Source organism: Planctomycetia bacterium (assembly GCA_021413845.1).
Classification (GTDB): Bacteria; Planctomycetota; Planctomycetia; order Pirellulales; family PNKZ01; genus PNKZ01.
Genome location: JAIOPP010000124.1, coordinates 1 through 57,671 on the forward strand (window position 1 = coordinate 1; position 57,671 = coordinate 57,671).

General features: G+C 61.7%; 52 protein-coding genes (1 of these 52 running past the window's edge). 38 read left to right on the forward strand and 14 right to left on the reverse strand.

Translation table 11 applies throughout. The features are described from left to right. Positions 1-336 precede the first annotated feature (336 nt). Both K8U03_21790 and pssA read left to right on the forward strand, forming a co-directional pair. The gene (locus tag K8U03_21790; protein ID MCE9607528.1) at positions 337-1,302 is read left to right on the forward strand and encodes a phosphatidylserine decarboxylase family protein; all 966 of its coding nucleotides are present in this window, start codon (positions 337-339) and stop codon (positions 1,300-1,302) included. 99 nt (positions 1,303-1,401) lie between these two features. After that, positions 1,402-2,274, forward strand: coding sequence for a CDP-diacylglycerol--serine O-phosphatidyltransferase (gene pssA, locus K8U03_21795; GenBank protein ID MCE9607529.1), 873 nt, complete (start codon positions 1,402-1,404; stop codon positions 2,272-2,274). A gap of 114 nt (positions 2,275-2,388) precedes the next feature. Here pssA and K8U03_21800 read toward each other — a convergent pair whose 3' ends face one another. Then, positions 2,389-2,928, reverse strand: coding sequence for a hypothetical protein (locus K8U03_21800; protein ID MCE9607530.1), 540 nt, complete (start codon positions 2,926-2,928; stop codon positions 2,389-2,391). Positions 2,929-3,333: 405 nt separating this feature from the next. Between K8U03_21800 and mdh the strand changes: the two genes are divergently transcribed. The 29 genes from mdh (at position 3,334) to K8U03_21945 (ending at position 32,010) form a co-directional block, all read left to right on the forward strand. After that, entirely contained in the window at positions 3,334-4,278 is a 945-nt protein-coding gene (gene mdh, locus K8U03_21805) for a malate dehydrogenase (GenBank protein ID MCE9607531.1), read from the forward strand. Positions 4,279-4,611: 333 nt separating this feature from the next. Continuing rightward, positions 4,612-5,412, forward strand: a complete 801-nt coding sequence (locus K8U03_21810) for a dienelactone hydrolase family protein (GenBank protein MCE9607532.1) — start codon at positions 4,612-4,614, stop codon at positions 5,410-5,412. 295 nt (positions 5,413-5,707) lie between these two features. Next, the gene (locus K8U03_21815; protein ID MCE9607533.1) at positions 5,708-8,194 is read left to right on the forward strand and encodes a tetratricopeptide repeat protein; all 2,487 of its coding nucleotides are present in this window, start codon (positions 5,708-5,710) and stop codon (positions 8,192-8,194) included. Positions 8,195-8,236: 42 nt separating this feature from the next. Next, positions 8,237-8,692, forward strand: coding sequence for a flagellar protein FlgN (locus tag K8U03_21820; GenBank protein MCE9607534.1), 456 nt, complete (start codon positions 8,237-8,239; stop codon positions 8,690-8,692). 10 nt (positions 8,693-8,702) lie between these two features. Then, positions 8,703-9,638, forward strand: coding sequence for a HAMP domain-containing histidine kinase (locus K8U03_21825; protein ID MCE9607535.1), 936 nt, complete (start codon positions 8,703-8,705; stop codon positions 9,636-9,638). Further along, positions 9,635-11,065, forward strand: a complete 1,431-nt coding sequence (locus K8U03_21830) for a sigma-54 dependent transcriptional regulator (protein MCE9607536.1) — start codon at positions 9,635-9,637, stop codon at positions 11,063-11,065. The genes K8U03_21825 and K8U03_21830 overlap by 4 nt, the downstream gene beginning before the upstream one ends. 321 nt (positions 11,066-11,386) lie before the next feature. After that, positions 11,387-11,794 carry a flagellar basal body rod protein FlgB gene (gene flgB, locus K8U03_21835; GenBank protein ID MCE9607537.1) on the forward strand — a complete coding sequence of 136 codons (408 nt, stop codon included), beginning with the start codon at positions 11,387-11,389 and terminating at the stop codon, positions 11,792-11,794. A gap of 46 nt (positions 11,795-11,840) precedes the next feature. Beyond that, a complete protein-coding gene (flgC, locus tag K8U03_21840; protein MCE9607538.1) occupies positions 11,841-12,263 on the forward strand; it encodes a flagellar basal body rod protein FlgC in 423 nt (140 codons plus the stop codon). Positions 12,264-12,317: 54 nt separating this feature from the next. Continuing rightward, positions 12,318-12,623, forward strand: coding sequence for a flagellar hook-basal body complex protein FliE (gene fliE, locus K8U03_21845; protein MCE9607539.1), 306 nt, complete (start codon positions 12,318-12,320; stop codon positions 12,621-12,623). An 81-nt stretch (positions 12,624-12,704) separates the two neighbouring features. Continuing rightward, positions 12,705-14,414, forward strand: coding sequence for a hypothetical protein (locus tag K8U03_21850; protein ID MCE9607540.1), 1,710 nt, complete (start codon positions 12,705-12,707; stop codon positions 14,412-14,414). Positions 14,415-14,470: 56 nt separating this feature from the next. Further along, complete coding sequence (locus K8U03_21855; GenBank protein MCE9607541.1) at positions 14,471-15,463, forward strand: hypothetical protein; 993 nt, start codon at positions 14,471-14,473, stop codon at positions 15,461-15,463. A 36-nt stretch (positions 15,464-15,499) separates the two neighbouring features. Beyond that, complete coding sequence (locus tag K8U03_21860) at positions 15,500-16,156, forward strand: hypothetical protein (GenBank protein MCE9607542.1); 657 nt, start codon at positions 15,500-15,502, stop codon at positions 16,154-16,156. Positions 16,157-16,286: 130 nt separating this feature from the next. Further along, on the forward strand, positions 16,287-17,642 hold the full coding sequence (locus K8U03_21865; protein ID MCE9607543.1) for a FliI/YscN family ATPase: 1,356 nt from the start codon (positions 16,287-16,289) through the stop codon (positions 17,640-17,642). A gap of 48 nt (positions 17,643-17,690) precedes the next feature. Further along, a complete protein-coding gene (gene fliJ, locus K8U03_21870) occupies positions 17,691-18,137 on the forward strand; it encodes a flagellar export protein FliJ (protein ID MCE9607544.1) in 447 nt (148 codons plus the stop codon). Beyond that, entirely contained in the window at positions 18,134-18,817 is a 684-nt protein-coding gene (locus tag K8U03_21875) for a hypothetical protein (GenBank protein MCE9607545.1), read from the forward strand. The genes fliJ and K8U03_21875 overlap by 4 nt, the downstream gene beginning before the upstream one ends. Before the next feature lie 92 nt (positions 18,818-18,909). Beyond that, positions 18,910-20,652, forward strand: coding sequence for a flagellar hook-length control protein FliK (locus K8U03_21880; protein MCE9607546.1), 1,743 nt, complete (start codon positions 18,910-18,912; stop codon positions 20,650-20,652). A gap of 68 nt (positions 20,653-20,720) precedes the next feature. Beyond that, a complete protein-coding gene (locus tag K8U03_21885; GenBank protein MCE9607547.1) occupies positions 20,721-21,158 on the forward strand; it encodes a hypothetical protein in 438 nt (145 codons plus the stop codon). Positions 21,159-21,257: 99 nt separating this feature from the next. Continuing rightward, positions 21,258-23,684: a flagellar hook-basal body complex protein gene (locus tag K8U03_21890; protein MCE9607548.1), complete on the forward strand. Its 2,427-nt coding sequence runs from the start codon at positions 21,258-21,260 to the stop codon at positions 23,682-23,684. Between the two features lie 46 nt (positions 23,685-23,730). Then, entirely contained in the window at positions 23,731-23,991 is a 261-nt protein-coding gene (locus K8U03_21895) for a flagellar FlbD family protein (GenBank protein ID MCE9607549.1), read from the forward strand. A 42-nt stretch (positions 23,992-24,033) separates the two neighbouring features. After that, positions 24,034-24,807 carry a motility protein A gene (locus tag K8U03_21900; protein MCE9607550.1) on the forward strand — a complete coding sequence of 258 codons (774 nt, stop codon included), beginning with the start codon at positions 24,034-24,036 and terminating at the stop codon, positions 24,805-24,807. 26 nt (positions 24,808-24,833) lie between these two features. Continuing rightward, a complete protein-coding gene (locus K8U03_21905) occupies positions 24,834-25,511 on the forward strand; it encodes an OmpA family protein (GenBank protein MCE9607551.1) in 678 nt (225 codons plus the stop codon). A gap of 93 nt (positions 25,512-25,604) precedes the next feature. Next, complete coding sequence (locus K8U03_21910) at positions 25,605-26,141, forward strand: flagellar basal body-associated FliL family protein (protein MCE9607552.1); 537 nt, start codon at positions 25,605-25,607, stop codon at positions 26,139-26,141. A 207-nt stretch (positions 26,142-26,348) separates the two neighbouring features. Next, complete coding sequence (gene fliN, locus K8U03_21915; GenBank protein MCE9607553.1) at positions 26,349-26,987, forward strand: flagellar motor switch protein FliN; 639 nt, start codon at positions 26,349-26,351, stop codon at positions 26,985-26,987. A 49-nt stretch (positions 26,988-27,036) separates the two neighbouring features. Beyond that, on the forward strand, positions 27,037-27,897 hold the full coding sequence (locus K8U03_21920; GenBank protein ID MCE9607554.1) for a hypothetical protein: 861 nt from the start codon (positions 27,037-27,039) through the stop codon (positions 27,895-27,897). A 37-nt stretch (positions 27,898-27,934) separates the two neighbouring features. Beyond that, positions 27,935-28,735 (forward strand): flagellar type III secretion system pore protein FliP, encoded by an 801-nt coding sequence (gene fliP, locus K8U03_21925; protein ID MCE9607555.1) that lies wholly within the window; start codon positions 27,935-27,937, stop codon positions 28,733-28,735. Positions 28,736-28,806: 71 nt separating this feature from the next. Continuing rightward, positions 28,807-29,073, forward strand: a complete 267-nt coding sequence (gene fliQ, locus K8U03_21930; protein ID MCE9607556.1) for a flagellar biosynthesis protein FliQ — start codon at positions 28,807-28,809, stop codon at positions 29,071-29,073. Between the two features lie 103 nt (positions 29,074-29,176). Further along, the gene (locus K8U03_21935; GenBank protein MCE9607557.1) at positions 29,177-29,983 is read left to right on the forward strand and encodes a flagellar biosynthetic protein FliR; all 807 of its coding nucleotides are present in this window, start codon (positions 29,177-29,179) and stop codon (positions 29,981-29,983) included. Positions 29,984-30,009: 26 nt separating this feature from the next. Further along, positions 30,010-31,092 carry an EscU/YscU/HrcU family type III secretion system export apparatus switch protein gene (locus tag K8U03_21940; GenBank protein MCE9607558.1) on the forward strand — a complete coding sequence of 361 codons (1,083 nt, stop codon included), beginning with the start codon at positions 30,010-30,012 and terminating at the stop codon, positions 31,090-31,092. Between the two features lie 108 nt (positions 31,093-31,200). Further along, complete coding sequence (locus K8U03_21945; protein ID MCE9607559.1) at positions 31,201-32,010, forward strand: glucose 1-dehydrogenase; 810 nt, start codon at positions 31,201-31,203, stop codon at positions 32,008-32,010. 96 nt (positions 32,011-32,106) lie between these two features. Here the strand turns inward: K8U03_21945 and K8U03_21950 are convergent, their stop codons facing one another. From K8U03_21950 to sthA, 5 genes are all read right to left on the reverse strand, one after another. After that, on the reverse strand, positions 32,107-33,558 hold the full coding sequence (locus K8U03_21950; GenBank protein ID MCE9607560.1) for a GNAT family N-acetyltransferase: 1,452 nt from the start codon (positions 33,556-33,558) through the stop codon (positions 32,107-32,109). A gap of 144 nt (positions 33,559-33,702) precedes the next feature. Then, positions 33,703-35,328, reverse strand: coding sequence for a hypothetical protein (locus K8U03_21955; GenBank protein ID MCE9607561.1), 1,626 nt, complete (start codon positions 35,326-35,328; stop codon positions 33,703-33,705). Further along, on the reverse strand, positions 35,325-36,098 hold the full coding sequence (locus tag K8U03_21960) for a glycosyltransferase family 2 protein (protein MCE9607562.1): 774 nt from the start codon (positions 36,096-36,098) through the stop codon (positions 35,325-35,327). The genes K8U03_21955 and K8U03_21960 overlap by 4 nt, the downstream gene beginning before the upstream one ends. A 153-nt stretch (positions 36,099-36,251) precedes the next feature. Continuing rightward, a complete protein-coding gene (locus tag K8U03_21965; protein ID MCE9607563.1) occupies positions 36,252-37,685 on the reverse strand; it encodes a Na+ dependent nucleoside transporter domain protein in 1,434 nt (477 codons plus the stop codon). Positions 37,686-37,729: 44 nt separating this feature from the next. Next, entirely contained in the window at positions 37,730-39,127 is a 1,398-nt protein-coding gene (gene sthA, locus K8U03_21970; GenBank protein ID MCE9607564.1) for a Si-specific NAD(P)(+) transhydrogenase, read from the reverse strand. A 577-nt stretch (positions 39,128-39,704) separates the two neighbouring features. On the opposite strand from sthA, the gene K8U03_21975 reads away from it, so the two are divergent. Further along, positions 39,705-40,265 (forward strand): hypothetical protein, encoded by a 561-nt coding sequence (locus tag K8U03_21975; protein ID MCE9607565.1) that lies wholly within the window; start codon positions 39,705-39,707, stop codon positions 40,263-40,265. A 149-nt stretch (positions 40,266-40,414) separates the two neighbouring features. Then, the gene (locus K8U03_21980) at positions 40,415-40,696 is read left to right on the forward strand and encodes an antibiotic biosynthesis monooxygenase (protein MCE9607566.1); all 282 of its coding nucleotides are present in this window, start codon (positions 40,415-40,417) and stop codon (positions 40,694-40,696) included. Positions 40,697-40,735: 39 nt separating this feature from the next. Here K8U03_21980 and K8U03_21985 read toward each other — a convergent pair whose 3' ends face one another. Genes K8U03_21985 through K8U03_21995 form a run of 3 tightly spaced genes read right to left on the reverse strand, consistent with a single transcriptional unit; the run spans position 40,736 to position 43,776 of the window. Beyond that, positions 40,736-41,161 carry an SMI1/KNR4 family protein gene (locus tag K8U03_21985; GenBank protein MCE9607567.1) on the reverse strand — a complete coding sequence of 142 codons (426 nt, stop codon included), beginning with the start codon at positions 41,159-41,161 and terminating at the stop codon, positions 40,736-40,738. A 43-nt stretch (positions 41,162-41,204) separates the two neighbouring features. Next, positions 41,205-41,813, reverse strand: a complete 609-nt coding sequence (locus K8U03_21990) for a TlpA family protein disulfide reductase (GenBank protein MCE9607568.1) — start codon at positions 41,811-41,813, stop codon at positions 41,205-41,207. 46 nt (positions 41,814-41,859) lie between these two features. Next, positions 41,860-43,776 (reverse strand): beta-propeller fold lactonase family protein, encoded by a 1,917-nt coding sequence (locus tag K8U03_21995; protein MCE9607569.1) that lies wholly within the window; start codon positions 43,774-43,776, stop codon positions 41,860-41,862. Positions 43,777-43,980: 204 nt separating this feature from the next. On the opposite strand from K8U03_21995, the gene K8U03_22000 reads away from it, so the two are divergent. Then, on the forward strand, positions 43,981-45,105 hold the full coding sequence (locus tag K8U03_22000; GenBank protein ID MCE9607570.1) for a DSD1 family PLP-dependent enzyme: 1,125 nt from the start codon (positions 43,981-43,983) through the stop codon (positions 45,103-45,105). Positions 45,106-45,302: 197 nt separating this feature from the next. Here K8U03_22000 and K8U03_22005 read toward each other — a convergent pair whose 3' ends face one another. The 5 genes from K8U03_22005 to K8U03_22025 form a co-directional block, all read right to left on the reverse strand. Continuing rightward, positions 45,303-45,785, reverse strand: a complete 483-nt coding sequence (locus K8U03_22005; GenBank protein ID MCE9607571.1) for a VOC family protein — start codon at positions 45,783-45,785, stop codon at positions 45,303-45,305. A gap of 51 nt (positions 45,786-45,836) precedes the next feature. Then, on the reverse strand, positions 45,837-46,391 hold the full coding sequence (locus K8U03_22010) for a DUF4240 domain-containing protein (protein ID MCE9607572.1): 555 nt from the start codon (positions 46,389-46,391) through the stop codon (positions 45,837-45,839). 201 nt (positions 46,392-46,592) lie between these two features. After that, positions 46,593-47,270 (reverse strand): 1-acyl-sn-glycerol-3-phosphate acyltransferase, encoded by a 678-nt coding sequence (locus K8U03_22015; protein ID MCE9607573.1) that lies wholly within the window; start codon positions 47,268-47,270, stop codon positions 46,593-46,595. A 10-nt stretch (positions 47,271-47,280) separates the two neighbouring features. Then, complete coding sequence (gene cmk, locus K8U03_22020; GenBank protein ID MCE9607574.1) at positions 47,281-47,937, reverse strand: (d)CMP kinase; 657 nt, start codon at positions 47,935-47,937, stop codon at positions 47,281-47,283. A gap of 8 nt (positions 47,938-47,945) precedes the next feature. Further along, entirely contained in the window at positions 47,946-50,837 is a 2,892-nt protein-coding gene (locus K8U03_22025; GenBank protein MCE9607575.1) for a hypothetical protein, read from the reverse strand. Positions 50,838-51,329: 492 nt separating this feature from the next. Here K8U03_22025 and pilM point away from each other — a divergent pair, with 492 nt between their 5' ends. The 4 genes from pilM to K8U03_22045 form a co-directional block, all read left to right on the forward strand. Further along, entirely contained in the window at positions 51,330-53,549 is a 2,220-nt protein-coding gene (gene pilM / locus K8U03_22030) for a pilus assembly protein PilM (GenBank protein MCE9607576.1), read from the forward strand. Between the two features lie 135 nt (positions 53,550-53,684). Then, positions 53,685-55,148: a hypothetical protein gene (locus K8U03_22035; protein ID MCE9607577.1), complete on the forward strand. Its 1,464-nt coding sequence runs from the start codon at positions 53,685-53,687 to the stop codon at positions 55,146-55,148. 70 nt (positions 55,149-55,218) lie between these two features. Next, positions 55,219-56,937 (forward strand): hypothetical protein, encoded by a 1,719-nt coding sequence (locus K8U03_22040; GenBank protein MCE9607578.1) that lies wholly within the window; start codon positions 55,219-55,221, stop codon positions 56,935-56,937. Positions 56,938-57,282: 345 nt separating this feature from the next. Further along, positions 57,283-57,671: part of a hypothetical protein coding region (locus K8U03_22045; GenBank protein MCE9607579.1), annotated on the forward strand (this coding region is incomplete at its 3' end). Its footprint extends 3,024 nt past the window's final position; the window shows 389 of its 3,413 annotated nt.

A 57,671-nucleotide genomic window follows, 5' to 3' on the forward strand; every position in this document is an offset into this window, starting at 1 on the left:
CGCACGAATGTTTTTTAAGTCGCAACAAGGCGCGATCACGGCCGTGCTTTGTTTAAGTAGCAGGCACGTTCCACGTGCCGTCCGCCACAGCTGATAGCGAACGATCGTTGCGGTGCGGCCCCGGATATGCATCCGGGGCTATTGAACGGAGGTTGTGTGAACGGAGGTTGCGTGTGAACGGAGGTTGCGTGTGTCGCGATCGTGCGTCGCGCTCGAACGGCGCACGTGGCTACGGCACGTGGAACGTGCCTGCTACTTTAGCTCGTTTGCACATCCCCGTTGCCGCACGGTACGATGGGGGGCTGTTCCGATCCGTACTTTTCGATCGCTGGACTCATGGATTCGTCTGAAACTACCGCCGCGTCACGGGCCGAAGTCGAGCCGCTGCCGGCCAATGTGCGGAGCGTGCAGCCGGGCGGGGGAGTTTGCTGTTCGATCGAGTTGGCTTGGGGCCACGTGCGGCGCGCGATCTTGAAGCGCGTCCGGCCGATCTACGTGCGGCGCATGGCGGCGCTGCGCCGCGGCGACCCGACCGGTGCGCCGCATGAACTGCTCGACCCTCGCGATCTCAAATTCTGCCGCAATCAATGCACGGCCCATTGGGCTCCGGAAGACGATCGGTTCGCGTGGCGCGACCGGCTGCCGTTCGCCCGCTGGGGCTTGGCGGAACTGGTGCTGATGGGCGTGCCGCTCACGTTGCTGACCATCGGCCTGGCGCTGTCGCCGTATTGGTATCTCGCGATCGCCGTCGGAGTCGTTCTCGGTTGGGTCATCTCGTTCTTTCGCGATCCGTCGCGCGTCGTGCCCGTCGGGCCGGGCCTCGTCGTCGCGCCGGCTGATGGGACGATCGCCGAAATCACGCGACTCGATCACGACCCGTTCATCGGCGGTCCGGCCGTGCGGATCGGCATCTTCTTGTCGATCTTCAACGTCCACTTGAATCGGAGTCCGATCGATGCGCGGGTCGCGCGGCTCCGTTATCATCCCGGCAAGTTCTTGAACGCGCTCAATCCCGAGAGCGCGATCTTGAACGAGAACATGGTCATCGGGCTCGAAGAGACCACGGCTCCTTATCGGAAGCTGGTCGTGCGACAGATCGCCGGGTTGTTTGCGCGGAAGATCGTCTGCGATTTGAAGCCGGGGCAAGAAGTGCGCCGCGGCGAACGGTTCGGCATGATCAAGCTCGGCTCGCGCACCGAGATCATCTTGCCGGACGAAGCAGGGCTGGAGATCACGGTGAAAGTCGGCGACAAAGTGCAAGCGGGAAGCACGCTGTTCGCGAAGTTACCGAAAAGTTCTTAGTGCGTAGTTCTTAGTGCGTAGTTTTCCACCGGGCGGGCTCCGACCCCTGACCCCTGACCCCTGACCCCTGACCCCTGACCCCTGACCCCTGGCTCCCCGATGCATCGCATTCGCGCCGTCGCCGTGTTGCCGACGTTGTTTACGCTCGGCAATCTGATCTGTGGCTTCTTTGCGATCGTCGCGGCCGCACGTGTCGAAGCGCCGACCTCGGCCGAAACTCCGACGACGCAAGCCATCCAAAGCGTCGGGCCGATGCAGATGATGACCGAGTGGCGTAAGGAAGACCCGGTACACAATTGCATGCTCGCCGGTTGGCTCATCTTCTTGGCGATGGTGTTCGACGCGCTCGACGGCCACGTCGCCCGCTTGGCGAAGGTGACGAGCGACTTCGGCGCGCAGCTCGATAGCTTGTGCGATGCGGTGACGTTCGGCGTTGCGCCGGCGTTTTTATTAGTGAAGATGTGTCCCGGCTTTACGTTCAACCACAGCAAACTCATTTGGATCATCGCGGCGGCATATGCCTGCTGCGCCGCGCTGCGCTTAGCGCGGTTCAACGTGGAATCCGACGACGACGACGACCACATGAACTTCAGCGGATTGCCTTCGCCGGCGGCGGCTTCGGTGCCCGCTGCGTTTGCGATTCTCTTCTATACGCTTCGACTCGATACGACGACGTGGGAACACGTACCCCGCATCGACACGATCTTGCAAACGACGCTGCCGTTTCTCGCCTTGATCGTGGCGCTGCTGATGGTCTCGCGCATTCCCTATCCGCATCTGATGAACCAAGTGTTCCGCGGCCAACGGAGCTTCGGCCACGTCATCGGCGTCGTGTTCGCGCTGGCTGCGGTAATGGTGTTGCCGGGCTACATGCTGCCGCTCGTCTGCGTCGGGTTCGCGCTGAGCGGGCCGGTGCGCTATGCGTATCAAGAACTGATGCAGCGGAAACCGCACGACGAGCCGCTGTTTTAAAGGCCGCTGTTTTAAGAACGGCAGAGATAAAAAAACAGCCGCGGAACTTACGCTCCGCGGCTGTTGAGTTGTTGAGTGAATCGGTAAGTCGAAGTTCTTTCGTCGAACCTCTTACTACGGCGCGGCAGGCTTTTCGCTTGCGACGGGCTTTTCGGTCGTGGTCGGCTTCGCTTCGGTGGCGGGCTTCCCTTCCACGGTCGCGGTCTTCATCGGTCGTTTGGCATTCGCCGCGGCCTCTAAGCGGAGAAACTTAAGCTTGCTCACTTGATCCGCCGTCAGGACTCCTTCGATCTCTTGGTCGCGCTGAGCTTGGATCTCTTTGATCTTCGCCGCCAGCGGAGCGATCTCGGTTTGGTAGCGATCTTGAATGATGTAGATTTTTTCTTTTTGATCCGGATCCACGATCTTCGCGAAATGGGCGGGCAATGGTCCGCGACGTTCTTCTACTTTCTTCACCTTCTTCTCGGTCCCTTCCTTGGCCGGCTTCTCTGCGGTTTTTTCCGTTCCCTTTTCAATACTCTTTTCCGTTGCGCCGGCTTCCGGTTTCGCGGCGGGCTTTTCATCTGCGGCGCGGGCCGCAGGCGAGGCGGCGATCAACGCGGCGCAGGTTAGGGAAGCGAGCATCCGTCGAGCAAACGCGAGAGGCAGGTTCATCGAATCCCCCGGATCAAAAAAAGCATGGTGATAGATAACAGAGACTGCCGAGAAGGGAGTTTTCGCCTCTCGAGCGAGTCGCAAAGCGTCCCCGCATTTTAATTGTCATGGTGGTGGAAGCTAGCTCTCGCGAGGGGGTTATTTGAAGAATTCGGAGCGTTGATTACCAAGGAGCGCAGATAGTGTATTTGCTCTGCTTCCTATCGAACACTGCTCCGCCAACGAGCCTCTCCACCAAGGCTCGCAGCCTCGCGAAGCAGGCCGTACGGCGATGTCTAAGTATCAGCAATTGCAATACTTACCGTCGGCTGCCGAGAGCCTAGTTCGGCCACTTGACGTCGCTCGCTCGAACCGGATACTCAACGGTTCGCTCGTACCCTTTTGATATCGCGAGGAACACAGATTATGCGTCGTGCGAAAATTACGATCGTCGGAGCCGGCAACGTCGGCGCGACTACCGCTCATTGGTGCGCCGCGGCTGAGCTGGGCGACATCGTCTTGCTCGATATCCCGATGACCGAAGGGATGCCGAAAGGAAAAGCGCTCGATCTGATGCAAGCCTCGCCGATCGTCGGCTTCGATTCGAACATCGTCGGCACGACTTCCTACGACGACACGCGCGACAGCGACGTCGTCGTCATCACGGCCGGCATCGCGCGGAAGCCGGGCATGAGCCGCGACGACCTCCTCGGCACCAACGCGAAGATCGTCGGCTCCGTAGCCGCGGAAATCAAGCAGTCGAGCCCGAACGCGGTCGTGATCGTCGTGAGCAACCCGCTCGACGCGATGGTGCAACGCGCCTTCCAAGTGACGGGCTTCGCGCCGTCGAAGGTGATCGGTCAGGCCGGCGTGTTGGACACGGCCCGCTACCGCACGTTCTTGGCGATGGAACTCGGCGTGAGCGTGGAAGACATTCAAGCCATGTTGCTCGGCGGCCACGGCGACACGATGGTGCCGGTGCCGAGTTGCACGTCGGTCGGCGGTATTCCGATCTCGCAATTCATCAAGCCGGAACGCTTGGCCGAGATCGTGCAACGGGCACGCGTCGGCGGTGCGGAGATCGTCGGCCTGTTGAAGACCGGCAGCGCGTACTACGCCCCGGCTGCAGCCGTAACGCAGATGGTCGAAGCGATCGTGCGCGATAAGAAGCGGCTGATTCCGGTCGCCGCATATTGCGACAAGGAATACGGCGTCGGCGGCTACTACGTCGGCGTGCCGGTCATTCTCGGTTCGGGCGGGGTCGAGAAAATCATCGAGCTCAACCTGACCGAACAGGAGCGAGGCGATTTCCGTAAGAGTATCGACGCAGTCAAGGAACTCGTCGGCGCGATGGCAAAGTTGACCGGTTAGCAGTTGACGGGTTAATCGCCTCGGGCGCTTTCGTGCTTCGATTTTTTAAGTAGTTTGTTTGATAAGTGAATCGTGTGGCCGTAGGCCTGAGTTGCCTCGGTGTGGATCTAGTTCGCCGGCGATGCCGGCGAACGATCGCGGAATCGGAGCTTGCACGTCCTTCTCGGCGCTCGTCGCCGTTGACATGCCGCTCCGCTTCCGACTATTGTCCCCAACGACGTTCAAGAGGCGCGTCGTCGTGGTTGCCGGGAGGGCAAATCGCTCGGCGTCGAATCCCGATTCGATGCGGTAGTTTGCTTGGTCTTCGTCTCTTCACCGCGCGGAACATCCCTGATGAATCGTATCGACATGCTCGGCGACCGGACGCGGCGCGATGCCCCTTCGGCCGATTTCGCCGCCGAATTGGCTGCCGATCTTGCCGGCGACTTCGGCGCCGCTCGAGCCGTGCAAGCCGGGGGCGACGGTCTTTCGACCCTCTTCGGGCCCGTGCATTACGAGACGAACTACGCCTATCCGCTACTGGTGTGGATGCACGGTCGCGGACAAACCGAACGGCAACTCGTGAAGGTGATGCCGCTCATTAGTTTGCGTAACTACGTGGCCGTAGCGCCGCGCGGAACGGTTCGCACGGAAGAAGTTCGCCGTGTCGCCGGACCCGCCTCGACGGGCCGTCCGTCGTTCACCTGGTCGCAACGTCCGGAAGCGGTCGACGTCGCGATTCAACGTATTTTCTCCGCGGTCGATGAAGCGCGCGAGCAGTACCACATTGCGCGGCATCGGATTTTTCTGGCCGGTGTCGATGCCGGCGGCACGATGGCTTGGCGCGCAGCGCTCGCGCATCCCGATCGCTTTGCCGGCGCGATCTCGTTCGGCGGCCCGTTTCCCGAAGGGCGTTCGCCGCTGTCGCGGCTGCTCGAAGCACGCCGGTTGCCGTTGTTCCTCGCGCATGGTCGCGACGACGCGTCGTTCTCCGAAGCACGCGTAAGCGAACAGCTGCGCTTGTTCCACTCGGCGGGGCTGCAAGTCTCGATGCGTCAATATCCGTGCGGCGCTCAGCTTGCGCCGCAGATGCTGACGGATATCGATCGTTGGATGATGGACGTCGTCACCGGCGCAACGACCTGCGTCGACTAGCACGCGCGGCCTGCGCGCTACGGCAACTTGCCGGCACCTCGTTGCATAAGCTAGGCAACCCGGCAGCTCACGGCCGGATCTTGAAGCAATCTTGACGCTTTGCGGCGCTTTCGAGTACAAGTCGCCGCCTTTCTCCCGTTCCCCCGAAGCTCACGTCGTTGCGCCGTCGCCGTTTCGCGCGTCGCTTCGATGAGTCGCGTCACGTCTTGTTTCATTTCTCGTTTCGTTCGCGCCGAGTTGCGCAGCCTCTGCGGCTGCGTAATACGTCGCCTTGTATTTCTCGATCGACATCGTCATGGCGAAAGCGGAAAAAGCCGCCGAAGCAGCAGCTAAGCCGTCGCTCGCCGATCGCTTGCGCGCCGTGCGTCGGTTGCCGCATTGGGTCCGTGCGAACGGCATCAAAGCGGCCGTGATCTTTTCCGTCGCGTTCTCCGTGATGGGAGCGATGCTCTTCGGTTGGGCCGTGATGAGCGCCAAGTCGCGCCAAGAACGAATCGAGGCCGCTTACACGCCGAGCGACGCTTTCGAAGCGCTCGATGCGGGCGATCTACCGAAAGCCTTACACATCGCGCAGCTCGCTCAACGCAACGGCAATCTCTCGACCGACGATGCGGGCGGACCCGCTTTCATCTTCGGCGTCGCCGCGCTGCATCGGGCCGACACGCCTCTGATCGTACAACAGCGCCGCGCGCATCAAATCGCCGCGCATTGGTTCGAAGAAGCTTATCGCCGCGGACTTCCCGAAGGCCGCGAGGCGCAAGGGCTGTACTATACCGGCAAGAGTTTTTATCTCGCGGAGCGGTATGCCGAAGCGGTGCCGATCTTGCAAAAGGCGCTGCTCGCCGATGCGAAGACGGCGGTCGAGTTGCGCCGGTATCTCGCGCGCTCGTTGTTTCTGAAAGCCGAGCCGAACGTCGCTGCGGCGCTCGAAGAGATCGATCGCTATCTCGCCGAAAAAGAGCCCGACCAACACGATCGCCGAGTCGCGACGCTCGAGCGCGCCGAAATGCTGCTCCGTCTCGGTCGGCTCGACGATGCTCGCGCAGCCGTGGCTACCATTCCCGCCGACATCAAGCTCGCTGCGGAAGCGTCGCTTTTAGAGGCTCGCATCGTGTTTCAGCAAGCTCGGCTCGCGATGTTGCCGAAGTCGGACGAAACGAAACTTTCTCCGTCGTCGGTTCTGGCGTCGCCTGCCGCTTCGCCGGAAGTGCAAACGCAGCTCAACTCGGCCGTCGTGCTGTTGGAGAAGGCGAAGAAGCTCGACAGCATGTCGACCGTCGTCACGACGCAAGCGTGCTACGTGCTCGGCTTGGTCTACGACGCGCTCGGCAAAGTCGATGAGGCTGCGGAGCAGTTTCATCAAGCCTATCGTCGCGCCGTCGATTCGCCGGAAGGTTTCGCCGCGCGCATCCAATCGGCTCATCTCTTGCGTCGTCGCGACAAGTCCGACGACTCGGTCGTGCTTTATGACGAAGTGCTTAAGGAAATGGGGCCTGAGAATCGTTATTCGAATCGCTGGCTGCCGTTTCCCGAATTGAAAAGTCGGATGCTGGCTTCGTACCAAGATTTTTTTCAGCGCAAGCAATACGTCGCCGCTGCGAAACTCGCCGACTTGCTGCCGCGCTTGCTCGACGAAGACTTGGCCGTGCAACTCGCGGCCGATGCCCATGCGGCGCGGGCCCGACAACTCATGGCCGGCGACGGTGGTCCGCCGCTCGATGCGCGGCATCCGCCCGAAGCGGTGCGCGAGCTTTATCGCCTGGCCGCGAAGCTGCACGAGCGCTTGGCCGTGTTGCACTTCTCGACGCGCGACTATCCCGAACAAATCTGGGCTTCGTCGAAGTACTATCTCTTAGGTCGCGACTACGACAACGCCGCGCGCCAGTTGCGCAAGTATCTCGAAGTCGATTCGCGCATCCATCAAGCCTCGGCTTTGGTCGGGCTCGCGGAAGTGATGCTCACCAAAGAACGACACGCGGAAGCGATCGTCTTGCTGAAGCAATGTTTGGAAGCCCATCCGCGCGATCCGGCCGTGTTTCGCGCGCGGTTGTTGTTGTCCGACGTCTACGGCGAGATGAATCAATGGGACAAAGCCGAGAAGTCGCTACTGGAAAACTTGGAATCGAACGCGCTCACTCCGAGCGGCGAGGAATGGCGGCGTTCGTTGTTCGCGCTCGGGCACATGCTCTTCGATCTCGCGCGATACGACGAAGCGGCCGGTCGGCTCGATGAAGCGGTCGAGCGTTACCCCGAAGATCCCGAGACGTGCGACGCGCGCTACTGCGCGGCCGAGTCGCATCGGCGGATCGCGCAACGGGTCGAATCGGAAATCCCGACCGATGCGCTGCCGATCGAGCGCGCGAAGTTCAGCCGTGTCGCCGAGGTCGAGTTTCGCAAGGCGCTCGAGCATTTCGAGCAAACGATTCAGATGGCGCGCACGCCCGGACCGAGCTACTTCGACGAAGTCGGACGGTTGGCGATGCTGCGCAACGCACTGTTCGCTCGCGGTTCCGTGTTGCATTCGCTCGCGCGTTACGACGATTCGATTCGCGCCTATCAAACCGCGGTGGCGGCGTTTCCGCAATCGCCGGCCGTGTTAGATGCTTATCTCCAGATGGCCGATTGCCATCGTCGGATGCGGCGCGCGAACGAAGCGCGCGGCACGATCGAGCAAGCGAAACTCATGCTCGAACGGATTCCCAAAGATGCTCGGTTCGATACCGTTTCCAACTACGGCCGCGAAGAATGGACCCGACTTCTCAACTCCCTCGGCTCGCTTTGATTCTTAAGCGGCCCGCTCCGGCCGAACCCTGACGAATAGCCTATGACGACTTCCTCCACTTCGCTGCTGATCGACTTGATCGGTCGTAAACACGACTGCTTGGTCGCGCTGCGCGATCTCGGCCTGCGGCAGCGCGAGCTGATCGATGCCGGCGACATGACGCAACTGCTCGGCGTGTTGGCGGAGAAGCAACGAACGATCGTGCAGTTGCAGACGCTCGAACAAGATCTCAACCCGTTTCGCGCCGACGACCCGGAGCGCCGCGCTTGGTCGAGCGAAGCGGAACGCGTGCGCTGCGCGTCGCTCGCGGAGCGCTCGGCTCGCTTGCTCGCTGAAATTCTCGAAAGTGAAAAACGCTCCGAAGACGTGCTCCGTCGCCGACGCGACGACACGGCCGAGCAACTCGCCGCGGCCCAAGTAAGCGGCACGGCGCGCGGTGCGTATGCCGAAGCCGATCGTTATCAGCCCTCCTCGCTTGATCTCTCTACCGAATATTGACGAGGCACCTATGTCCGACCATTTCATTCGCGCCGATGGGGCTCATCGTTCGGATTCGTACGCGCAATCATCCGAGTCGGCAGCGCAGCACGAAGGTGCGCCGAGCGGCGAAGGCCCTGCGACGATCGAGCTGCTGAACTTGCAGACGGTCATGTCGGCTTGGCAAGACGCGACGAGCCGGCTCGAGCAGACGCACGCGGCGCTCCGTTCCGAAGTCTCGCGGCTCTCGCATGAGTTGGCCGTGAAAAATCGGGAGCTGGCCCGCAAGAATCGACTCGCCGATCTCGGCCAGATCGCTTCGCACGTCGCGCATGAAGTGCGAAACAACCTTGTGCCGGTCTCGCTCTATGCAGGCCTGCTCCGACGGCGCTTGAGCGACGATCCGGGGAGCGCCGAAGTGTTGGAAAAGATCCAAGCCGGACTCACCGCGCTCGATGCGATGGTCCACGATATGCTCAACTTCACGGCCGATAAAGAGCCGACGCTCGGCATCGTCGGCGTTCGGGCATTGGTGGAAGAAGTCCTCGCGTCGCTCCGTCCGCAGTTCGCCGCGCAAGGGATCGCGCTACGGCTCGACGTCGCAACGTCGACCATCGTCGCGGCCGATCGCGAAGCGCTGCGGCGTGCGGTGCTCAATCTAGTGCTTAACGCTCTCGATGCCATGCCGCACGGCGGCGAGCTCGCCGTCACCGGGGTCGACTGCCGCAACGGGGTCGAGTTGGAGATCGCCGATTCCGGGCCCGGCTTGAGCGACGAAGCACGTCGACGCGCCTTCGAGCCGTTCTTCACGACGAAGGCGAGCGGCATCGGCCTGGGCCTCGCGATCGTGTATCGACTGGTCGAATCGCACGGCGGCAACGTCACGGCCTGCAACTGTCCGGAAGGAGGCGCAGCGTTCACGATCCGTCTTCCGCGCCGCGCGCAGGCTCAGGAGGCCGCAGCATGAATCTTCGTAGCACCTTGAAAGTTCACGATGAGAAGTCGACAGCGCCAGGCCGAGTGCTCGTCGTCGACGACCATCAGCAAGCCCGCGAGTCGGTTGCGTTCACGCTTCGTCAGTCGGGCTATGCCGTGCAATGTTGCTCGAGCGCCGTCGAAGCGTTGAAGCGGCAAGAGCGCGAGCAGTTCGACGTCGTCGTCACCGATTTGAAGATGCCCGGCATGACCGGCTTGGAGTTTCTGGCGGAGTTGAAGCGTCGTAAGGCGCCGCTCGAAGTCATTCTCGTCACGGCCTATGCGACCGTCGCGACGGCCGTCGAAGCGATGCGCCAAGGAGCGTTCGACTTCTTGGAGAAGCCGTTCAACGTCGAGGCACTCGAAGACCTCGTCGGCCGCGCGATGCGGCATCGCACCGTGGCCGCTGCAGGGCTCGCGCTCGCAACCGTCGACGATGCCGCGGGGCCGGTCATGATCGGATCGAGCCCGCAAATGCAAGCGCTCCGGATGCGTATCGCTCGGGCTGCGCCGACGAACGAAACCGTCTTAATCACCGGAGAAAGCGGCACCGGCAAGGAGCTCGTCGCAGGCACGGTGCATGCCTTGGGGAGTCGCGCGACGAAGCCGCTGGTGAGTTTGAATTGCCCAGCGCTTTCATCGCACTTGATGGAAAGCGAGCTCTTCGGCCATGAACGAGGCGCCTTTACCGGCGCCGAGACACGCAGATCGGGCCGTTTCGAAGCGGCGCACATGGGTTCCATTCTGCTCGACGAAATCACGGAGCTCGAGCTCCCGCTGCAAGCCAAGCTGCTCCGCGTATTGCAAGAGCGGCGGTTCGAGCGCGTCGGCTCCAGCGAAACGATCGACGTCGATGTGCGTGTGCTGGCGACGACGAATCGCGATCTACGGCGCGAAACGGCCGAAGGTCGTTTTCGCGAAGATCTTTATTATCGTTTGGCGGTGATTCCGTTGCATGTCCCTGCGCTCCGCGAACGAGCGGGCGATGTGCCTGAGTTGCTCGATTATTTTCTCGGGCAAGCCGCTGGTCGGGCCGGTTGCGAACCTTGTACGTTGTCGCCCGGCGCGCGCGACATGCTGCTCGCGTATCGTTGGCCGGGAAACGTGCGCGAGTTGCAAAACTTGATGACGCGCGCCGTCGTGCTCAACGGCGGCAACTCGATCTCGGCCGATGAGCTGCGACCGTGGTTGATCGCCGGCGACGGTGCGGGCTCGTCGCACGACGCGGCCTCGCCGGCGCCGATCGGCTTGAGCCTACATGAAATGGAACGCCGGCTCATCGAAGCGACGCTCGAACGCTACGACGGCCATCGCGCGAAGACGGCCGAAGCGCTCGGCATCGGCCTGCGAACCTTGACGGCCAAGATCAAAGAATATGGTTACCCGTCCGGCGCGAAACGCTTAGCCGCTGCCGGCTGATTAAGTCGCGAACACACCACTTCATTCGCATCGAAAGCAACGCTATGTCGACCACCGACGGACCCAGCAAATCGCCTCACTTTCGCGCAGATTCGGCGCACGGCAACGCGCCGAATCTGCGCGTTGCCGGCAGAGGCCCGACGTCAAGGTTTACCGCGGCGCTTGCCGGCAGCGGCGGCGCGAAGTCGCGTTCCGTCGCTGCAAACGGCATGCTGCGCAAGCGGTTAGGTGCCGGCAGAACGAAGATGCAACTAGTGATTGATCTACTGTCGGCACGTCGCTTGCTTTACAAGTCTTCCGAGAAACGGAGGTAGTCGAACGATGCTCAACGAAATGTTCGCGAATTCGCCGATTCCCGTGCTCGAGCAACTGGTGAACTTTTCCCAGTCGCGACACAAAGTCTTGGCTTCGAACATCGCCAACATCGACACGCCCGGCTACCGGACGCGCGATCTGTCGGTCGAGCAGTTTCAAAGCAAGTTGAAGGATGCGATTCACGTTCGAGACAACGACGCGAGCAGCTCGCTCATGGACTCCTCGATCCATGTCGACCCGTTCGACAAAGTCCGCGAAGGGATGAACAACATTCTCTATCACGACAAAAGCAACGTCGGGATCGAGCAGCAAGTGGCCGAGATCACGAAGAACCATATGCAACACAACCTAGCGCTGACGATCATCAACAGCCAGTTCCGACTCTTGCAAACCGCAGTCTCCGAACGCGCATAAGAATTTACTGACCCCTGATCCCTGACCTCCGACCCCTGCCAAACCTATGTTCTCCTCACTCGATGTCAGCACCAGCGCTCTTGTCGCTCAGCGGATGCGGCTCAATGCCGTGTCGAGCAACATCGCGAATATGTCGACCACGCGCAACGAGGCCGGCGAGTCGAAGCCGTACGATGCCCGGTTCGTCGTCTTTCAGACGGCGCCCGAGATCGGCAAGTCGGAAGGAGCGGCAGGCGTACGCGTGTCGGAGATCGGCACGGAAGAACAAGAGCCGATCTGGAAGTATCAGCCCGGCCATCAAGACGCCGTGAAAGAAGGGCCGCGCGAAGGTTGGGTCGCCTATCCGCGCATCAGCCTCATGACCGAATTCACCGACGCCATCGAAACCACGCGGGCCTACGAAGCGAACGTCGGCGTGATCGAAGTGACGAAAGACATGACGCAGCAGACGCTGAGAATCCTGGCCTAACGAAATTCGCAGAGTTCGACGGATCGCAAGCTTCCTTTTTGATTCGAGACGCACATGGCTCTTCCCATCACCGGCCTCGCGAGCACGATTCCCGCGATTCCGTTGCCGCCGTCTATCGGCAAGAGCGAGGGAGCGGCAGGAGGATCGTTTCAAAATTTTCTCGCCGACTCGTTGAAGCAAGTCAACTCGATGCAAGCGGAAGCGAATCAAGCGGTCGAGTCGATGGCGACGGGTGGCGAAGTGAATCCGGCCGAAGTGCTCACCGCGGTGCAGAAGGCCGACCTCGCGTTTCGTCTGACGATGCAGATTCGCAACAAGCTCGTCGCGGCTTATCAAGAAATACAAAACATTCGGATCTAACCACCTCGATTCGACACCGATCGGGCCCGCGCATGATGCGCTAGGCCGGCAGACTGCAACGGATCACGGAGCGTTCCACGGATGGACTTCCTCAATAAGCTTTTCGCGCAACTGAACGACTTGTTCAAGTCGATGAGTCCCGGCGCTCGGATGACGGCGGGCTTGTTGCTCGTGGCGGTCGTCGTGAGCCTCGGCTACTTGTTCAACGCGCAAGGCGCTGGTGCCGACACGTTTCTGTTGAACGGCCAATCTTTCTCGGCCGACGAGCTCTCGGCCATGGAAGCGGCCTTCGGCAAAGCGGGACTTTCCGATTACTCGGTCGACGGTTCGCGAGTGCGCATCGTGAAGTCGCGCCAGGCCGCGTTCTTGGGTGCTTTGGCCGATGGCGGCGCGCTCCCTGCGCACTTCGGCGACCATCTCAACTCGGCGGCCAATTCGCCGGGGCCGTTTACCAGCCGGGCTCAGCAAGAAGAAATGATGAAGGTCGCGAAGCAGAAGGAGCTCGCGATGGTGATCCGTTCGATGAGCGGAGTCGAAAACGCGGTCGTCCATTACGACATTCAAAAACGAAGCGGCGGCCTGAGCAACAACCAGATCGTCACCGCTTCGGTGAGCGTAAAGCCGCGCGGCAATCTGCAGCTCGAAGAGCACCGCGTGCCGATGATCCGCTCGCTCGTCGCCGCGGCCATCGCCGGGCTTTCGCCGGGGAACGTCACCGTCGTCGACATCAACGGTCGCGCCTATTCGGGCTCCGGAACCAACGGCGGCGGAGGGGCGATGGACGATCCGTACCTGAGCATGACGCGAGCCTACAAAGACATGATCGAAACCGGCATTCGCGATGCCTTGGCTTACGTGCCGGGCATTACTGCGACGGCGAACGTCGAGCTCGACCGCGAGATGGTGAAGAAGATCGTCGATACGAAGGTCGATCCGAAGACGATTCCGATCAGCCTCAAGACACAAGAGAACTCGCTGACGTCGAACTCCTCGACCGGAGCCGGCGGCCGAACCGGTTTGCAAGCGCAACAACCGAACCAACCCGCTTCGTTGCCCAACGGCGGCGGAGGAGGCTCGCAGACCGAAGACACACGCTCGACCAACGAGCAGATGAACGCCGCGTCGCACTCCAACTCCACGATCGAAATGGCGGGCCTGACGCCGAAGCGGGTTGCCGTGGCGATCGGAGTGCCGAGCGACTACTTCGAGAAAGTGTGGCAAGTACAAAACCCGCCGGCCGACGGAGCGGAAAAGAAGAAGCCCGACGCCGCGGCGCTCGCCACGGTCGAGGCTTCGGAAACGAAACGAATCAAAGAACATGTGATGCAGTTGATCCCGAAGCCGTTCGATCCGGCGCAACCGATCGACATGGCGACGCTCGTCACCGTCACGGCGTTCTCGCGCGTGGCACCGCCGGAGCTCATCGGGCCGAGCATCGTCGATCGGGGGCTCGACTGGTTCGCGCAGTCGTGGAGCACGCTCGGCATGATCGGGCTCGGGCTGTTCAGCTTGATGATGTTGAAGTCGTTCGTCGGTTCGGTAGTGCCGGCGAATCCGGCACCGGAAATCCAAGCGACGACGATCTCCAGCGAAGAAGACGATGAGCCGGCAGCGAAGGGATCGATAGCAGCTTCGGGCGAAAAAGATGCGAACGGCAAGTCGAAGCAGCGGACGTTGCAGCGTCGGCTCGGCACCGGCATGTCGCTGCGCGAAGAGTTGATCGACATGGTGCGCGAAGATCCCGAAGCGGCCGCGAACGTGTTGCGTAGCTGGATCGGCAACGCGACGTAGTAAAGCCGTGAAGCGGATCAACGAGTCGGGCACTTAATCAAAGATCGGAACATACGATGGCGGGAAGCGACGAACAACTTCGCAAGGCGGCCGTGCTCGTCGCGGCACTCGATGCCGATTCGGCCGACGCGCTGCTCGATCGGATGTCGCCCATTCAGGCAGGGCTGATCCGCCGGATGCTCGTCGAGATCATCGACGTCGATCCGCGCGAACAAGAAATTTTGATGGCGGAGTTCGTCGGACGTCCGACCGGCCCGGCTGCCGAAGCCGGCGTGTCGCTCGAACTTTCGAGCCTAGCCGGCGAGTTGCCTGTCGCTACGGAACGTGCGCAGCCGGCGTTTCGCTTTTTGCAGGAAGCTCCGGACGAAGACTTACGGGAGTTGCTCAAAGGGGAACGGCCGCAAACCGTGGCCGTCGTCGTTTCGCATCTGCCGTCGCAACGCGCGGCCGAAGTGCTCGCGACGTTGCCCGATGCGCTGCAGGCCGACGTGATGCGGCGCTTGGCGCGATTGGACGAAACGGATGTCGAGGTGTTGGCCGATGTCGAGAAGGCGCTCGAGCGCCGGTTTCGTCGTCGCTTGCAGCCCGACGCCGGACGCTTGGCCGGAGTCGGCGCGGTGAAGGGGATCCTCGACGACGCTTCGCCCGACCAGCGCCGCAACTTGCTCTCGAACATTGCTCGACAAGACCCGAGCTTGGCGTCGCGGCTGACGCGGTCGACCGTGACGTTCGCCGCTCTCGCGACCTTGACCGATGCCGCTTTGCGCACGCTCTGCGAAACGGCCGACCACGAAGCGCTCGTCGTGGCGCTAGCCGGCGGCGAGTTGGACTTCACGCGCAGGATCGCCGGCGTGTTGCCGCGCATGCGGGCCGCGAAGTTGCAAGCTGACATCGATTCGCTGGGCCCGACGCGACTGAGCGACGTCGAGCTCGCGCAGGACGAGATCGTGCATACGGCGCGGTTTTTGGAAAACTCCGGTCGGCTCGCTTGGCTCGATGGCGCAGCGCTGAACGAACTCGCACAGCGCACCTCCGCTCAAGCCGCCTAACTCCTTTCGCGAACCATTACGGAAACGATTCACGACATGGCCTCGATCATCAAAGCCGGCGAAATGAGCTCCCTCGCGGGGAGCAACTCGGCGTTCAACTTCGACGACATGGCGCAACATGCCGACGCCTATGTGCGGCAAGTGCGCGAGCAGGCCGGAAAGATCGTCGCGGATGCGCGGAAGCAGGCCGACCAGATTCGTCAACAGGCCGAGATCGATGGGCTGAAAGCGGCACGGCAGAAGATGCAGGCGCAAGTCGAAGCGGAAACAGCCAAACGGATGGAAGCGATTTTGCCGGCCGTGCGGAGCGTCGTCGAAGAAACGCTGACGGCGAAAGAAGCCTGGCTCGCGAAATGGGAACGGGACGGAGTTCATCTCGCGACCCGCATCGCCGAGCGCATCTTGCGGCGCGAACTAGCCCAGCGACCGGAACTGCCGCTCACGCTGGTGCGCGAGTCGCTCGAACTGTCGGCGGCCGGCGAAGGGGTGCGGATCTCTATGAACCCGACCGATCTCGCGGCGTTCGGCCTGCAGATCGAAGCGCTGCTGCGCGAGATGAAACGGTCGGGCGAAGCCGAAGTGGTCGAAGACGAAGCGATCGCTCGCGGTGGCTGCCGCGTCGAAACGAAGCACGGCATGATCGACCAACGAATCGAAACCCAATTGCAAAGAATCGAAGAAGAACTGACCTGAGTGAAGTGATAAATGCTAAGTGATAAATGCTAAGTGACGGACATGAAGCTCGATCCAACTCCGGACATTTATCATTTATCACTTAGCATTCTCCGACCCCTGACCTCCGACCCCTGACCCCTTCCGCTCCATGCTCGAACTTGCCGACCAACTCGACGACATTCTCCCCGCGGCGCTGGAAGGGCGGATCGTGCGCACGATCGGCATGACGGCCGCTGCGGCGGGCTTTCCGGCTCCGGTCGGGGCGCTGGTCGAGATCCAACGGCATGCCGGTCCGCCGCTGGAGGCCGAAGTGATCGGCTTTCGCGACGACCTCACGCTGCTGTTCCCCTTCGCCGATCTCGCCGGGATTCGCCAGGGAGATCGGGTCCGACTGAAACGAACGAAGAACCTGCTGCGCGTCGGCGAACAGTTGCTCGGGCGGGTCATCGATGCCCGCGGTATCGCGATCGATGGGCGGCCGCAACCGATGCTCAGCGATCGGGCTCCGCTCGATCGGAAACCGCCGAACCCCGTCGAACGTCCGCGAATCGACAAGCCGATCTCGACCGGCGTGCGCGTGATCGACGGCTTGCTCACCTGCGGACAAGGGCAGCGGATGGGGATCTTCGCCGGCTCGGGAGTCGGCAAGAGCGTGACGCTCGGCATGATGGCGAAGTACACGTCGGCCGATGTGAACGTGATCGCGCTGATCGGCGAACGAGGCCGAGAGTTGAACGAATTTCTTGAACGAGACCTCGGACCGCAAGGACGCGCGCGCAGCGTCGTCGTCGCGGCGACGAGCGATGAGCCGGCGCTGTTGCGCGTGCGGGCCGCCTTCGCGGCGACCGCCGTAGCGGAATGGTTTCGCGATCGCGGGAAGAACGTCCTGTTGATTATGGATTCGCTGACTCGGTTTGCCTTGGCCCAGCGCGAGATCGGTCTCGCGGCCGGCGAGCCTCCGACGACGCGCGGCTTTCCGCCCTCAGTGTTTGCGCTGTTGCCGAAGCTCGTCGAACGGGCCGGGCGCACGAAGCAAGGGAGCATCACGGCGTTCTACTCCGTGCTCGTCGAAGGGGATGATGAAAACGAACCGATCGCCGACTGCGTGCGCGGCTTGCTCGACGGCCACACTTGGCTCTCGCGCAAGATCGCTTCGCGGAATCATTATCCGGCGGTCGATGTGCTGGCGAGCTTGAGTCGGTTGATGAGCGAAGTCGCATCGCCCGAGCATCGCGACGCGGCGGGGATCGTGCGCGAGTTGATGGCTTCGTATCGCGACAACGAAGACTTGATTTCGATCGGCGCCTATCGCAAAGGCTCGAACCGGACGATCGATCTGGCGATCGAGATGCAAGAAATCATCAACACGTTTTTGAAACAAGAAGTGTCGGAGTCGTGTACGGTCGCGCAAGCGCAGCAGTTGCTCGCGCAGATCAAGCAAATTTGCCAGCAGAAGGTCAAAGCGGCGGTCGGAAACGAACCGGCCGCGGTTGGAAGTCGTTAAAGGTTTTAGTCCGAAAATACGTCGTATTGAGCCGGATCGTCGAGTTTTATGGCTGCGTTTAAGTTTCGCTTACAGACGTTGGTACGCATCCGCGAGGGAGCTCGCGACGAGCGGCGCGAGCAATTAGCCGAAGTGCTGCGCATCGACGAAGCGCTGCAGGCGCAGCTTACCGACTTAGAGCGCGACCGGCATCAAGCGCGACGAGAACAGACGTTCGGAGTCGGGCGAGTCGACGTCGATCGGATGCTCGGAATGCAGCGCTACGAAGCGCTCCTCATTGCCGAAATCGAACACGTGCAAAGGCAGCGCACGAAAGTGGGCGAAGAGTTGGAACGCCGCCGGCTGGCGCTCTTGGAAGCCGATCGCGAGGTGCGCGTGTTGGAGAAGCTGCGCGAAGTCCGCCTGGCGGAGTATCGCGCGGAGACGGCGGTAGCGGAAATGAAAGTCACCGATGAAGCGGCGGCGAGATGCGTCGGAGAGGAGTTCGATCGATGAACAAACTCTTTAACGGCTTGGCATCGCTCGTCATCTATCTCTTGGTAGGGCAAGCGCTGGCGGTGTTGGTCCTCTTCGGCGTCGTTGCGCTGAAGGGAGGCTTCTCGCACGACAAGCTCCGGCAGATTATGGCCGTCATTCAAGGAGTCGATCTACTCGCGCTGCGCGAAGGGGTCGAAGAGGATCGCACGAAGGATCATAGCGAACAACTCTCGTTAGCCGATATTGCCGAGGCCCGCGCGAGAAAGTCGCGCGATCTCGAGCTTCGCGAACAAGAATTGCGTAATCAATTGGCGCGCGCGACGTCGATGCAAAGAGTAGTAGCCGACGATACGGAGCGCTATCAACGGATGACGGCCGACTTCGAAACGCGGCTCAAGATGTTGCGCGAGGGAACCATCGCGGCGAGTTTGGAGAATGCCCGCCTGCTGCTGGAGAGCGTGAAGCCGAAGCAAGCGAAAGAGCAACTGCAAAAGATGCTCGACGGCGGCGAGATGAAGCAAGCGGTCTCGCTTTTGTCGGGCATGCCGATCGAGAAACGCGCGAAGATCGTGGCGGAGTTTAAGAACGAAAAAGAGTCGGAAGAATTGGCCGAGATGCTCCGCTTGATTCGCGCCGGCGAACCGGAAGTGACCGTGATCGACGAGACCGCGAAGCAGATCAAACAGCAAGGAACATGACGTCGCGGCCTGACCGTCGGTCGAGCCGCGCGGAACGAAGAACATCTTTAGAGTCGTCCCCCAGAGTTGACTTCGAGAAGACGAGGAAGCTTGTGCCTTTCGCCATAGAACCGACCGCATCGCCTGCCTTGGAAATCCCTGCGCCGATCGTCTCGACACCGTCGTCGAACGAGCGAGCGACGGGCTCGGTGCCGTCGTTTCAGGACCATCTCGAACGGGCCGGCCGCACGCCCGACGCACGCCGCGACGAACCGTCATCGTCGGAGTCGCGTGCCGAACGGAACGAGCGCGACGATCGTCGCGATGCAGCTTCCGCAAGTAGCGACCAAGCGGGAGAGCGCGCCGAGGCCGAGCGCCGCGAAGAACGGACGGACCCGACTCCGAGAAACGACGGAGACGCGACCGAGCCGCAGAAAGACAACGCCGAGAAAGCAAGCAAGGACGCTCCTCCGAAAGTCGACGGGAAAAAGAAGCACGGCTCGTCCGATCGACATCATGAGAAGAAGAAGGGGGAAGATACGACCGGAGTGGCCGTCGTCGCTGCGGCGGTCGTACAAGAGCCCGCGGCGAAAGATACAGTGTCGAAAGACGAAGTGACGCTGACAGAAGCGGGCCCCGAAGCAGACGCCGCCGCGGCTGCCATTGCCGAAGCGGCCCGAGCGGCAGCGAAAGAGACCGCGAAGCCGACGGTAGCGATCGCAGGTAAAGGTCGTCACGTCGATCCTACGAAAGCAACTGCTACGAAAGCGGTCGTGTCGGAAGAAGACGCAGTGAAGGCCAAGGCTGAGCAAGCAACCGCCGCAGCTGAGCAGAATGCGACGAAAGAAACGCCGGAAGTCGATCCTGCCGTCGTGGCTACGGCTGCGCCGGTCGTGTCGGAGTTGAGCAGCACGCAGACTCCGAAAAAATCCGATAAGAACGTGAAGCCGGCCGCTGCGACCGCGGAGACGACCGTAACAACGGAAGCGGTTGCCGAGGTCGCGACGACGGAAGCTCCGCAACCGACTGCCGAAGCGAAAGCCGCGACCGACGCGCCGGCGAGCAAGCCGGAGAAGACGGAAGAAAAGCACGACGGTGCCGGCAAGAACGAAGCGGCTTCGACCGCGGCGACCTTCGCCGCGCAGTTGTCGAGTGCCGTCGAGGCGACGACGTCGACCAACGGCGCAACGACGACGGCCGTCGCACAGGATGCCGCGGCAAGCATCGATGCGGCTTCTGCGGCAACGACGCCATCGGCCGGAAGGACGGACAATTCGACCGGCACGACGACGAAGCTCAGTCCCGATCGAGTGGCGACGAACGAAACGTTTCGGGCGGCGTTGTCTACCGAAACGGCTGCGGCCCGTGCGACGGGAAGCGACGTCGAGCAAAGCGGCGGCTTGTCGACCGCCGATCGCGCCAGGTTCGTGCAACGTGTGGCGCGTGCCGTGCGCACGACGCACGAGCGTGGGGGCGAGTTGCAGATTCGCTTGAGCCCGCCGGAGCTCGGCCAGTTGCGGTTGCAGGTGCAGATGACCGACGGAACCCTTTCGGCGCGGATCGAGGCGGAGACTCCGCAAGCGAAGCAACTGCTGACCGAAAACCTCGGCGTGTTGCGCGATCGGCTGGCGGAACAGAACGTACGCGTCGAGCGGATCGACGTCGAATTGATGAACACCGGCAACGGCGGCTCGCCGAACATGCAGGATCGGCGCAACGATCCTCCGCAAGAATCGCTCCGCCGCGGCTTCGGCACGGCGCCGCGCGGCGCCGACACGGTCGATGCCGGAGCGGCCGACCCGCGCGCAAGCGGTACTACGCCGACGACCGCCGGGCGGCTCAACGTCGTGATCTAAACGAACCGAAGCTCAACCGTGAACAACCAACGAACTCACTCGAATCCGATAACCAACGAGGCACACGAATGGCTACCGATACCAGCGTCGGCTCCGGCACGACACCGAAGGTCGATCGCTCGAAGCTGCCGCAGCAAGTCGACAAGTTCAACAATTTGAAGTCGGAAGACTACATCAAGCTGATGGTCTCGGAACTTCAAAACCAAGATCCGTTGAACCCGATGGACAATGCGCAGATGTTGCAGCAGGTGAGCCAGATTTCGAGCATTCAATCGACGAATAACTTGTCGACGACGTTGAACTCGGTGTTGCTCGGCCAAAATCTTTCGAGCGTCGGCTCGTTGATCGGCAAAGGAGTGATCGGCATCACCGACGCCGGAACGGCCGTGCAAGGGATCGTCGATAGCGCATCGATCGTCGACGGCAAGCCGTATCTCAACGTGCCGAAGGCCGATGGTACGTCGTTGGATCAAGTCTCGCTCTCGAATATTTCGCAGGTTCTTTAAACGCAAGAATGCCCGACGGACGCAACGGTCGGACGATGCCGGGGCAGCATCGCAAATTCCTTCACACTTAACTTCGTCGCTCGATAAAGGGGCCAGATCATGGGCTTGTCTTCGGTATTCAATACGGCCGTCACCGGTTTGCAGGCGAGCGAAACGATGATCGACGTCGCAGGCAACAACGTCGCGAACTCGAACACGATCGGCTTCAAGAAGTCGGAAGCGTTGTTTTCGACGCAGTTCTTGCAGACGTTGGGGCTCGGCTCCGCACCGTCCGACGGCACCGGCGGTACGAACCCACGCCAGATCGGCCTCGGTACGCAGGTACAAGCGATTCGTCCCGACTTCACGCAAGGAACGATCGCGATCAGTTCCAATCCCTCGGACTTGGCGCTCCAGGGAGACGGGTTCTTCATCGTGCGCAGCTCGAGCGGTGAGCAACTCTATACGCGCAACGGTAAGTTCGAGTTGAACTCGCAGAGCGAGCTCGTTTCGGCAGGGGGCGAGCGCTTGCTCGGCTTCGGCATCGACGACAATTACCAAATTCAATCGACGACGCTGCAGTCGTTGACGATCCCGTTGGGTTCCGCGGCGGTCGCGAAGCCGACTGAGAACGTATATCTGCAAGGGACCTTGACGCCGACCGGAGCCGTTGCCGAGGCGGACAAGGGTGAGATCATCGCCTCGCGCGTCTTCAGCGACGGCTCGAAGGGCTACCCGACCACTTCGCCGAGCACTTCGATCGTGAATCTGCCGTCGACCGGCGCCGGCGCCGTTCCCGGCACCACTCCCGGCTCGATTCCCGACGGCACTTATCGCTACAAGTTCGTTTATGTAGACGCTAGCGGGAACGAGTCGACCGCTTCCACCCCGATCGGGCCGTTTACGGTTACCAACCCCACGACCAACTCGGTCGATCTCACGCTTCCGGCCGCGCCGTTGGGCTATACGACGACGCGTATCTACCGCACGGACGACACCACCTCGCCGTTTACTTACGACAAGATCGCGGACATCGCGGGCACGTCGACCGCTTACACCGATATCGCGGCTGCGGGCACCACGCCGCCGCTCACGGAAAGCGGCCTGATCGCCGGAGCGAGCTACAGCTACTACGTCACTTGGTACAACTCGCTCACCGGCCAAGAGAGCCGGCCGGTGTCTTCGATCGGTGCGCAAACCATCGGTGCAGATGGTCAGAAGATCGCACTGACGAACATCCCTCAACCTCCCACGGTCGCGCCGCCGGCATCTCCCGAATACGACCAGGTGCGCATCTATCGCAGCCTGGGAGACACATCGAACCAGCCGACCGAGCAATTCCGCCTCACGTTGCCGACCGGTTTCTCAGGCACGACCTATATCGACGGACAAAGCGATGCGTCGATCAACAACGATCTGAATAAGATCAATCTCGACGGACCCCCGATTTCGCTCACTACCTCGCTGAAAGACTTGGTCTATCTCGACGGCTCCAGCTACGTGCATGCGTTTCAGCCCGGCGCTACGTTTCAAGACGGCACCTTTACGTTCACGGGCCGCAAGGGAGATCGGGCGTTGACTGCCAAATCGTTGGCGATCGATGCGACGACGAACGTGCAAGACCTCGCCGACTTCATGGAAGAGGAAATGGGCATTCAGGCGATCAGCGGCAACGAAGGAGGGAGCATCACTCCCGATAGTCGACTGCAATTCATCGGCAACACGGGTGCCGACAACAAGTTGGAAATTCGTCTCTCGGGCATGCAGTTCACGCCGACCGGATCGACATCGACTTCTCAGGTGAACATGGCTTATACGTCGACGCAAGCAGCGACGGGCCAAAGCGCCGTGGCCGACTTCGTCGCTTACGACTCGCTGGGCATCGCCGTGAACGTGCGCGTGACGACCGTCTTGGAATCGCGCACCGGTACGGAAACCGTTTACCGTTGGTTCGCCGACTCCGGCGACAACGATCCGCGCGTCGGCAACAACATCGCGGTCGGTTCGGGCACGATCAAGTTCGACGGCGAAGGAAAGTTCATCTCGGCGTCCAACTCTTCCGTCGCGATCTCGCGCGAGCACATTCCTTCGACTTCGCCGATGGAATTCGAACTCGACTTCACGCAAATCTCGGGGCTTTCGGCTACGAAGAGCACCCTCTCGGCCACGCGCCAAGATGGTTTCCCGCCCGGCAAGTTGACCAGCTATTTGATCGGTGAAGACGGCAAGATTCGCGGCGTGTTCGACAACGGAACCGAACGGGATCTGGGCCAGATCGTGTTGGCTCGCTTCGCCAATCCGTCGGGCCTCGAACAACGGGGTCAGAATCTCTACAGCTCCGCGGTCAACTCCGGGTTGCCGGTTACTGGCAAGCCGGGCGATCAAGGAATCGGCACCGTCGTGTCGGGCGCGGTCGAGCAATCGAATACCGACATCAGCAAGAGCCTCATCGACCTGATCTCGGCATCGACGCAGTATCGGGGCAACGCGCGCGTCATCACGGCTGCGCAACAGCTGCTCGACGAACTTCTGAACTTGCGCCGGTAGGTCGACGTTTTCCGAATAGCCGACTTCGACGAAGAGACCTTTTACGATGATCAAAGTGACGAACCTCAGCGGCGAACCGTTTTTGCTCAATGCGGAACTGATCCGCTACGTCGAAGCTCGGCCCGACACGTTCATTACCTTGTTGCAGGGAGAGCGCATCGTCGTGCGCGAAACGATGGACGAAGTGTTGCATCTGACGCTCGACTATCAACGCTCGAAGCATTTCGTGCCGCTGCGTCGACACGCCGCCGCTTCCGCGACCGGCGAGTTCGAACTGCCGCCCCTGTTCGATGAGGCGGCCGCTTGAGTACCAGAAACGTGGTGATCTATGGATCCTAAAAAGCCCTACATCGACATCGCGTCGATCCTCGGCGTCGTCACCGCTTTGGCGGCGATGGTCTATGCGGTGCTTGCCGGCGGCGGCAGCGCGGGGGCGTTTATCGACTATCCCTCGTTGGCTTGCGTCGGCGGCGGCAGCATCGCTGCGCTCTTGATGTGTTATCCGCTGAAGAACGTAATGACGATCGGTAAGGTTTATAAAGTCGTCTTCGTCAATCAGTTGCCCGACGTTCCGGCTGTGATCGAGACGCTCGTGTCGCTGTCCGAAACGGCGCGTCGCGAAGGGTTGCTCGCGCTGGAGAATAAGATCGGCAGTCTGAAGGATCCGTTTATCGTGCTCGGTATTCAAATGGCGGTCGACGGCACTCGGCCCGAGATCATCGAAGAGGTGCTGCGAACGGAAATCGAATCGAAGGCGATGCGCCATAGCGTCGGCAAGGGGCTGATCGATCAGCTCGGAAAGTACGGTCCGGCGTTCGGAATGATCGGCACGCTGTTGGGGCTCGTGATCATGCTCGGCAATATGTCCGATCCGAATTCGATCGGGCCGGGAATGGCCGTGGCCTTGCTGACGACGCTCTACGGTGCGCTCTTGGCGAATGCGATCTGTCTGCCGTTTGCCGAAAAGCTCAACTTTCTCAACAAGCAAGAATTGCTGGCGATGGAGATCGTGCTGAAGGGAATCATGGCGATCCAGTCGGGCGACAACCCGCGCGTCATCCAGCAGAAGCTCAATATGTATTTGCCGCCGAAGGCCCGAACCCGCGGCTTCAAAGCGGCGTGAGCGCCGGGAAATCGAGATGACCGCGTATGGCGTTTCAAGAAGACCCGCCGGCAAGCTTGCCCGATTGGTTCGTCACCTACGGCGACATGATGTCGCTCTTGCTGACGTTCTTCATCATGCTCGTTTCGATGAGCGAACTGAAAACCGATAGCCGCGTATTGTCGGCCGTCGATGCGCTGCAGAAGCAATTCGGCAACGACAAGGAAAACGTACCGGGTGCCGCACGCCAAAGGGGCGCGAAAGTCGAAGCACCGCTCGGCCCGAACGCACTCGTGCAAGGTCTGCGACCGGGTCGGCAAGTGATGGCCGGCGGCACGATTCTGTTCGACGAAAACGTCGTCGCGCCGACGGACGACGAGGTTGCGAAGTTGCGGCTCATTGCCGAGCAGTTTCAAGGCAAAGCGCAGATGATCGAGATCCGCGGCCACACCTCGCGCCGGCCGTTGCCCAAAGACTCGCAGTTGACCGACCATTGGGATTTGGCCTTCGCCCGCTGTCGGGAAGTGCAGACCCGGCTCGAAGGGATGGGCATCGACCCGAAACGGATCCGGCTCTCGCTTTCGGCCGGAAACGAGCCGGTTTACAGCGGCGACGACTACTTGCGCCGCAAAGCCAACTCGCGCGTCGAGGCGTTTCTATTGAACGAATATGCCAGTGATTACGAAAATGCCGACGGCGCAGCCCCCAGCGACGTCAAACCCTAAGCGAGCGGCGCGGACGATTCCGTAAGCTAGAGTTGTTTCGGAAAGCGTCGATCGGTGACGTGATGGCGTAGTTTTTTCGAGCGGTAAACGGTTATGGCAGCTCCTCACGAAAAAGAAGCGGCGCATGCAGGTCCGGCGAAGGTCGGTCTGCTTTCCAAACTGTTGCCGGCATTGATAGTCATCGCCGTCGTGACGGGCGAAGGGGTCGCCGCGTTCATGTTGATGCCGTCGGTCGAGCAAAATGCGAAGGCCGCGCAGGAAGCTCTCGCCGCGAAGCCTCCGGAGCCCGAGCACAACGCCCACGACGCCGAGCTTTCGGAAGTCGATTTGGAGCCATTTAAGATCACGTCGTTTCAGCCGGCATCGAGCATTACGTTGCGCGTCGAGTTCCATCTGTTCGGGATGGTGCCGGCAGACAAAGCCGAAGCGTTTAAGACGTTGTATGAAGCGAAGAAAAATCGGGTGCGCGACAACGTCAACGGCATCATTCGCAGCGCCGAAATGAACGACCTCACCGACCCGGGGTTGGGCTTGATCAAACGGAAGATATTAGAGACAACTAACAAGGCGCTCGGAAAGCCGTTGCTCGAAGGAGTGATGTTCTCCGAGTTCACGTTCTTAGAACAGTAGTGAAGGAAACGTAGTTTCCGAAGCTGTTGTTTGCGAAGAGCGGCGTTATCAGAGTTGTCCGCGCAGTCGAAGTCGCCATCGCGCCAGGAGGGTGCAGGCACGACTGTTTCGTCCTAGCGAGTTGCTTCGCTCAGATCGTTTCGCGTCGAGAGTTGGCGGCTGTGAGGCCGTCGACCGTGACGCTTTCGGCTAAAGGAATGGATTCCGATGCCCGGCGACGAATCAAATCAGGTCAGCGCGAGCGAGATCGAAGAACTCTTGCGCCAAGCGCGCGAAGGAACCGCTCCCGGCGGTTCGCCCGCGGCAGGGGCTTCTTCCACGGCGACCTCGGACGCTTCAGGCGCAGGGGCGACGCATGCCGACTCGACCGTGTCGTCGAAGCCCGGTGTGTCGAAACCGGCCGCTAAGCCGGTCGTGCCGAGTCCGTCTCATGGCGAAAACTCGATCGCGCAGGCCGATATCGAGTTGCTGCTCAGCCATGCCGAAAAGGCGCTCGCTTCGGCGCAAGGAGCCGGTGACGACGCGTTGCCGGCCGGCGTCAATCCGTTCAAGTTGGAAGACTTCGCCGGTGCGCCGGCTTCGACCGAGATCGCGACGATCGAACTCGTGCGCGATGTCGAACTCGATCTGAAGATCGAGCTCGGCCGAACGCATATGTACTTGGAAGACGTCTTGAAGCTCCGTCGCGGCTCGGTCGTGCCGCTCGATAAGCTGGCCGGCGATCCGGTCGACATCTACGTCAACGGCCGGCTCATCGCCCGAGGCGAAGTGTTGGTGCTCAACGACAACTTCTGCGTGCGGGTCGCCGAACTCATCAGCAGCGAGGCGAGCGCCGCCGCCGGTTGATCGGCGTCGGGCCGTCGACGAACACGAAGCGAGAAGGGGGGCGATAGTCATGGCAGACAACGCGAAATCGCCGCTCGTTCACGGCTTGTTGCTCTCGGCAGCGCTGCTGCTCGGCGCGCATGCGCCGGCCTTGGCGCAACAGTCTTCCGCTCCTTCGTTCGGCGTTCGAAGTGACGCGGAAGCGACGCCGGCCACGTATCTCGCACCCTCTATTACACCGCCCGGAGCATTGCAATCGCCGGCCGCCGCGCCGGAGCCTCGGCTCCTTACTTTGCCGACTCCCGCAGCGCCCGTCGCAGTATCGCCGGTTGCTGTGGCACCGGTTGCCGAACCAGTCGCGGCCGTCGGGCTCACGCCTGCCGATGCGAAAGCGCCGAAGAAGCTCGCGCTGCCGGGTGCGGATAGAGCGGGCGCAAATAAATCCGGCGCAGATAAAGCCAACGCAGCGAATTCAGGAACCGATTCCAACGCCATGCGCAGCACGACGAGCCGTGGCCTTTCCGGCGTCGTTACCGTGTTGGCGAGCCTCGGCGTCGTGCTCGGCTTGTTCATCGGCATGGCGTGGCTCATGCGTCGCGGACTGCCGAAGCAAGGACGCCTATTGCCGCGCGAAGCGGTCGAATCGCTCGGGCGAATCCCTTTTCCCGGTCGGCAGCAGGGGCAGCTTCTCCGCGTCGGCAACAAGATGGTGCTCGTGAGTTTCTCGAACTCCGGCGCCGACGTCATCGCCGAGATCACCGATCCGCTCGAAGTCGATCGTCTGTCGGGCCTTTGCGCTCAGCACGATCCGCATAGCTCGGTGAAGACGTTCCGCGACGTCGTCGACCAGTTCTTCGGCGAGAAGCCGCAGCGTCGTGCGGCGGCGCGCAGCGCCGCGGCGATGAGAACGAAGGAGCGCGACGTTGTTTAAACTTCCTCGCTTCACACGCCGCCACGGTTTCCGCGCGCTGCTCGTGGCGATTTGCTTCGGCATCGCTTTAGCCGGCGTTTCGCTATACACGGTCTCGGCTTTCGCGCAAGAGTCGTCGAACAGTCCGGCGAAGCTGGCCGTGCCGACGGAGCTGCTCGGTGGTCCGCAACAATGGACCAGTCCCGAGGGGCTGACGTCGGCGTTGCAGGTGATGTTTCTGATGACGGTCGTAAGCTTGGCTCCGGCCTTGCTCATGATGACGACCTGCTTCATCCGCGTCCTCGTCGTGCTCGGGCTCTTGCGCCAAGCGCTCGGCACGCAGCAACTTCCGCCGAACCAAGTCCTCACGTCCCTCGCGCTGTTCATCACGCTCGCGGTGATGACGCCGGTATGGACGCAGACGTATGAGCAAGCGATCGTGCCGTATACGAACCATCAGATCAACGTCGAGCAAGCGTTCGAGCGGGGCGTCGGGCCGATCCGTCGGTTCATGAGTTTGCAGATCGAGCGCTGCGGCAACAGCGACGACGTTTGGCTCTTCCTCCGCTATACCTCGGTCGATAAGCAACCGGAGACGTACGACGAGGTACCCCTTTCGGCGTTGCTGCCGGCCTTCATGCTCAGCGAATTGAAGACGGCGTTCCTGATCGGCTTTCAGATTTACTTGCCGTTTCTCATCATCGACATGGTCGTCTCCAGCGTGCTCATCGCGATGGGCATGATGATGTTGCCGCCCGTGTTGATTTCGTTGCCGTTCAAGTTGTTGCTGTTTGTGATGATCGACGGCTGGCATCTGATCGTCGGTATGTTGATGGACAGCTTTCAAGCGTTTACGTGACGTCGCGAGCGGTGCTCTCGTTGTGCGCGCGTCGGTAGGGCTTCGTTTTTATTTTCGGTCGAGTGCAGGACATGGATGTTCAAGACGCCGTCGACTTGGGACGCAACGCCGTCATCCTGACGTTGGTGCTCTCGGCCCCTGCGCTGGCCGTGGGGATGATCGTCGGGCTCGTCGTCGGCTTGCTGCAAGCCTTGACGCAAGTGCAAGAACAGACCGTCGCGTTCGTGCCGAAGTTAATCGCGATGTTCCTCGTCGTCGGCCTCACGATGCCCTGGCTCCTCACGCAACTCTCCGACTACTGGATCGGCCTCATCTCGGCGATCCCGGAAAACCTGTAGAAGAAAGTCGGAAGTAAAAATGCAAAATGCAAAACGAGAAGAGCGAAGAGGCGGAGATATTCTCCTATTCCGACTTCTGCCTTCTGCCTTCTGACTTTCCTCCATGCCTTCCTTCGCTTCCGCTTACGTGATTCTGCTGATGCTCGTGCTTGTGCGCACTTCGAGCATCATGCTGTTTGCGCCGGTGTTCGGTACGAGCGAAGTTCCGCCGACGATCCGCGCCCTGCTGGCCCTGGCGATCTCGATGCTGATCGTGCCGGTGCAGTCCGTGGCTCGGGTTCCGCTCCCGACGTCGATCGTCGATCTCACGCTGATGCTCGCGGCCGAGACGCTTATCGGCCTGACGCTCGGCCTGGGAGTGATGATTCTTTTTTCGGCGTTCCAACTCACCGGTCAGATGATCGGGCAGCTCAGCGGCATGTCGCTCGGCGACGTTTACAACCCGAGCTTCAACGATTCGATGCCGCTGTTGTCGAACTTCTTGTACCTCACCACGCTCGCGGTCTACATGCTGATCGGCGGCCATCGGATGCTCATGGCCGGCTTGTTGAATACCTTTCAAGCAATCCCGCCCGGCATGGCCGTGATGCCGGCCGGAGCCGAGCGGTTGCTGGTGAATCTCTTCACCGAAAGTTTCGAGCTCGGCGTGCGCGCGGCCGCTCCGGCGACCGTTGCGCTGCTGCTGGCGACCGTCGTGCTCGGGCTCGTCAGCCGGAGCTTGCCGCAGTTGAACATCCTCGCGCTCGGCTTCGGCTTCAATGCCTTGGTAACGTTCAGCGTCCTCACGATCACGATCGGCGGCGCGTGCTGGTTGCTGCAAGAGCGGCTCGAGCCGACGATCGACGTGCTGCTGGAAACGCTGTTGCCGGTCGCTTCGCCGAGCCCCTCTGCTTCGCCGAGCCCTTCTTAGCACCATAAGGCTCTTCGCGAAATCTTATGGCCGACGACGACTCCGAAAAGTCACACGACGCCACCGACCACCGGCGCGACGAAGCGCGGCAGCAAGGTGAGATTGCGCGCAGCCAAGACTTAGCCGCGGCGGTCGTGTTGGTCGTCGCGCTCGGCTTGCTCTATTCATGGTGGATGACGATCGTCGACTTTCTCGGCGGCTTCGCCTCGCTGCAACTCGGCGGCGAGGCTTGGCTCAGCGCCGATATCGACTTCGTCGGCACGCAGATGCGCGAAGTTCTCATGAGCTTGGGCAAGGTGCTCGTCCCTTTGTTCGGGCTGTTGTTGCTCGCCGCCGTCGGGGCCAATCTCTTACAGTTCGGGTTCTTGTGGTTGCCCGAGAAATTGATGCCCGACTTCGGCCGGCTCAACCCGCTGTCGGCGTTCGGGCGCATCTTCGCGATGGCGAACCTCGTGAAGCTGATGTTCGGCCTGTTCAAGATCGGGCTCGTCGTCGGCGTGGCCTATCATGAGTTGGCCGATCAGATCGTGCCGATTCTCGGACTCACGGCCTTGAGCTTGCCGCAGATCGCGACGTATCTCGTCTCGATCTTATTCTGGACGACCTTCAAGATCGCCGCCGCGCTCGCGCTGTTGGCGATCTTCGACTTCGGCTTTCAATGGTGGAAGCACGAAAAAGATTTGAAGATGTCGACGCAAGAGCTGCGCGACGAAATGAAGAACATGCAGGGCGATCCGCAGATCGCGTCGCGGCGTCGGCAAGTGCAGCGGCAGCTGGTGCAGAACCGCTTGAAGACGGCCGTGCCGAAGGCCGACGTCGTGGTGACGAATCCGACGGAGCTCGCCATCGCGCTGCAATACGATCCGGAGAAGATGGCCGCGCCGATCGTACTGGCGAAAGGGGCCGGCGTGCTTGCGCAGCGCATTCGTCAGATCGCCTTGGAAAACGGCATCCCGATCGTCGAGAAGAAGCCGCTCGCGCAGGCGCTCTATAAAGAGGTCGACGTCGGGCATCCGATCCCCGGCGGGCTCTATTCCGCGGTCGCCGAGATCATGGCCTACGTCTATCAGCTGAAGGGGAAGACGATGCCCCAACGGCCGGCGGCGTAACGGTAGCCCACGGTCGGCGCGGTCGGTATAACGTACGACTTCGCGAAACGCGCGCGTGCTGTGCTTCACTGCTTCTCTCTTGCCGTCTCTCTTGCTTCGAGCTTCGCCATGAATGATGCGCTCTTCGATGTGTCCGGCCAGGTGGTGTTGGTTTCCGGAGGAACTCGCGGCATCGGCCGGAGTATCGCCGAAGGGTTCTGTGCGCGCGGGGCGACCGTCGTCGTGACCGGTCGCGACGGCACAGTCGCCGAGCAAGCAGCCGTCGAGATCGCGGCATCGGAGTCGGTCGCGCAGAACGCAGGCCGGTGCTTCGGCATCGGCTGCGACGTGGCCGATGCGGCGCAGATGCAGCCCCTCGTCGATCGGATCTTAGCCGAGCATGGCCGAATCGACACGTTGGTGAACGTCGCAGGAGTGAACCGCCGGAAGCGCTCGGAAACCGTCACCGAAGAAGACTTCGACTTCATCATGGGAACGAACTTCCGAGGCGCTTTCTTCCTGTCGCAAGTCGTCGGGCGGCACATGCTCGAGCGGCGCAGAGGGAGTCAGATCAACATCGTCTCGCTCAACAACCATGGGCCGTTGCCGTGGGTCTTGCCCTATGCGGCGAGCAAGGCGGCGCTCGGACACATGACGCGCGTCCTAGCGATGGAGTGGGGGCCGCGCGGCATTCGGGTAAACGCCATTGCGCCGGGCTTCATCCTCACCGACTTGTCGAAGAAGCTCTGGTCGAACCCAATGATGCAGGAGTGGAACACCGAGAACACGCCGCTCCGCCGGCTCGGCAAGCCCGACGATATGATCGGCACGGCGATCTTCTTGGCGTCGGAAGCTTCGGCCTTCATGACGGGCCAGATCGTCTTCGTCGACGGCGGCTTCTCCAGCGGGATCATGTGGCCGATCGAGAAGGCGCTGTGAGTTCGATCGTCGCGGAGCTGGGCACCGGGTATGCACCCGGTGCTATTGAACGATCAGCGACTACGCGAGCCGCATTACCGACCCCTGACCCCTTCTTCAAACGAGCAAATCATCCAGCGGCGGGTGCCAGAGCGGGAGTCTTGGAAACAGTGCCGAGGCGAGGCGCAGGGCCCGTTGCGACGAGGCTTTGAGTCGGGCCGAGGCCGCGGCTTCGTCGATGTCGAGGTGTCCGAGCAGCAGACGCGTGAAGTCAGCGGAGCTGAGGCGAATCCAGGTCTTCGTCGAGCTGCCGGAGATGAGCTTCACGCTCCGGCGCGAAATCATCAGGCAAAGTCGCATGTCGCCGACCGTGATGCCGAGCTCGGTGGCGCGGGCCAATTCTTCGCTGCGTGCCGGTTCCGCTTCGGCCGTCGCTGTTGCGGGGGAAAGGGCTTCGCGGAGACGCTCGTGTAGCGTCGGCAAAAGTCGGCGGAGGAATTCCGGTTGATCGAAGAGCTTGACCATCGTCACTTCGCCGTCGCAGGCTTCCGTCCGGTGCAGCATGCCGCCGGCCGTTTCGACGGCGCTCCACAACGGTTCGTCGGGAGCCAGATGCAGCCGCACGACATGATGGTCGCGCTCGATCGCATCGCCGCAGGCTCGCGCCAGCAGGCGCTCTTGAACACCGCAATGTTTGTCCGAAGCGACGAGCTCTAAGATCGAGTCGTCGCGCTGGACGACGTAGCCGACGATCGAGCCGTCGTCGAAATCGAAGTCGAAGCGCTTCGGCCCGGCGAGCGCGACGAACACATGGTCGGCATAGCGATTGACGAGCCAGCGCCAGTAGGCTTCGGTTCGCTCGTAAGGTCCGTAAGCCTTGGCGGTGCGCTCTTGATAGAGTCGCACGAGCGACGGCAGCTCGACATGCCGCCACGGGCGGATCGTGATCTCTTCGTCGATGCCGTGCGGCGCGAAGCCGCGCACGGAAAGCTGGGCCAACAGGTCGCGCGCGCCGACTTGCGCATGGCTATGCCGCATGCAGACGACCCAATCGCTCCGACGAAAATAATGCGGTATGCGGGTCGAAAGCATTCCGAGCACCGAGCCGTCGGCGGCCATCGCGGCATCGGCTTGCTCCAGCAATCGCCGGCCGTAATCGCGACCGCGGCATTCGGGCAACACGCCGAGACGGTGCAGCGCCGTCGCCGGGAGCGCTTCGTTGCCGAAGCGAACGACGCGCTGCGCCAAGTGCGCATGGCCGAGAACCTGCATCCCGCGCTTCACGACGAGCCGATCGCACGGTTCATACAGCGGGTCTTCGAGCGACGAAGCGAAATCGTCTTTCGACGGTGCATGGAACACGGCCGAGAGCAGCTGATGGATTCCGGCATGGTCTCCGGCGCCGGCCGGTCCGATGCGCACGACGTCTTGCGGCGCGGCGGCGACACCGAGCGGCCAGATGTAAGGAGAATCCGCGGAATTCTCTCCGGCGTTCTCCTTCGGGCCGGCAGTCGTCTTCGCGGCGCGAGGGGCCGGACGGGGCGTTTCCGCAGGTTTTTGCTCATTCAAGCCGACGATTGGTTTCGCTGTGGATAACCGGTCGACAGGTCGGGCAAGCGGGGCCCTCGTGGCTAGGGCATCGTCCGCAATTGTGCCGGGGCGCATGGTCAGAATCCCTTCTGTTGTCAAGACCAATCCTATTCGCCCGTTAACTTAACGCCCTTGTGCTCCGATTGCTAGCAAAAAATCACGGACATCCCGTTCCGGAAATAAAAAGGCGCTGTACTCGCGCGAGCCGAGCACCGCTTGAGCACGTTCGTTTTGCTGCGCATCGGCGAGCCGGCTCGTCCAGCGCTCACGCTCCGGGGCGACGAATTCTTGCAGCGCCCCGTTGAGATCGCGAATCGCGCGGCAACGGGCGCGAGCCGATTCTCGCGTCGGTTCCGCAGCGGTCAGAACGCGTTTCTCGGCGATCATCGCACCGGCCCGCGCGGCGGTATCGGCGTTTGAAAGCGAACCGACATCGATCGAGCGCTCGGGATGATGCGTAAGCTCCCAGAGCTTATGGCGCACGGCCGGCTCGTCGACGGCGACGTCGTGTGCGCGAGAAGTTCCGCTCTCAGGTGGAATCGGCAGCCGCCGGGTTGCCGTGGCGACGGCGTAGCTCGGGGCGGGGACTTCCCAATAGCGTTCGATCAACAGGTCGGTGAGCTCGTCGTACTTCCCGCCGCCGATGCCGTGTAGGAAGAGATCGCTCAAGACGAGCCGCGCATACATCGTGGTGATGAGTGCCCGACTCCGAATGCGAACGCCGCGGGTAGCCTGTTCGGCTAAGATCGCCGCGGCTTTGTATGGCGCATCGGCGCCGGAAGTCGGAAGGCGAAACGTCGTGTCGCGATGATCGGTGATTTCGATTTCGTCGGCGACACGGCGCACCATCGGGCGGCGCCGGCGCGGGTCTTGAGCGGTCCAAAGCCAGAGCGGGGCTTCGAGCCACACGTCCGAAGCTTCGAGAGCCGGCACCGGATGATGCGTGCTGCGAATGTTTTCTCGGCGGCGATATTCGACGAGGGTTCGATTGTGAACTTCGACGAAGCGCGGCAGGTCGGCGAGCAAATGCCAAGCGAACGTACGAAACTCCGGCGTATCGCAGAGTCGGCTTTGCGGAAACTCAAGCGTCTCCAGGCCCCATTCCGCTTCGAGAGCGTGACGCGTTTGCGCGATGCCGAGTCCGATGCGGCCTGTCCGTTCGGTAGCCGCGACGATCGCAGGCCAAGCCTGGTTCAACAACGGCTCGGCAATGAACGGCCGAAGCGTTTCCGCCGCGCGGCGCCCGAAGCTGCCGAACAGATCACGATCGGCAACGGCCCGCTCTTCCCAGGGGATTTCTTCCGTCGCGGCATCGAACGGCACGTTCTCCACGCGCGGCTCCCGCAGCGTATCGGTCGGCACGGGGAGCGACGGGCTCTTGAGCGTGTCGCCGTCGATCACGAGATTGATCGCTGCGGAATCGGTTTCGCGCGCGAGCCGTGCCAGCGCGAAGTTCTTGGCCCAGACGCCGACGTGAAACATCTCGGGCTGGTGGCCGGCAAGCAACACGCGCTCGCCGCTCGGACGCGCGGCGTTGCGATACGAGGTCGTGTAGTCGAAAGCTTCGACGAGCAACCGGGCGCGAGCATCGGCGGCGAGCGAAGTTAAAGGTCGGCCCGCGATCTCAGCTCGGCCGGTTGCCGAATGCGCCGCGCGATTGTGCGCGATCAGTTCCGGCAACACCGACCAAGGGGGATCGATCAAGACGCCGCCGTCGGCGCGTGGGGCGCTAAGCCGGCCTCGGCTCATCCCGCACAACCCTCGCGCTGTCGGAGCGTGCCGGTCCAGAGTTCCCCTTCGCAGCTCCCGAGCCCGATGCGGGCGAAGCTTCGATCGAGAACCAAGTGGTAGTATTCGAGCCGCGTCCAGCCGTTGTCGAGCGAACCGCCGAACGAACGATTCTCGTCGAGATAGATGCGCGGCACCGGCAGCTCGCGGATCCGGAGCTTCGCATGCGCGGCCTGCACCCACAGCTCGAGCGGCATCGCATAGCCGGCTTCGTTCACTTGGAGCTTGTCGAGTGCTTCGACCCGATAAGCTTTGAAGCCGCAGAAGGCATCGGTGAGGTTGAGGTTCAAGCGGCGATTGAGCTCGGCGGTGAGTTGTTGATTGATGCGCTTCCGCTCGGCCGGCGCTTCGTTGTCTCCCTCGAAGTCTTGCAAGTAGCGACTGCCGGAAACGATGTCGTAGCCCGCGCAGGCTTCGACGAACATCGGAATGCGTTGCGGCTGGTGCTGGCCGTCGCAATCGATCGTGACGACGATTTCGTAGCCTTCGCGGCGCGCGTAGTCGAACGCCGTGCGGAGCGCGGCTCCGTAGCCGCGGTTCTTCGGATGCCGCTCGACATGGACCCCCGCCAACGAGCGGAACTCGGCGGAGTCGAGCAGTTCCGAAGTGCCGTCGGTCGAGCCGTCGTCGACGAGCAGGACCTCGCGACTATGGCGGCGCACCTCATCGACGACCGCGCGGACATGCTTCACTTCGTTGTAGACCGGTAAGGCCGTCAGAAATCGAGTCATTGCAAGGCCTCGGCCGCGAGAGAAGGTATTCGATGAGCTTTGCCGCCGAAACGGCACGTGCCATTCTAGGTGTCGACCCAGCCGAAGGCAACGAACGGCCGGCAGGCGACGTTGCCGTCAGCCGGAACGCGTTAGCGTCCGGTTCCGTATGCTTTAATCCATCAACACGCCGGCGACGGCGGCATTGATGAGCGTGGCGAGAAACCCGCAGAGTAGGGCCCGTCCGCCGAGAGCCGCGAGGTCGCCGCGGCGCGAAGGGGCCATCGCCCCGACACCGCCGAGCAAGATGCCGAGCGAGGCGAGGTTGGCGAAGCCGGTGAGCGCATAGGTCGCCAAGACGTAGCCGCGCGGCGAGATCACGTCGCGATAGCCGTCTGCGCCGCCGGCCGTGAGCTTCATGAACGCGATCATCTCGTTGCTTACGAGCTTGGTGCCGAGCAAGTCGGCAAGCAGCGGCACGTCTTTCGGCTCGGCTCCCATGAGGAACGCGGCCGGGGCGAAGAGATGCGAGAATAGATATGCGAGGGAGAAGCGGTCGGGCCACCACGTGAGCGAATCGGCAGCGAGGCCGCAGGAGATGAGGCCCGGCTTGATGCCGGCAAGCAGGGCATCGATCAAGGCGATGAACGCGAGGAACGCGATGATCATCGCGCCGACGTTGAGCGCCATATGCAGACCGTCGCTCGCGCCGGCCGCTGCGGCATCGATGGCATTGGCGTGTAGTTTCTCGGAGCGGATCTTCGCCCGGCCGTGCGTCTCGGGGAGTTCGGTTTCAGGCAGCATCAGCTTCGCCAGATACAAGCCGCACGGCGCGGCCATGACGCTCGTCGCGAGGATCGCGACTTCGTCGGCCCCCATGCGGATATAGACCGCCATCATGCCGCCGGAGATGGTCGCCATGCCGCCGACCATCAGCGCCAACAACTCCGAGCGGGTCATGCGCACGACGTACGGCTTCACGATCAGCGGGGCTTCGGTTTGACCCATGAAGACGTTCGCCACGGCCGAGAGGGTTTCTGCGCCGCTGGTATCCATCAGATACATCATCGCGCGAGCCATCAGCCGAACGAAGAACTGCAAGATGCCGAAATAATAGAGGACCGTGAAGAACGACGAGATGAAGATGATCGCCGGGAGCGCCGTGAACGCGAAGACGAAGGCGCCGTCGGGGCCGAACGCGCCGGCCATCGCGTCGGGATCGGCGAGCTTGCCGAAGACGAACTTCGCACCGACGCCGGTGAAGTCGAGGAACTGCTTGATCGCGCCGCCGACCGCTGCGAACGCGCGATAGCCGAGGTCCCACTTCAGCACGACTAGGGCTAGCGCGACTTGGAGCGCGAAGCCGCAAGCGATGGTGCGGTAGCGCACGGCGCGCAGGTTGGCCGAGCAGGCTGCGACGATGCCGATGAAGCACGCGACGCCGCAAGCCCCTTGTCCGCGCGGGCCGATCGTGCCGCGCAGCGCATACGCCGCGACTCCGAGCACGACGACCCCGGCGACGATGCCGAACCGCCACCAGCGCGGCGTGGGGGCGAATTGCGGAGCAACGCCGACGACTTCTTTCGCGGGCTCGGCCGAAGGTTCCAAGGGGTGCGATCTCCGAGCGAGAGTGTCGTCGTCGGGCGTGGACTTTAGAAGAGTCGGTTGTAGCCGTTCAGCGCCGCTACGCGATAGGCTTCGGCCATCGTCGGATAGTTGAACGTGGTGTTGATGAAGTAGAGCAGGGTGTTCCCTTGCCCGGGCTGCGACATGATCGCTTGGCCGATGTGAATAATCTCGGCGGCGTTTTGGCCGAAGCAGTGGATGCCGAGAATCTCGAGAGTTTCCCGATGGAACAACAGCTTGAGCATGCCCGCCGTTTGGCCGGTGATCTGAGCGCGAGCCAAGCTCTTGAACTGCGAGTGCCCGACTTCGTATGGGACCTTCGCTTCCGTGAGTTCCCGTTCGGTGAGGCCGAGCGAGCTGATTTCAGGGCTGGTGTAGATGCCGGCCGGGATGAACTTCGTCGGCATGTGGTCGAGCATGCCGTCGCAGAAGTGGGTCGCGGCCGAGCGGCCTTGACTATAGGCGGCGCTGGCGAGCGAGGGGAAGCCGATCACATCCCCGACGGCGTAGACGTGCGGCACCTTGGTTTGAAAGAATTCGTTGACCTCGATCTGTCCGCGGCTGTTGGGCATGATGCCGACTTTATCGAGCCCGAGCTCTTCGATGTTGCCGGAGCGGCCGTTGGCCCAAAGGAAGACTTCGGTCTTGAGTTGCTTGCCGCTCTTAAGATGCAGGACGACGCCGTCGTCGCAACCTTCGATCTTGTCGTATTCTTCGCCGTGGCGCAAGAGCACGCCCCGATCGCGCATGTGGTATGAGAGGGCGTCGATGATCTCGTCGTCGAGAAACTCCAAGAGCTTCTGGCGCGTGTTGACGAGGTTGACCTTGCAGCCGAGGTTGCGAAACATCGAGGTGTATTCGCAGCCGATCACGCCGGCGCCGTAGATCGTGATCGATTGCGGCGTGTCTTTCAGATCGAGAATCGTGTCGCTGTCGAAGATGCGGGGGTGAGTGAAGTCGACCCCCGGCGGCCTGTAGGGGCGCGAGCCGCTCGCGATGACGAACGCCTCGGCCTTCATCACGTTGCGGCCGCCGTCGTCTTGCAAGGCTTCGATCGTAAACGGATCGATGAAGCGCGCGGTGCCGACCGTTACGGGCACGCGATTCCGTTCGTAGAACGTCTTCCGCATATCGACTTGCTTCGTAATGACCGCCGCCGCCGAACGACGAAGCTGCGCGAAGCTGAAGCTCGCCGTCACGCCGGCTTCGCGATAGAGCGAGTTCTGATTCGTTTCGGTCATCCGGTAGATGGCGAACCGCAGGGCCTTGCTGGGGATGGTCCCCTTATGCGTGCAGTTGCCGCCGAGCTTCACGGCCTTCTCGATCACGGCGACGTTCTTGCCTTGCTTGCAAGCTTGCATCGCCGCTCCTTCGCCGCCGGGCCCGGTTCCGATCACGATCAGGTCGAATTTTTGCTCGTTCATTTATGCGTCGTTATGAAGCGTTAAGAAGTGATGCGAAGTGGAGTTGCAGTCGTCGTCGGCGTTGCTGCGGTCTCGCGAAAATTAACCGAAACGGCAAAAGCCTGCGACGGCTAATCGGCAGGCCCGGCAACTGGGCGGCAGGAATTGTAGCAAATGAACGGAGCATTCATGATCGACGACCTCTTTCGGGGAGGCCGCGGTTCCGTTCGGGAACCATCGCGCTTTAAAGCGAATTCGCGGCATTTCGCGTAGTCGAAGGTGGGGATTCCGCCGAAGCGCCGCTAGCACTTCCCGGCCGGAACGAGCCCAAGCCGACGAACGAGACTCTCATCGAAAAATCATCGAACCCTTCCCTGCGCCGGCCGTAGAGCCTGTTACCAAGCCGTTGCCCGAGCCTCGGCGGCGATCATTTCAAGTACCCGTCGCATTCGACACATGCTCGAAACTTCATGTATGAGCGATCGGCGAGCGGCGGCGAATAGATGCCGCCGCTAGTTGCGTTCGGCATGGGCGTCTCATAGATTGTGGATCGTTCCCGTTGGATTTTAGCACCCCCGTTTGTCATGGAGAGTCTCTTATGAAGTTTTCCGCATGTTTGGCCGTTGTGGCTTTGTCGTTCGGCGCCGCTTTCGTTTCGGCCGAAGAAATCAAGAGCGGCTTGGCTGCCGGTGAAGGCATCGGCCCGTTCACGGTCACGAAGATCGCCGGCGCCGCCGACGACGGCGTCAAGGTCGGCGACGACCTTTGCTACCGCTGCAAATACGGAGGCCGCCCGCAAGTCATGGTCTTCACCCGTAAGGGCGGAGCCGAAGTCGTGAATCTCTCGAAAGAGTTGAACACGGCCGTCACGAAGAACGAAGCCGCTAAGTTGGCCGCGTTCGTCAACGTGATCGGCAGCAAGGCCGACGCCGAAAAGACCGCCAAGGCTCTCGGCGCCGACAGCGCCAAGGTTCCGGTCGTCGTTCCGGTCGAGAATGAAAACGGTCCGGCCAACTACGGTATCAACCCAGACGCCGAAGTCACCGTGATCATCGCCAAGGGTGGCAAGGTCATCTCGAGCACCGGCTACGCTGCCGGCAAGTTCGACGCCGCCGCCGTCGCCGCCACGGCCAAGGCCGTCAACTCGGCTGCCGAGTAGTATTCGCTGAGTTAGCCGCAAGCCGACTCATGAGAAGCTCATCGACCACGGCCGACTCGCAAGAGTCGGCCGTGGTTTTTTCGTTGACGATTCCCGCTGCATTGCGCTGAAGACTTACCACCGATCGCAGCTTTACACGGAAGCCACGCATGCCGCACGTTTTGATCATCCACGAAGTCGCCGATTACGCTGCGTGGAAGAAAATTTTCGACGGCGCGGCGACGATCCGCCGAGAGGCCGGCGAACGGCGCTATCAAGTGCTGAAGGACCACGCCGACCCGAATCGGATCGTGCACTTCTCCGAGTGGACGTCGATCGCAGATGCAAAACGCTTCTTCGAATCGCCGCAGCTCGTCCGCATTCGCGCAGAAGCCGGCGTGAAGTCGCCGGAGTTCAACTACTTGGACGAACTGGAATCGGGGATGCTGTAAGCCCGTGCGACGATTTTTGATTCGCTGCGGGGTAGTTTGTCAGTTTGAATCTAGCCAAACATCTCGAATCCAGTGCGCCAAGCTCGGCCACTTTTCAGACGACCAGCCATTGTGTGACCAGAACACAACTTCATTCGCAGGATTGATGCAGTAGAAGTCTGCATTGTTTTCGCAAATCGGTAGTAAGCTGCGAGGGACGCCGTAACTCTCCCAGGCGTCATCGATGACACTAAACAAGTCGGTATGTGAGTCAGGACAAGTAATGGTCACGGGCTCAAGTGGGCCGCACACCACATCGCTGGCTTCAAGCAGATAGCGGCGAAAATCGGATGGAAACTTTACGGCGAGTCGACGTTCAACGTCATCCACCTCGGAGGCGGTAGGCAAGCGCATTGGTAAAGGCACGGGCTCGTTGCGGTCTCGTAATTCACGAAAAACATCATCGAGCGTCACGTTGTACCTCATCCTAACGATCGGTTAGTTAACCGAAGGAGTATCGGATGCCTCGTTACTTCAACAACGGCGCCACGAACGCTTCCACCACCGCGTACGTCACCTCGTTGTTGAACGTCTTCAGCAGCTTCCCTTCGCGATCGTAGACGAAGATGCAGGGGACCGAGGCGATCTTGAGTTTCTTGTAGAGTTTTTCGTCTTCATCGGTCGAGAGGATGTTGTCGAACGTCGCTCCTTGCTTCTTCAAGAACTCGAGCGGCCCTTCAAGCTCTTCTTCCGGCTTGCCGAGGCCCGAGTAGTTCGTGCAGAGCGAGATGCAGGCGAGCTTTTCCGGTCCGTATTTCTTGTGCAGGCCCACGAGGCCGGGGAACTCCTTCATGCACGGCTCGCAATACGTGCTCCACGCATCGACGATCACGAGCTTTCCTTTCTTCGACGCGATCAAGGCCTGAACCTCGTCGAAGTTCTTGAGCACGAGCTTAACGTCGGCCGCTGCAGCAACGGGTGCCGCGCTCGCCGACGGAGCCGGAGCGGCTTTCTGCGCCGAGCTCCCGGAACCGGCCGAGGCATTCGAGCCCCCGGAGCCCCCCGCCGCCGCGACTTTCCCCGGCGGGGCATCGCACCCGAGCACCAACAGCGCCGCTGCCAACATCCAAACGCGCATCGCATCGCTCCCTGTTTGCTTAAGCTCTTCTTACAGCGTCTTCAAGTTACAGCGTCTTCAAATATTCGATCAGGTCGCCCCGTTCTTCCGGCGTCAGCGTTCCTTTGCCGGTTACCTTCTCGGGATCATGGTCCCCCGTGAGAACTTCCTCCAGCGATTTCGCACGGCCGTCGTGCAGCAGTCGCACGCGCTGATACACGCCGACGAGCGACGGAGTATTAAACCCTTGATACACGTCTTTCGCGTCCCCCAGGCCGACGTCGTGAATCTGGCCGTCGGTGAAGTGGTCTCCCTTATGGCAACGCGCGCAGCCGGCCTTCGCACCCTCGAACACCGCGCGGCCTCGCTCGACGACCGTCGCGAGCCCGGTATCCTTCGCGGCCGCCGCGGCATACGGATTCGGCGGCGCGTGAACGCCGTCGAAATAGGCGACCAGCGCCGCGACGTCGTCGTCGGTCGGTTCGGGGCCGAGCATCGTGTCTTGCAGCGATTTGCGCATCGCGGCGTGAATGTCTTTTTGCCAGCCGTGCCAAGTCCACGGAGCGGTGCGCGCGACGTTCGCCAAGCTCGGCACCGTCTTGAAGGTCCGGTCGGAGCCGTCGTTCAGCGTGTCCATCACGGTCGAGTTCGGGCCTCCTTCCCAGTGGCAGCTATAGCAACTGTACCATTGGTCGAGGCTGCGCCGCGCGTCGAGAAAGATAGCATGGCCGGTCCGTGCCAACGACGGCTCGGCCGGCCCGCCGAGCGAGATCGTCTTCGCGACTTCTCGCTTCTTCAAGTCGACGATCTGCACGCTGTTGCCCAGATAGTTGGCGACGAAGATCCGCTTGTTGTCCTTCGCCGCGCGAATGTTCATCGGCCGACCGGCGAGCGGCACGCGGAAGAACTTTTCCGGGTCGCGATAAACTTTCGGGTCTCCCAAGTCGCCGGGTCCGCCGACGCTCATAAACTTCTGATCGGCCAAGCGATAAGCGAGCAGTTCGTGCGTACCGGCCGCGCTGCAGACCATCCATTCCTGATTCGGCGTGAAGGCGAAGCCGTGCGGGTCGCTCATGGCGAGGCCCGGCACGTCGAGGGAAATCGCCTCACGATATTCGTTCTTCGCGAGCAGGCCGCGCGCGATGCGCGTCGCCAAGACCCAGCCGAGGCGAATGTTCCCCTGCGTGATCGGAAACTGGCGATAGATGACCCAGGGGAAGTAAACCTGCTTGCCCGCTTTGTCGATCTCGAGCTGGCCGATGTTGATGCCGCCGCCGGTTCGATGTTGAAAATCCAGCTTGCCGGCCGCTAGGTCGACGACGCTCACGGTCTGATCGCCGCTCGTCGATACGGCGAGCCGTTTGCCGTCGGCCGAGATAGCCATCTGCCGCGGCCAGCGCGCGACGTCGATCTTCTTCGTGAGCTCCATCTTCTTCAGATCAAGCTCGGCGACTTGCGCCGAGGCCGAAAGCGAGACGTAGGCCTTCGCGCCCCCTGGCGCTACGGCCAAGCCGGCCGGATGCATGCCGACGTCGATCGTGCCGACCTGCTTCAAGCCGGCCGGTTTCGTAAGGAGCGGAGCGGCGATTTCATAGAGCTCGACCGTGCCCGAGTACATGCAGGCGACGAGCACGCGTCGACCGCCGGGGAGCATGGCGAGCGAGGTCGGATGTTCGCCGCAAGGAACTTCGGCCACCACGCGCCCGGCCGCAACGTCGACCAGCGACAACGAGTTCGAGCTTTGATTCGCCGTGACGAGGTAGCGCTCGTCGGAAGTGAGTTGCAGATCGACCGGCGAACGATCCAGATCCGCCGGCACCGAGCTCGGCGCATTCGGCGCGGCGGCCGATTGCGGGCCGGTTTGCGGTGCCGCGGCGTGGGCTGTCCGTTCGGTCGGCGAATGAGTGCCGCGGTCGAGCGCGGAAGCCGCTACGAGGCCGAGCGCCAAGCAGATCGATAACCGTTTGCGGGTGAAGAGCGCCATGAAGTTCGGGCTCGCACGTAAAAGGCAAATGGGCAGGACGGAGCAGGGCGGGGGAGCGCGCGGCGGGAAAGACCTTATAGTAACGTCGCCGGCCGGGAGACCGCAAGCAAGCGAAGCCGCACTCTTCGCAACGCCCTCGACGTCGCGTACACTGCCGGCACCTCGCCCGCCCGCCCGCCCACACCTTTTGAGAGATCGCCTCGCATGGCTGCCGCCGAACTTGCTCCTTCCGATCGTGCGCTGCTCGGTTCGAGCGTCGACGATCTCGACACGCCGTTCTTATGCCTCGATCTCGATGTCATGGAAGCGAACATTCGCGCCGTCGCCGCGGCCTGCAGCGCCAAGGGGGTCGCGTGGCGGCCGCATGCTAAGGGGCATAAGAGCCCGATCGTAGCGAAAGCCGAACTCGCGGCCGGTGCGCTCGGCGCGACGTGCGCGAAACTCGGCGAAGCGGAAGTGCTCGCCGCCGGCGGTGTGCGCGATCTATTGATTGCGAACTTGATCGTCGGCCCCGGCAAGGTTCGCCGGTTGGTTGCCTTGCGAAAGATCGCCGATCCGGTCGTCACGGTCGATCATCTCGATCAGGCCCAACCGATCGGCGCAGCGATGGCCGCGGCGGGGCTGAAGGTGCGCACGATCATCGAGATCGACATCGGCCTGAAGCGCGTCGGCACGCAACCGGGCGAGCAGACGCTCGCGCTCGCTCGTGCGCTGGCTGACATGCCGGGCATCGAGTTCGCCGGCATCATGGGCTACGAAGGGCATCTGCTCACGCTCGAAGACCCGGCCGAGAAATTGGCGAAGATCAATGCCGCGCTCGATATTCTCTCGACCGTGAAAGCGCAGTTGCTCGCCGCCGGGTTGCCGTGCCCGATCGTGTCGTGTGCGGGCACCGGCTCGTATCGGATTTCGATCGCGCATGCCGACGTGACGGAAGTGCAAGCCGGCGGCGCGATCTTCATGGACGCCTTCTATCGGCACAAATGCAACGTGCCCGAGCTGCAATACGCGCTGACGATCCCGGTCACCATCGTTGCCCGACCGACGCCGGAGCGGGCGATCATCGACGCCGGCCGGAAGACGATGAACATCGAAGTCTGCACGCCGGAAGTTCTCGACCGCAAAGACATCCACATCGAACGCCTCTCGGCCGAACACGGCGACCTACGGCTCGACCCCACGGCGCAAGACCTCAAGATCGGCGACCGCCTCACGATCGTCCCCGGCTACGCCGACCTGACGGTAGCGCTGCACGATAAGTTCTATTGCTTCCGCAAGGGGAAGCTCGTCGACGTGTGGCCGGTGGAAGCGCGCGGAAGATTGCAATAAACGTTAACGATATAAAAGCAACGCAAAGTTGGGTGGCACTGACAACTCGTTGTCAGTGCGCCGTAGGCGCAAGAGAATTTTGCAGTACCGACTCCGAACGCTTCGGGTCGATCTTACTAAAATTATGACGACGGCCGCGCAATCGAGCAGGCCTCTTGCGCCTGCGGCGCACGGACAAATTGTCCGTGCCACCCCACTCAACCGCGGCGGGCCGCTTCGATCGTGGCGACGTCGATCTTCGTCATCTCCATCATCGCTTCGAATGCGCGCTTGGCGGCGGCACGGTCGGGACCGGTGAACGCTTCCGTCAGCGTGATCGGCGTGATCTGCCAGGACAATCCCCATTTGTCTTGGCACCAGCCGCATGCGTTCTCCTGGCCGCCGTTGCCGACGATCGCGTTCCAGTAGCGATCCGTTTCGGCTTGGTCGACGGTCGCGACCTGAAACGAGAATGCAATGTTGTGCTTGATCGCAGGTCCGCCGTTGAGCCCGAGGCAGGGAATGCCCAGCACGGTAAAGTCGACGGTCAGCACGTCCCCTTGCTTTCCCGAGTGAAAGTCGCTCGGTGCGCGATGCACGGCGCCGACGGAAGAATCGGGAAAGGTCTCGGCGTAAAACTTCGCCGCTTCTTCGGCATCGCCGTCGTACCAAAGGCAGATCGTGTTCTTCGCCGGCGTCATGTTACTTCTCCCTCGGAATGAGTTGTCTCGCATACTCAATGCCACGTGTTGTTATGCCCTGGGAATACTGTCGATGTGCCGTTGGAGCCAACTGTAGAACTTCTTCGGTTCGTCGCATGCCGTTCCCACTAGGTGAATCAGCGCGACGAGGTCGCCGTAGTACCCCTTGTCGGGTGCCGCATCGACCCACTGGGCCAATTTATCACCATCCTCAAACTCTTGTTGGAACGAGACCTCTCCGCCGCACCACTTCAACTCCGGAAATTCGCCGCAAGCCTCACTGCGGAGGAACATTTCGTAATAGTGTTCCACTTCATCGGGTCGGGCTCGGACTTCCTCGAACAGAGCTTGGCCTTGGCTCACGATCCAACTCGCGTACGCATCGCCTCCGTACGTTTTTAACGATTCATCCGTAGGACTACCTTTGGCCCGCCAATACGGATAGTAGAGGACTGCCATTGCGGTCTTGTACTGGTGCTGAAACTCGATCAGGCGGTCGTCGGATAATGCGAGGAGGCGTGAGCGGAGTTCGGGGAGCTTGTGGTCGCAGCCCTCAAAAATTCCCCAAAACCAAGCGACGGGTTCCCACTGAGAGACACTCATCATGGTGGCGCTCCTACGGCCTAATCGGTTGTTGCATGGATCAGTGCAGCCCATCGCAATGTGACGGCATAACGCGCTAATCGCGATTGCGACTCAGCCCAAGAATAACGATATCTCGGCGGAAGAACAGTTTTTTTTTCGTTCCACCTCCTTCAATAGCCCCAGGTGCATACCTGGGGCACTTACGCGCCGCGGCACGTAACGCTATTCCCCCAGTCGCAACGCTCGTTTACGTCGCGCTTCCGCGTGGCAAGCATGCAGGCGAGCTTCGACGAGCGTGATGAGTTCTCGTTCATCAAGTGCGCCGGCTTCGGCCGCCGGGATCGGTGCGCCGATCTCGATCTGCACGACATGCGGCAGCGGCAGCGGTTGCGAGCGGGGCCACGCGCCGTAACTCCCTTCGATCCCCACCGGCACGATGCAAGCTCCCGTCCGCTTCACCAAGGCGCTGAAGCCGGGCTTGAGCGGTTGCATTTCTCCATCGGGCGTGCGCGTCCCCTCGGGAAACAGCAACACGATCTCGCCGCGCTTCAAGCGGCGCAGCGTTTCCTTCAACCCGCCGATGCCGAGCCCGTCGCGGTCGATCGGGATCGCATGAAACGAACGGAGCAAGACGGCGAAGAGCTTGTTCTTAAAGAGCGTCTCGCGCGCGACGTAGTTGGCCGCCCGCGGCACGACCATCCCCATCAGCGGCGGGTCGAGCATGCTCTGATGATTCGCTAAGAGGAGCACGCCGCCGGTCTCGGGCACATGCTCCCGACCGTCGCAACGAATGCGAAAACAGACGAGGCACCACAGCCAGAGCAAGCGGCGGACGAACTCATACCAAACACGATTGGCGAGCGAGCCGAGCGGGGCGGCGGGAATTTCTGCGCGCGTCATGAGTTCGGGATCATCGGGGCTGCATGATCTTGCGGGCCATCGCTTCGAGCATCTCGATCACTTCTTCCAGCGTGTGGCCGTCGCTCACGAGATGCACCGCGTCGTCGGCGGCGACCAGCGGGCCGACGTCGCGGTCTTGGTCGCTCGCATCGCGGGCGTTCTGCTTCGCCAGAACTTCTTCCAACGTCGAATGCTCGCCGCGACGTTGCAAGTCGCGCAGGCGCCGGCGGGCTCGTTCCTCGGGGCCTGCCGTGAGAAAAATCTTGAGCTCTGCCTGCGGGAAGACGACCGTTCCTTGGTCGCGACCTTCCGTGACGACGTTCTTCCCGGCGACCGCCGCCCGCTGCAGCGCGACCATCTGCGCTCGGACTTGCGGATTGTTCGCCGCATAGCGCACAAGCGAAGTGACTTCGAGCGTCCGAATCGCATCGGTTACGTCGTCGCCGTCGAGCCACACGCTGTCGTCGTCGAGATAGATGCGAACTTCGCGCGCGAGCTCGGCCATCGCCTCGGCGTCGTCCCAATGCAGGCGTCGGCGAAACGCGGCGAGCGTGACTGCGCGGTACATCGCGCCGGTGTCGAGAAACGTGAAGCCGAGTCGCCGCGCGAGGCTCCGCGCTACGGTACTCTTTCCGGCTCCGGCGGGTCCGTCGATCGTGATGATCATGGGCTTAGTTAGAAGCGCGCCTCGATGTCGAGCCATTCATACGGAGCGACGTCGATGCCGAGGCGATCTTCCTCGGGCTGCAAATCGAGCAAGGTTTGCGCGCGGCCGTCGATTTGTCGGGCGCTCTTGATCTTGCGCACCGTGCGAAGGTTCACGCGCCCGGCCAGCCCTTCGGTTTCCAACAGACGGACACGGAAGCCGACGACACGCTCGGCTTCGACGAGGCTTTCCCAATGCGTCGCGACGACGTTCTTCGCGTCGAGATGGAAGAGCCAGCCGGTGTCGCCCGAGGCCGGTTGCGCAGTTTTCTCGATCGCGACGAGCGGCTCCATGACGTCGAGCGCGGTGGCGGCGGGATGTTCGATCTCGACGCCGAGCACGAAGCGGAACTTGCGCCGCAGCTCGCCCCGGCCGACGAGCAACGTGTCGAGCATCCGTTCGCCGGTGCAAATGTGATGCGGCAGTCCGCAAGGGAAAATCATCGTGCTCGCGGTCGCCGTTTCGAGCTCGATGAAATACGGGCTCTCGGGATGTTTCGACTTCGTCGGCTGATGCGTAAGGAAGACGCCGCGCCCTAGCGCGGTGCCGTCGTCGGGCCAAGCGAAGCGCGCGGCGTAGTACGAACCCCAAGCTTCGGCCCGCGGTTGCTCGGCGATGTCGAGCTCGACGTCGACTTCGACGAGCGGTGAGCCTTGAGCCACGCGGACGCGCTGCGTGAAGCCGGCGAATTGCTTCCCTTCGGCATCGACGAGCCGGCCGGCGGTCGTGATCTCGCTGAGAGCCGAACCGACGAGCGAGGCCTCGAAGCGGTCGCAGAGCATGGTCGAGTAGATGGGGGAAGCGTCGGGATCGCGCCAGAGGTCGCCCGGCTTTTGCCGCGGCGAAGGAAGACGAAACGCGAGTTGTTGCGACAGGCGATTGCCGCGCACGGCATGGCTGAACAAGGCCTGGATTCCGCCTGTTTTTCGGCTGACGTGCAGCTCCAGAACGTCGTTGCGGAGAATGTTTTCGTTGACGAGCGGCTTCGGAGCCTTGCGAGGTTTCGATTGCGCGGCGGCTGCCGAAAGCCAAGCGAAGCCCAGGCTCGGGACATTGACCACGGCGTGGAGTCGCCCGCCCGATTCTTGTGCCGCAACGACCGCCCCGCCGACTTCGGGGAGCACGCCGAGCGACGTGACCTCGACGACCTCGCGGCGTGCGGCAAGATGCGTGTTGAGCAACAGCAGGCCGGTCGGCGCGGCCGACGCAGTTTTGTTCCCGGTTAATGCTTCGGCACATTCGCCGCCGGCAACGACGAGCGACTCGGCGACTTCGACATCGAGTTGCCGGGCCCGTTCGACGTCGAGCGCGACGGTCGATTCGTCATCGATCGTGCCGAGCAGTTCGGCGGCCGAGGCGTGCGGTCGCAATAAGATCGACTCGGTCATGACGCGCAACGTCGAGACCGATTCGGCCCTGAGCCGACGACGATGCGCGTCGGCGACCCACGAGATCGGGTTCACGGCGTTGCGCACGATCGCTTGCCGGAGGAACGTCGTCCGATAGCGATCGGGCTCGAAGCGCGTGAGCTGGCCGGGCCGTTCCGTGTTTTGAAAGTAATCGGAGAGGGTCTTGAACTTGCCGAGAACCGGGACGTAGGTCGTGATCCGACGGAGGTCTTCGTAGTAGGGGCTGATCGTGCCGGGCCAGTGCGCGAAGACGAGCGTGGCGACGTAGTCGTGATCCATCGACTCGCCGATCTTGCGCGGAAGTTCGAGGAAGCTCGCGGCGACGTTCGCGTCGAGCGGCGCGCGGTTCAGGCAATCGACGGCGTTGGAATCGAGCCCTTCCCAGCGGGTCTTACAGGAATCGGACGTGGGATACCGGCCGTCGTCGAGCGTGAAGCCGAGCGCACCTTCGTAGCCGTAGCGCGCGACGATCGCAGGGACGAGCGGCGACAGGCCTTGCTTGCGGCGGCCGTAGACGTCGGGGGCTCGACCGAGCCGGCGCTCATAGGCGGCGCGGCCGCGCCGAAACTCGGCGAGGACGGTTTCCGGACCGAGCAGGGTCGCTTCTCGTTCGTCGAAGTCGCCGCCGACGAGACAGGCCGTGCCGCGGTCGAGCGCGTGCTGCAAGGCGGCGAGCGATTCCGGATGGCGCTCGGCCATCTGCTCGACCAGCTTGCCGGAGATGAGCAGGTTGAACGGCGCGTCGCCGTCGAGCTCGCGGCGCAGCGACGGGCCGAGGGTCGTGTCGGCCGTCAGCGTGAGATCGAGCAGGTAGTTGTCGACCGGATAGAAACGCTCGCGGGCTTCGTAGAGCGAGTCGAAGGCGCTCTTCAGATGTGCGCGGGCATCGTCGTCGCGCCCTTCGGCAGCGGCTTTCGCACCGGCTTCCGCCTCGGATTGAAAACGGACTTCGTCGAGGTTGCTCATGTAGCGCATCTGGCGCGTGAGGAGCTCGACCAACAGGAAGCAGGTGCCGAGAGCGAGGAAGTCGGCGACGATATCGGCCGGAATTTCGGCGACCATCGGAGGGGCGGCTGGAGCGGTGTCCGAGGTCGGCGGCGGTTCGGGATCGGGCTCCGCATCGAGCAAGGCCAGAGCGGCGGCGATGATGTCGGCCCGTTTGGACACTTTGCGGATCAGCCGAGCCCCTTCGGCTTTGGCGCGGGTCGGCCAGCCGGTAAGCAGCAGAGAATCGCTCACCTGAGGAATGACGATGATCCGGCGTCGGACGTTTTCCGGCGGGGCATCGGCGCGAAACCAAAGGGGGGCCTTGCCGCAGGCCGCGATCAGCTTCGGGTGCCAGAGCGCCGACCAGGCTCCTAAGAGTCCTTCGGCTTCTTCCCCTTCGTGATGGGTCGGAAAATCCTCCAGGCTATGGCACGGGAGCAGAACGACCAGTTCCTCGATTTTCATAGCCGACGGAGGTTCGTAGGAGGGTGCGGTACGGATGGTGCGAACCTTCCCAAAATAGACGGGGGAAGCCGGGCCGTCGAGGTGCCGGACGTCAAAGAGAAGTCGAGGAGCGACCGCCGACGCGGGAGCGAAGGGGGAGGCGTCACGGTCGGTAAGCCGCTCCGATCGCGAGCGGCACCGGCAAACCGGTCGTTTTTGTTTGACAGTCGCGGCGCACGGGAAATAGAATGACTCAATGCGGTCGGAAATTGCGCTCGCCGCCGAGAGGCGTGCGCGCAAGAAGATCGCAGCATTTCATGAGTGACGGGTTCCCGAGCGACGGTTCGTCGAATCACACGGTTTCGTCGTCGAACTGGTCTTCCAGCAACGACGTAAACCGCTGCCGTGCCGCCCTTTGACGGCACAACGATTTACGACCGCGACTTTGCTTGGCGACCCTAGCACTTCCACGTCACTTAAGTCCGGATTCGCACATCTACGAGGAGCCGCTCCATGGCGAAGAAAATCGCCGCTTGGGGAATCGATATCGGTCAGTACGGTTTGAAGGCTTTGCGCTGTCGCCCGGCCGACGACGGCACCGAGCGGGTCAACGCCGAAGCGTTCGACTTCATCGAATATCCGAAGCCGCTCGGGCAGCCGGATGCCGATCCGGTGGCGATCGTCAAAGATGCGCTCAAGGCGTTTCTCGGGCGCAACAAAGTCCGCGGAGATAAGGTCGTGATCTCGGTGCCGGGGCAAGCGGGCCTGGCGCGGTTCATCAAGCTGCCGCCGGTCGAATCGAAGAAGATTCCCGATATCGTGCGCTACGAAGCCAAGCAGCAGATCCCGTTCCCGCTGAACGAAGTCGTGTGGGACTATCAGCAGATGGGGGCCGGCGCAGTCGAGGAAGGTTTTGCGCTGGAGTGCGAGGTCGGTATCTTCGCGATGAAGCGCGATCAGGTGGAAAAGGCGCTGAAGCCGTTCGTCGACGCGAAGGTCGAAGTCGACATCGTGCAATTGACCCCGCTGGCGCTGTTCAATTGGGTCGTGTTCGATCAATTGCGCGACTTACCGCCGCCCGATCTTTACGACTCGGACAATCCGCCGGAATCGACGGTCGTGCTCTCGGTAGGGACGGAGACGAGCGATTTCGTCGTGACGAACGGCTTCAAGATGTGGCAACGGAGCTTGCCGGTCGGCGGCAACCACTTCACCAAGGCATTGGTGAAGGAATTGAAGATGAACTACGCCACGGCCGAACACTTGAAGCGGAACGCTTCGAAGGCGGAAGACCCGAAGGCGCTGTTTCAAGCGATGCGGCCGGTTTTCAGCGACTTGCTTTCGGAAGTCGAGAAGTCGATGAAGTTCTTCTCGAACATGGACCGCTCGGCGAAGGTCGGCAAGATCATCGCGCTCGGGAACGCCGTGAAGCTCCCCGGCTTGCAGCGCTTCCTGACGCAAAACCTCGGCTTTGAAGTGACGAAGCCCGATGCCTATCGCAACTTGAGCGGGCCTGGAATCATCGACGCGCCGGCCTTTAAGGACAATCTCTTAAGCTACGGCGTGAGCTACGGGCTCGCGCTCCAAGGGCTCGGCAAAGCGAAGATCGGCACGAACCTGTTGCCGCACGAGATTCGCGACTTCCGGATCATGCGCGCCAAGAAGCCGTGGGCGATCGCGGCTGCCGCGTTGTTGCTCATCGGAATGGCCGTGAACTACACGATGCACCACAAGGCCGTGGATTCGGTGAAGCAACCGGGATACTTCCAGCCCGCGGTTGCCGCAGCGACCGGACTTACCAAGGACGCGACGGAATGGCAAACGAAGTACACGGATGCCAAGGGGCAGTTCCGAAAGACCTATCAGATCGGCGATACGTTTTTGCAGAACGTACAGGGACGCATCTTGTGGCTGGAGCTGATGCGCTCGGTGAACGCATGCTTGCCGCGCGAGGTGCCCGCCGAGTTCCGTAAGAACTTCGACGCTCGACACCCGCCGGGGACGCCGCGTGATCTGGCGACGACGGTCACTCTCCGCCCGGATTTGAAGATCACGAGCTTCGATTGCAAGCGCGTCGACGACCTCGCGGAGTGGTACGCCGGCGTGAAAGCCGATTACGAAGCCGGCATTCGAGCTCTGCCGGAAGACTTGCGTCCGCCGGGGATCTTGTTGGCGGCTGCTCCGGCCGTCGACGGCGAAGGAAATGTCGTGGCGCCGCAAGTCGATGAGAACGGCGCTCCGATCGGCGGCGGCGATCCGGGTCCTAAGGGGCCGGGCTGGGTCTTTCAATTCAAGGCCCATCACTTCTTCAATCATCGCGAAGACGCGGTCGACCGCGATAAGTTTCAAGGGATGAACTATTTGCGCTACTCGTTGCTCGTGAACTTGTTGCGCGACAAGATCGCCGTGCCGAAGGATCCGCCGGAATTGCCGGCGCTGTTGCTGGCCCATGCGGCCGACGAAGAGAAGAACAACATTCCGCATCGGGCACCGAAAGAAGACGCCACGACGCTGCCGGTGCGTAACCTCGGAATTCGTTATCCGGTATTGATCGGGCCGGAGGGAATCAAATGGTCAAACGAAGTTTCCGTCGATGAACCGGGTCAGCCGGCGGGAGGCGCCAAGAAAATAACGGTGCCACGCTACGACGTGATCGTGCAGTTTTGTTGGCAGGAAGTTTTGCCGAGCGATCGAGGTGCGAAGAAGACCGACATCGCCGACGCGGCTCCATAGGGCCGCTGGAAGCAAGCGGCAGGTCGACGACGGTAACTAGACGTTGCGACAAGTAAAAATAGTGCGACAAGTAGCTGGTGCGATGCGGGGTTCGTTTTCAATCGACTGGTTTTAAGACTCGACTGGATTACCGATATGGCAGAGAAACCCGCCGCTGCGACCGCCGACAAAGGGGTCGCCATCGCGAAGAAGATGAATCCGAAGGTCGTGATGCTCATCAAAAACCAATTTTGGATCATCGGCGGCATCGCCGTCGTGACGGCGGTGGTCGTTTGGTACCTGGGAGTCGACGCACTCGTTGCCCAGTTCAATAAAGACAAGAAGACCAACGACGATCAGTTTGCCGCCGTGAAGCGGTTGAGTCTCATGAGCGGGCCGAACGCCTTGCCGAGCGAGACGTATACGGTGAAGGTGAATGAGCTGAAGAAGACGCTCAACGGCCAAGTCGTCGATGCTTGGAGAAATCTTTACAAACGACAGGTCGAAGTGCTGAGGGTGCATAAAAACGTCGATCTGTTTCGTGAGCTGATCTTGATGGAGCCCGACGATCGCAAGGCGTTGCTCGAAGCGGATCCGCCGCTGGGCGCCAAGGTCGCGGCCGCCTTGCAGGTCTATCACAACAACCAGGTGCTGGAAGAGGACTTCGCGGAGCTTTTCAAAACGCTGAACTTGCGGCACCCGAAATCGATCGACGATTTCGGCAAGGCGATTCCCGGAGTTGCGGCGGATGAAAAGGGAATCGAGGGAATCTTGGTTTGGAAAGCCCCTTTCACGCCGAAAGCGCTCCGCGATCGTTATCGCACGGTGCAAGCTCCGTCAATCGATCGCGTGGCGGTGACGTATGAAGACATCTGGACGTTTCGCTCGCTGTTCAGCGCGTTGCAAGCGATCAATTCGAAGCCGATCGAAGTTTGGCTCGACGTCTTAAAAGGTAAGCCCGCCGCCGATACGCCCGTCGATCAGGCCAACGTGCCGATCAAGCGGATCGATTACTGCGATATCGCGCAGTCGGCGATGGTGTTGACGTTCGACGATCCGGGCGACGTTCGCATCGTCGCTGCGGGAACCTCGGCCGGGAGCCCGGACACCGCTTCTCCGCCGCCGTCTTCCAGCGGCAACTCCACCAGCGCCTTCGCACCGGGAAATCAAGGGACGGACGAAGAAACCCTGACGTTACTCAAGGGGCGGTACATCGACGGACGCAACGCACAGGTCGAAGACCCGTCGAATCCGCCGTTCGCGGAGTTCCGCCAAATGTACGTGCAGGTCAAGGTGTTGATGGATCAGCGCTTGGTTCCGGTGTTGATTACGGAATTCGCCAACGCACCGTTGCCGATCGAGATGCGGCAAGTGCGCGTCTCGTTGCTCACGGTCGACGACATTCGCAAACAAGGGGCGATCGCGGTCGACGCGACTTCGGTTCAGCAGTCGCCGCACGATGCACTCGTTACGGTGCGCGGGGTCGTTTACATCTACACCAAGCCGGACGAGCCGGGCGTAGGGGATGACAAAGCGAAGCTCGGCAAGGGAAGCGATCCCGCCCCGAGCAAGCGCGAATACGGCATTCCGAAGCGCGCGGTCATAGAGATCATCCCTTAACGTAGTTTCGCGTCCGAACGGTTTTGCGGCATACCAGCGAACGAGATTCGAAAGAGGAGCGGCGACGATCATGGCGAAAGCGAAATTCGATTCGGCGAAGATCAAGAAAACATTCGCCGCGCACGGCGAAAAGTTCGGCTTCGGCGTGGCCTTGGCCGTCATGGCGATGTTGCTCTATTCGGCGCTGCAGGTCGTCCCCTATGCGCAGACGCCGGACGACTTGAAGAAGCAAGCCGCGAGCGTCCGTACGCGGATCTTAAGCAAGGAAAACAACGAGAAGCCGAGCTTCGACATGGCCAAGGACGGGGTCGTGCTTCCGCTCAAAGGCCAAGAGCCGCAGGTCGTCATCGACCATCTTCTGTTGTCGAAAGTCTCGCCGGCGATCTTCAACGGCATCGAATGGAACAAGCCGCTGTTCGATACCAAGCAACGTCGCCGCGAACCGGAAATCTTGGCGCTCCGCGATCTCCGGGCCACGTTTCATAACTCCGCCGTCAATATGAAAGTCGCGGGAACGCCGGGGCCCGACGGTGTGAAGCAGGTATCGCTCGGCGAAGAGTGGCTGTCCGTGACGGGAATCGTTCCGCTCGAAGATCAGACCGTGGAATTTACGAAAGCGTTTCAAAACGCACTCGATACGACGACGAACGCCTTGCCGAGCTACGGCGTCTATCAGATTCAGCGCGCCGTGCTGACGGCCGATCAACTCGAAGCGCCGCTCGCCTGGGAGAAGGTCGAACCGATCGATCTGAAGGTCTTCGTCAGCGACGAGATGGCGAAATGGTCCGAAACCGGCGGCGAGTACGTCGACCCGGCGTTCGTGCGCCTGCCGCTGACGCAGCCGCTGCCGAAGTTGCCGAACGGCGATTACGGCGATTGGGCCGCGCACGCGCCGGAAATTCCTCGGTCGAACTCCGCCGCTCCGGATGCTGCGGCAGCCCCGCAGCCGAATGCCGCCGCTCCGGCCGCTCCGGTCAACAACGACATCTTCGGCAAGGCGGCCGCTCCGGCAGCCGCTACGCCGGGAGCGAAACCCACCGCCGAGAATGTCGCGGGTGGTGCCACGCCGTATATTTTGTTTCGGTTTCTCGACTTCAAGATCGAGCCGCGCAAGTTCTATCGCTATCGCGTGAAGCTGGTCTTGGCGAATCCGAACTTCAACTTAGATAAGGCACATTTAGACAAGCCGGAGCTCGCGCTCGGCGAGACGCGTGAAGCTGCGTGGAGCCAACCGTCGCCGCCGATCTACGTGCCGGTCTTAGAACGCTATTTCGCCGGTGCGGTTCCTCCGGCCAACGGAGATTCCGAGCCGTTGGCGAGCGTCGGCGTGAAGAAATGGTATCCGCCGTACGGCTCGGATATCTATTTCGAGTTCGAGAAAAAGCTACGGGGTGCAACGTTGAACGACGCAGCCGCGAGCGCCTCGTATTTAATTCCCGGCGAGAAAAAAGGGACCAAGCAATCGACCGTGCTGAAGACCGAATCGCTCTTAGCCGACTTCGGTTGGGAACGGAGCGACATGCGTTTGAAGGGACCCGGCACGGCAGTCGAAGCGAAGACGTGCAATCGGCCCGCGGAGTTGTTGGTGTTGACGCCGCGCGGCGAGCTGACGATTCAAACCGAGCTCGGCGACATGCCGCTGCGGAATGAAAAGAAAGCGGTCGAGTCGTCCACGGGCACGACGATCGACGGTGTTCCCAATGCCGTAGCCGTTCCCGGCGCCGCGGTCCCAGGTGCTGCGGCTCCCGGCTCGGCTGAGGAAACGAAAAAAGTCTTAAGGCTTAAGTAATCGAGTAGGGGCGCAGCAGCAAGAAACGCCCGCAGATTTCGACGCACACGAGACGCCGGCAAGCCGCGAGAGCTTGTCGGCGTCTTTTTTCGTCTCGAAATTTCTTCGGAACTGCCATTGACCGCCTTTTCAGGGCCGGGTATTTAACCCGCCTCACTTCCACGTCTGCATCACATCACACAGCACTTCCGGCTCGAATTCCCTTCGCTCTCCGCCTCGCTTTTGCGCAGACGGTAGGTCCTGAGGATTCGATCTCATTCCCGTTCGATATTTCCGAATTGAAACCCCGTCGGCGACACGGATGTCGCTTTACGGAACGCGTCTCGAAAGGAGATCGTGACCACGATGTCTCGCCACATCATCGCCGTTCTGGCACTTGCTTCCCTCTTCCCCGCGCTCACGGCCCGAGCCGGCGTCTTCGACGGCCTTGCCGTCTTGACGACGCTTTCGGTCCCCGGCCAAGCGGATGCCGGCCCCGATGCGGCACGCCGCCAAGTCGACGACCTGCTCGGCCGCGCACGGCAAGCCATGCAAGAAGGGAATCTCGAAACCGCGGATTCCCTGCTCGGGCGAGCCGAGGGGGCGAAAACCTCGTACAGCCTGTTCCATACCGGCGACACGCCTAAGAAGGTGCGTCGCGATCTGGAGAAGTTGCGCGAGGCGCGCGGTGCCAACAAGGCCCCGAGCGATCCTTTCGCCGCGAACGCCAAAGCCGCCCCGAGCGGAGCGCCGTC

What these genes read in the sequence shown, in the direction of transcription:
- K8U03_21790 (MCE9607528.1), top strand. Translation starts at nt 337, where the DNA reads ATGGATTCGTCTGAAACTACCGCCGCGTCACGGGCCGAAGTCGAGCCG.
- pssA (MCE9607529.1), top strand. Translation starts at nt 1,402, where the DNA reads ATGCATCGCATTCGCGCCGTCGCCGTGTTGCCGACGTTGTTTACGCTC.
- K8U03_21800 (MCE9607530.1), bottom strand. Translation starts at nt 2,928, where the DNA reads ATGAACCTGCCTCTCGCGTTTGCTCGACGGATGCTCGCTTCCCTAACC.
- mdh (MCE9607531.1), top strand. Translation starts at nt 3,334, where the DNA reads ATGCGTCGTGCGAAAATTACGATCGTCGGAGCCGGCAACGTCGGCGCG.
- K8U03_21810 (MCE9607532.1), top strand. Translation starts at nt 4,612, where the DNA reads ATGAATCGTATCGACATGCTCGGCGACCGGACGCGGCGCGATGCCCCT.
- K8U03_21815 (MCE9607533.1), top strand. Translation starts at nt 5,708, where the DNA reads ATGGCGAAAGCGGAAAAAGCCGCCGAAGCAGCAGCTAAGCCGTCGCTC.
- K8U03_21820 (MCE9607534.1), top strand. Translation starts at nt 8,237, where the DNA reads ATGACGACTTCCTCCACTTCGCTGCTGATCGACTTGATCGGTCGTAAA.
- K8U03_21825 (MCE9607535.1), top strand. Translation starts at nt 8,703, where the DNA reads ATGTCCGACCATTTCATTCGCGCCGATGGGGCTCATCGTTCGGATTCG.
- K8U03_21830 (MCE9607536.1), top strand. Translation starts at nt 9,635, where the DNA reads ATGAATCTTCGTAGCACCTTGAAAGTTCACGATGAGAAGTCGACAGCG.
- flgB (MCE9607537.1), top strand. Translation starts at nt 11,387, where the DNA reads ATGCTCAACGAAATGTTCGCGAATTCGCCGATTCCCGTGCTCGAGCAA.
- flgC (MCE9607538.1), top strand. Translation starts at nt 11,841, where the DNA reads ATGTTCTCCTCACTCGATGTCAGCACCAGCGCTCTTGTCGCTCAGCGG.
- fliE (MCE9607539.1), top strand. Translation starts at nt 12,318, where the DNA reads ATGGCTCTTCCCATCACCGGCCTCGCGAGCACGATTCCCGCGATTCCG.
- K8U03_21850 (MCE9607540.1), top strand. Translation starts at nt 12,705, where the DNA reads ATGGACTTCCTCAATAAGCTTTTCGCGCAACTGAACGACTTGTTCAAG.
- K8U03_21855 (MCE9607541.1), top strand. Translation starts at nt 14,471, where the DNA reads ATGGCGGGAAGCGACGAACAACTTCGCAAGGCGGCCGTGCTCGTCGCG.
- K8U03_21860 (MCE9607542.1), top strand. Translation starts at nt 15,500, where the DNA reads ATGGCCTCGATCATCAAAGCCGGCGAAATGAGCTCCCTCGCGGGGAGC.
- K8U03_21865 (MCE9607543.1), top strand. Translation starts at nt 16,287, where the DNA reads ATGCTCGAACTTGCCGACCAACTCGACGACATTCTCCCCGCGGCGCTG.
- fliJ (MCE9607544.1), top strand. Translation starts at nt 17,691, where the DNA reads ATGGCTGCGTTTAAGTTTCGCTTACAGACGTTGGTACGCATCCGCGAG.
- K8U03_21875 (MCE9607545.1), top strand. Translation starts at nt 18,134, where the DNA reads ATGAACAAACTCTTTAACGGCTTGGCATCGCTCGTCATCTATCTCTTG.
- K8U03_21885 (MCE9607547.1), top strand. Translation starts at nt 20,721, where the DNA reads ATGGCTACCGATACCAGCGTCGGCTCCGGCACGACACCGAAGGTCGAT.
- K8U03_21890 (MCE9607548.1), top strand. Translation starts at nt 21,258, where the DNA reads ATGGGCTTGTCTTCGGTATTCAATACGGCCGTCACCGGTTTGCAGGCG.
- K8U03_21895 (MCE9607549.1), top strand. Translation starts at nt 23,731, where the DNA reads ATGATCAAAGTGACGAACCTCAGCGGCGAACCGTTTTTGCTCAATGCG.
- K8U03_21905 (MCE9607551.1), top strand. Translation starts at nt 24,834, where the DNA reads ATGGCGTTTCAAGAAGACCCGCCGGCAAGCTTGCCCGATTGGTTCGTC.
- K8U03_21910 (MCE9607552.1), top strand. Translation starts at nt 25,605, where the DNA reads ATGGCAGCTCCTCACGAAAAAGAAGCGGCGCATGCAGGTCCGGCGAAG.
- fliN (MCE9607553.1), top strand. Translation starts at nt 26,349, where the DNA reads ATGCCCGGCGACGAATCAAATCAGGTCAGCGCGAGCGAGATCGAAGAA.
- K8U03_21920 (MCE9607554.1), top strand. Translation starts at nt 27,037, where the DNA reads ATGGCAGACAACGCGAAATCGCCGCTCGTTCACGGCTTGTTGCTCTCG.
- fliQ (MCE9607556.1), top strand. Translation starts at nt 28,807, where the DNA reads ATGGATGTTCAAGACGCCGTCGACTTGGGACGCAACGCCGTCATCCTG.
- K8U03_21935 (MCE9607557.1), top strand. Translation starts at nt 29,177, where the DNA reads ATGCCTTCCTTCGCTTCCGCTTACGTGATTCTGCTGATGCTCGTGCTT.
- K8U03_21940 (MCE9607558.1), top strand. Translation starts at nt 30,010, where the DNA reads ATGGCCGACGACGACTCCGAAAAGTCACACGACGCCACCGACCACCGG.
- K8U03_21945 (MCE9607559.1), top strand. Translation starts at nt 31,201, where the DNA reads ATGAATGATGCGCTCTTCGATGTGTCCGGCCAGGTGGTGTTGGTTTCC.
- K8U03_21955 (MCE9607561.1), bottom strand. Translation starts at nt 35,328, where the DNA reads ATGAGCCGAGGCCGGCTTAGCGCCCCACGCGCCGACGGCGGCGTCTTG.
- K8U03_21960 (MCE9607562.1), bottom strand. Translation starts at nt 36,098, where the DNA reads ATGACTCGATTTCTGACGGCCTTACCGGTCTACAACGAAGTGAAGCAT.
- sthA (MCE9607564.1), bottom strand. Translation starts at nt 39,127, where the DNA reads ATGAACGAGCAAAAATTCGACCTGATCGTGATCGGAACCGGGCCCGGC.
- K8U03_21975 (MCE9607565.1), top strand. Translation starts at nt 39,705, where the DNA reads ATGAAGTTTTCCGCATGTTTGGCCGTTGTGGCTTTGTCGTTCGGCGCC.
- K8U03_21980 (MCE9607566.1), top strand. Translation starts at nt 40,415, where the DNA reads ATGCCGCACGTTTTGATCATCCACGAAGTCGCCGATTACGCTGCGTGG.
- K8U03_21985 (MCE9607567.1), bottom strand. Translation starts at nt 41,161, where the DNA reads ATGAGGTACAACGTGACGCTCGATGATGTTTTTCGTGAATTACGAGAC.
- K8U03_21990 (MCE9607568.1), bottom strand. Translation starts at nt 41,813, where the DNA reads ATGCGCGTTTGGATGTTGGCAGCGGCGCTGTTGGTGCTCGGGTGCGAT.
- K8U03_21995 (MCE9607569.1), bottom strand. Translation starts at nt 43,776, where the DNA reads ATGGCGCTCTTCACCCGCAAACGGTTATCGATCTGCTTGGCGCTCGGC.
- K8U03_22000 (MCE9607570.1), top strand. Translation starts at nt 43,981, where the DNA reads ATGGCTGCCGCCGAACTTGCTCCTTCCGATCGTGCGCTGCTCGGTTCG.
- K8U03_22005 (MCE9607571.1), bottom strand. Translation starts at nt 45,785, where the DNA reads ATGACGCCGGCGAAGAACACGATCTGCCTTTGGTACGACGGCGATGCC.
- K8U03_22010 (MCE9607572.1), bottom strand. Translation starts at nt 46,391, where the DNA reads ATGATGAGTGTCTCTCAGTGGGAACCCGTCGCTTGGTTTTGGGGAATT.
- K8U03_22015 (MCE9607573.1), bottom strand. Translation starts at nt 47,270, where the DNA reads ATGACGCGCGCAGAAATTCCCGCCGCCCCGCTCGGCTCGCTCGCCAAT.
- cmk (MCE9607574.1), bottom strand. Translation starts at nt 47,937, where the DNA reads ATGATCATCACGATCGACGGACCCGCCGGAGCCGGAAAGAGTACCGTA.
- K8U03_22025 (MCE9607575.1), bottom strand. Translation starts at nt 50,837, where the DNA reads ATGAAAATCGAGGAACTGGTCGTTCTGCTCCCGTGCCATAGCCTGGAG.
- pilM (MCE9607576.1), top strand. Translation starts at nt 51,330, where the DNA reads ATGGCGAAGAAAATCGCCGCTTGGGGAATCGATATCGGTCAGTACGGT.
- K8U03_22035 (MCE9607577.1), top strand. Translation starts at nt 53,685, where the DNA reads ATGGCAGAGAAACCCGCCGCTGCGACCGCCGACAAAGGGGTCGCCATC.
- K8U03_22040 (MCE9607578.1), top strand. Translation starts at nt 55,219, where the DNA reads ATGGCGAAAGCGAAATTCGATTCGGCGAAGATCAAGAAAACATTCGCC.